48 protein-coding genes and 1 pseudogene (1 of these 49 cut by a window edge) are annotated in these 53,970 nt (G+C 45.5%); 32 read left to right on the top strand and 17 right to left on the bottom strand.

The genetic code is table 11. From position 1 onward, the window contains the following. Positions 1–248, top strand: the 3' portion of a protein-coding gene (locus HMPREF0671_RS01340; RefSeq protein ID WP_036896283.1) for a CYTH domain-containing protein. 253 nt of this gene lie to the left of the window's left edge; 248 of the gene's 501 nt are visible here — the last part of the coding sequence; its start codon lies off the left edge, out of view; the stop codon is at positions 246–248. Here the strand turns inward: HMPREF0671_RS01340 and HMPREF0671_RS01345 are convergent. After that, a complete protein-coding gene (locus HMPREF0671_RS01345; RefSeq protein WP_036896230.1) occupies positions 208–600 on the bottom strand; it encodes a VanZ family protein in 393 nt (130 codons plus the stop codon). The genes HMPREF0671_RS01340 and HMPREF0671_RS01345 overlap by 41 nt on opposite strands. A gap of 80 nt (positions 601–680) precedes the next feature. On the opposite strand from HMPREF0671_RS01345, the gene HMPREF0671_RS01350 reads away from it, so the two are divergent. The 14 genes from HMPREF0671_RS01350 (at position 681) to HMPREF0671_RS01410 (ending at position 18,543) form a co-directional block, all read left to right on the top strand. Further along, positions 681–893, top strand: a complete 213-nt coding sequence (locus HMPREF0671_RS01350) for a hypothetical protein (protein WP_036896231.1) — start codon at positions 681–683, stop codon at positions 891–893. 286 nt (positions 894–1,179) lie between these two features. Then, complete coding sequence (locus tag HMPREF0671_RS01355; RefSeq protein ID WP_052052737.1) at positions 1,180–1,893, top strand: DUF6563 family protein; 714 nt, start codon at positions 1,180–1,182, stop codon at positions 1,891–1,893. 672 nt (positions 1,894–2,565) lie between these two features. Then, entirely contained in the window at positions 2,566–4,425 is a 1,860-nt protein-coding gene (locus HMPREF0671_RS01360) for a 2-oxoacid:acceptor oxidoreductase subunit alpha (RefSeq protein ID WP_036896232.1), read from the top strand. 17 nt (positions 4,426–4,442) lie between these two features. Beyond that, a complete protein-coding gene (locus tag HMPREF0671_RS01365; RefSeq protein ID WP_036896233.1) occupies positions 4,443–5,441 on the top strand; it encodes a 2-oxoacid:ferredoxin oxidoreductase subunit beta in 999 nt (332 codons plus the stop codon). Positions 5,442–5,551: 110 nt separating this feature from the next. Further along, complete coding sequence (locus tag HMPREF0671_RS01370; protein WP_036896234.1) at positions 5,552–6,478, top strand: rhomboid family intramembrane serine protease; 927 nt, start codon at positions 5,552–5,554, stop codon at positions 6,476–6,478. A gap of 10 nt (positions 6,479–6,488) precedes the next feature. Next, on the top strand, positions 6,489–7,571 hold the full coding sequence (locus HMPREF0671_RS01375) for an endonuclease/exonuclease/phosphatase family protein (protein WP_036896235.1): 1,083 nt from the start codon (positions 6,489–6,491) through the stop codon (positions 7,569–7,571). Positions 7,572–7,600: 29 nt separating this feature from the next. Then, positions 7,601–8,848, top strand: a complete 1,248-nt coding sequence (locus HMPREF0671_RS01380; protein WP_036896236.1) for a pitrilysin family protein — start codon at positions 7,601–7,603, stop codon at positions 8,846–8,848. Between the two features lie 200 nt (positions 8,849–9,048). Then, positions 9,049–10,281, top strand: coding sequence for a nucleoside recognition domain-containing protein (locus HMPREF0671_RS01385; RefSeq protein ID WP_036896237.1), 1,233 nt, complete (start codon positions 9,049–9,051; stop codon positions 10,279–10,281). A gap of 5 nt (positions 10,282–10,286) precedes the next feature. Then, on the top strand, positions 10,287–10,481 hold the full coding sequence (locus HMPREF0671_RS12430; RefSeq protein WP_052052739.1) for a four helix bundle protein: 195 nt from the start codon (positions 10,287–10,289) through the stop codon (positions 10,479–10,481). 210 nt (positions 10,482–10,691) lie between these two features. Beyond that, positions 10,692–10,835 carry a four helix bundle suffix domain-containing protein gene (locus tag HMPREF0671_RS12435; RefSeq protein WP_255347954.1) on the top strand — a complete coding sequence of 48 codons (144 nt, stop codon included), beginning with the start codon at positions 10,692–10,694 and terminating at the stop codon, positions 10,833–10,835. 117 nt (positions 10,836–10,952) lie between these two features. Then, positions 10,953–12,419 (top strand): lipopolysaccharide biosynthesis protein, encoded by a 1,467-nt coding sequence (locus HMPREF0671_RS01395; protein WP_036896238.1) that lies wholly within the window; start codon positions 10,953–10,955, stop codon positions 12,417–12,419. 6 nt (positions 12,420–12,425) lie between these two features. Beyond that, positions 12,426–14,537, top strand: coding sequence for a S46 family peptidase (locus HMPREF0671_RS01400; RefSeq protein ID WP_036896239.1), 2,112 nt, complete (start codon positions 12,426–12,428; stop codon positions 14,535–14,537). A gap of 11 nt (positions 14,538–14,548) precedes the next feature. Then, positions 14,549–15,721: an MFS transporter gene (locus HMPREF0671_RS01405; protein ID WP_036896240.1), complete on the top strand. Its 1,173-nt coding sequence runs from the start codon at positions 14,549–14,551 to the stop codon at positions 15,719–15,721. Between the two features lie 11 nt (positions 15,722–15,732). After that, the gene (locus HMPREF0671_RS01410; RefSeq protein ID WP_231725609.1) at positions 15,733–18,543 is read left to right on the top strand and encodes a glycoside hydrolase family 2 TIM barrel-domain containing protein; all 2,811 of its coding nucleotides are present in this window, start codon (positions 15,733–15,735) and stop codon (positions 18,541–18,543) included. Between the two features lie 222 nt (positions 18,544–18,765). On the opposite strand, the gene HMPREF0671_RS01415 is transcribed toward HMPREF0671_RS01410, so the two are convergent. Next, positions 18,766–19,191 carry a Fur family transcriptional regulator gene (locus HMPREF0671_RS01415; protein ID WP_036896285.1) on the bottom strand — a complete coding sequence of 142 codons (426 nt, stop codon included), beginning with the start codon at positions 19,189–19,191 and terminating at the stop codon, positions 18,766–18,768. Positions 19,192–19,943: 752 nt separating this feature from the next. Here HMPREF0671_RS01415 and HMPREF0671_RS01420 point away from each other — a divergent pair. From HMPREF0671_RS01420 to HMPREF0671_RS01465, 13 genes and pseudogenes are all read left to right on the top strand, one after another. Beyond that, the gene (locus tag HMPREF0671_RS01420; RefSeq protein ID WP_036896241.1) at positions 19,944–20,576 is read left to right on the top strand and encodes a hypothetical protein; all 633 of its coding nucleotides are present in this window, start codon (positions 19,944–19,946) and stop codon (positions 20,574–20,576) included. Positions 20,577–20,821: 245 nt separating this feature from the next. Beyond that, the gene (locus HMPREF0671_RS01425; RefSeq protein WP_084589698.1) at positions 20,822–21,904 is read left to right on the top strand and encodes an acyltransferase; all 1,083 of its coding nucleotides are present in this window, start codon (positions 20,822–20,824) and stop codon (positions 21,902–21,904) included. Between the two features lie 137 nt (positions 21,905–22,041). After that, the gene (locus tag HMPREF0671_RS01430) at positions 22,042–22,596 is read left to right on the top strand and encodes a hypothetical protein (RefSeq protein ID WP_036896243.1); all 555 of its coding nucleotides are present in this window, start codon (positions 22,042–22,044) and stop codon (positions 22,594–22,596) included. Between the two features lie 364 nt (positions 22,597–22,960). Next, entirely contained in the window at positions 22,961–23,359 is a 399-nt protein-coding gene (locus HMPREF0671_RS12440) for a transposase family protein (RefSeq protein WP_232223152.1), read from the top strand. Then, positions 23,289–23,474 (top strand): hypothetical protein, encoded by a 186-nt coding sequence (locus HMPREF0671_RS12445; RefSeq protein WP_232223153.1) that lies wholly within the window; start codon positions 23,289–23,291, stop codon positions 23,472–23,474. The genes HMPREF0671_RS12440 and HMPREF0671_RS12445 overlap by 71 nt, the downstream gene beginning before the upstream one ends. A gap of 444 nt (positions 23,475–23,918) precedes the next feature. Next, positions 23,919–24,386, top strand: coding sequence for a ribosome assembly cofactor RimP (gene rimP / locus HMPREF0671_RS01435; protein WP_036896244.1), 468 nt, complete (start codon positions 23,919–23,921; stop codon positions 24,384–24,386). Positions 24,387–24,450: 64 nt separating this feature from the next. Continuing rightward, entirely contained in the window at positions 24,451–25,716 is a 1,266-nt protein-coding gene (nusA, locus tag HMPREF0671_RS01440; RefSeq protein WP_036896245.1) for a transcription termination factor NusA, read from the top strand. Between the two features lie 27 nt (positions 25,717–25,743). Continuing rightward, positions 25,744–28,620 carry a translation initiation factor IF-2 gene (gene infB, locus HMPREF0671_RS01445; RefSeq protein WP_036896246.1) on the top strand — a complete coding sequence of 959 codons (2,877 nt, stop codon included), beginning with the start codon at positions 25,744–25,746 and terminating at the stop codon, positions 28,618–28,620. A gap of 141 nt (positions 28,621–28,761) precedes the next feature. After that, on the top strand, positions 28,762–30,219 hold the full coding sequence (gene sufB, locus HMPREF0671_RS01450; RefSeq protein WP_036896247.1) for a Fe-S cluster assembly protein SufB: 1,458 nt from the start codon (positions 28,762–28,764) through the stop codon (positions 30,217–30,219). Between the two features lie 176 nt (positions 30,220–30,395). Next, positions 30,396–30,662: pseudogene (locus HMPREF0671_RS11860) on the top strand (four helix bundle protein). Positions 30,663–30,751: 89 nt separating this feature from the next. Further along, positions 30,752–31,501 carry a Fe-S cluster assembly ATPase SufC gene (sufC, locus tag HMPREF0671_RS01455; RefSeq protein ID WP_036896248.1) on the top strand — a complete coding sequence of 250 codons (750 nt, stop codon included), beginning with the start codon at positions 30,752–30,754 and terminating at the stop codon, positions 31,499–31,501. 18 nt (positions 31,502–31,519) lie between these two features. Then, positions 31,520–32,860: a Fe-S cluster assembly protein SufD gene (gene sufD / locus HMPREF0671_RS01460; RefSeq protein WP_036896249.1), complete on the top strand. Its 1,341-nt coding sequence runs from the start codon at positions 31,520–31,522 to the stop codon at positions 32,858–32,860. Positions 32,861–32,862: 2 nt separating this feature from the next. Continuing rightward, entirely contained in the window at positions 32,863–34,062 is a 1,200-nt protein-coding gene (locus HMPREF0671_RS01465; protein WP_036896250.1) for an aminotransferase class V-fold PLP-dependent enzyme, read from the top strand. On the opposite strand, the gene HMPREF0671_RS01470 is transcribed toward HMPREF0671_RS01465, so the two are convergent. Next, the gene (locus HMPREF0671_RS01470) at positions 34,059–34,322 is read right to left on the bottom strand and encodes a hypothetical protein (RefSeq protein WP_052052742.1); all 264 of its coding nucleotides are present in this window, start codon (positions 34,320–34,322) and stop codon (positions 34,059–34,061) included. The two genes, HMPREF0671_RS01465 and HMPREF0671_RS01470, sit on opposite strands and share 4 nt — an antisense overlap. A 141-nt stretch (positions 34,323–34,463) precedes the next feature. Between HMPREF0671_RS01470 and HMPREF0671_RS01475 the strand changes: the two genes are divergently transcribed. Further along, positions 34,464–35,066, top strand: a complete 603-nt coding sequence (locus HMPREF0671_RS01475; RefSeq protein WP_036896251.1) for a ribonuclease HII — start codon at positions 34,464–34,466, stop codon at positions 35,064–35,066. Positions 35,067–35,341: 275 nt separating this feature from the next. Here HMPREF0671_RS01475 and HMPREF0671_RS01480 read toward each other — a convergent pair whose 3' ends face one another. The 10 genes from HMPREF0671_RS01480 to prmC all read right to left on the bottom strand — a co-directional run bounded on the left by HMPREF0671_RS01480 (position 35,342) and on the right by prmC (position 46,334). Then, on the bottom strand, positions 35,342–35,791 hold the full coding sequence (locus HMPREF0671_RS01480) for an N-acetyltransferase (RefSeq protein WP_036896252.1): 450 nt from the start codon (positions 35,789–35,791) through the stop codon (positions 35,342–35,344). Positions 35,792–35,987: 196 nt separating this feature from the next. Next, positions 35,988–36,854, bottom strand: coding sequence for an endonuclease/exonuclease/phosphatase family protein (locus tag HMPREF0671_RS01485; RefSeq protein ID WP_036896253.1), 867 nt, complete (start codon positions 36,852–36,854; stop codon positions 35,988–35,990). Between the two features lie 28 nt (positions 36,855–36,882). Further along, entirely contained in the window at positions 36,883–38,085 is a 1,203-nt protein-coding gene (locus tag HMPREF0671_RS01490) for a class I SAM-dependent methyltransferase (protein ID WP_036896254.1), read from the bottom strand. A 19-nt stretch (positions 38,086–38,104) separates the two neighbouring features. Continuing rightward, positions 38,105–39,592, bottom strand: a complete 1,488-nt coding sequence (locus HMPREF0671_RS01495) for a S41 family peptidase (protein WP_232223154.1) — start codon at positions 39,590–39,592, stop codon at positions 38,105–38,107. Between the two features lie 213 nt (positions 39,593–39,805). Then, complete coding sequence (locus HMPREF0671_RS01500; protein ID WP_036896255.1) at positions 39,806–41,767, bottom strand: DNA topoisomerase IV subunit B; 1,962 nt, start codon at positions 41,765–41,767, stop codon at positions 39,806–39,808. Between the two features lie 13 nt (positions 41,768–41,780). Continuing rightward, on the bottom strand, positions 41,781–42,932 hold the full coding sequence (locus HMPREF0671_RS01505) for an N-acetyltransferase (protein ID WP_197421731.1): 1,152 nt from the start codon (positions 42,930–42,932) through the stop codon (positions 41,781–41,783). A gap of 33 nt (positions 42,933–42,965) precedes the next feature. Continuing rightward, positions 42,966–44,117, bottom strand: coding sequence for a hypothetical protein (locus tag HMPREF0671_RS01510; protein WP_036896257.1), 1,152 nt, complete (start codon positions 44,115–44,117; stop codon positions 42,966–42,968). Positions 44,118–44,358: 241 nt separating this feature from the next. After that, positions 44,359–44,625 carry a DUF1294 domain-containing protein gene (locus HMPREF0671_RS01515; protein ID WP_036896258.1) on the bottom strand — a complete coding sequence of 89 codons (267 nt, stop codon included), beginning with the start codon at positions 44,623–44,625 and terminating at the stop codon, positions 44,359–44,361. Next, a complete protein-coding gene (locus HMPREF0671_RS01520; protein ID WP_036896291.1) occupies positions 44,622–44,939 on the bottom strand; it encodes a nitrous oxide-stimulated promoter family protein in 318 nt (105 codons plus the stop codon). The genes HMPREF0671_RS01515 and HMPREF0671_RS01520 overlap by 4 nt, the downstream gene beginning before the upstream one ends. A 549-nt stretch (positions 44,940–45,488) precedes the next feature. Beyond that, positions 45,489–46,334: a peptide chain release factor N(5)-glutamine methyltransferase gene (gene prmC / locus HMPREF0671_RS01525; RefSeq protein WP_036896259.1), complete on the bottom strand. Its 846-nt coding sequence runs from the start codon at positions 46,332–46,334 to the stop codon at positions 45,489–45,491. A gap of 474 nt (positions 46,335–46,808) precedes the next feature. Between prmC and ribD the strand changes: the two genes are divergently transcribed. Together ribD and HMPREF0671_RS12615 are read left to right on the top strand one after the other, a co-directional pair. Further along, positions 46,809–47,783 (top strand): bifunctional diaminohydroxyphosphoribosylaminopyrimidine deaminase/5-amino-6-(5-phosphoribosylamino)uracil reductase RibD, encoded by a 975-nt coding sequence (gene ribD, locus HMPREF0671_RS01530; RefSeq protein ID WP_052052753.1) that lies wholly within the window; start codon positions 46,809–46,811, stop codon positions 47,781–47,783. A gap of 122 nt (positions 47,784–47,905) precedes the next feature. Then, a complete protein-coding gene (locus HMPREF0671_RS12615) occupies positions 47,906–48,211 on the top strand; it encodes a DUF4377 domain-containing protein (protein WP_084589700.1) in 306 nt (101 codons plus the stop codon). 107 nt (positions 48,212–48,318) lie between these two features. Here the strand turns inward: HMPREF0671_RS12615 and HMPREF0671_RS01540 are convergent, their stop codons facing one another. Continuing rightward, complete coding sequence (locus HMPREF0671_RS01540) at positions 48,319–49,023, bottom strand: ComF family protein (protein WP_036896263.1); 705 nt, start codon at positions 49,021–49,023, stop codon at positions 48,319–48,321. After that, the gene (locus HMPREF0671_RS01545) at positions 49,007–49,483 is read right to left on the bottom strand and encodes a regulatory protein RecX (protein ID WP_036896264.1); all 477 of its coding nucleotides are present in this window, start codon (positions 49,481–49,483) and stop codon (positions 49,007–49,009) included. The genes HMPREF0671_RS01540 and HMPREF0671_RS01545 overlap by 17 nt, the downstream gene beginning before the upstream one ends. A gap of 160 nt (positions 49,484–49,643) precedes the next feature. Here HMPREF0671_RS01545 and HMPREF0671_RS01550 point away from each other — a divergent pair, with 160 nt between their 5' ends. Beyond that, on the top strand, positions 49,644–51,104 hold the full coding sequence (locus tag HMPREF0671_RS01550) for a glycoside hydrolase family 18 protein (RefSeq protein ID WP_052052746.1): 1,461 nt from the start codon (positions 49,644–49,646) through the stop codon (positions 51,102–51,104). 79 nt (positions 51,105–51,183) lie between these two features. Here HMPREF0671_RS01550 and HMPREF0671_RS01555 read toward each other — a convergent pair whose 3' ends face one another. Both HMPREF0671_RS01555 and HMPREF0671_RS01560 read right to left on the bottom strand, forming a co-directional pair. After that, positions 51,184–51,630, bottom strand: a complete 447-nt coding sequence (locus HMPREF0671_RS01555) for a copper resistance protein NlpE N-terminal domain-containing protein (protein WP_036896266.1) — start codon at positions 51,628–51,630, stop codon at positions 51,184–51,186. Between the two features lie 100 nt (positions 51,631–51,730). Next, the gene (locus tag HMPREF0671_RS01560; protein ID WP_036896267.1) at positions 51,731–53,797 is read right to left on the bottom strand and encodes a TonB-dependent siderophore receptor; all 2,067 of its coding nucleotides are present in this window, start codon (positions 53,795–53,797) and stop codon (positions 51,731–51,733) included. Between the last annotated feature and the right edge of the window lie 173 nt (positions 53,798–53,970).

A 53,970-nucleotide genomic window follows, 5' to 3' on the forward strand; every position in this document is an offset into this window, starting at 1 on the left:
GAGGCGTCATCGACAAGCATCGCTACCTTGTTAAGAGCGGTAGCCATGTCTTCGAAGTTGATGAATTTCATGGCGATAACGATGGCCTCATCATGGCAGAAGTGGAGTTAAGCGACGAAACAGAGGCTTACGAGAAGCCCGATTTCATCGGACTAGAAGTGACGGGCGACCGCCGTTTCTACAATTCCCATCTGCTTCGCTCGCCTTTTAGTGTTTGGAGAAGCACTTTACCAGAAGAATACCGATAACTTGTCCCACTATTACGCCGAGCCCATCGGCCACGAAATCGAGCCAGTCTCCACTGCGTCGGCCACCTGTACACGTCGCTTGTGCTATCTCTATGAGCCCACCCATGACGAGCGGAGCAGCGCAAGCGGTAATCAATGCCTGCCTCCAAACGATAGGTTGATGCCTGCGTAGATATTCAAACCACACGATGCTACACAACATGAGATACATCACGACGTGCGTCCACTTATCTATTAGCGACACATGAGAGAGTGGAGTCTCCGGTATAGGTATCAAACATATCACCCAAATGACTACCACTAGCAACGTTGTTAGCGGATAGTACTTGATTGTTTCAGCTATTTTATTCATCTTTACAAAGGTAATCAACTTCTCGATAATAACATGTTATCATAGCGAGAGAATTGCATTCGCTCACGTATTACAAATCCATGATGATAGAAAAGCCCCACCCCAGCCCTCTCCAAAGGGAGAGGGAGAAAGAGAATAATCTTTTCTGTCGCTACAGAAGCCTCTCCCCAGCCCTCTCCAAAGAGGGGAGGGAGAAAGAGAATAATCTTTTCTGTCGCTACAGAAGCCTCTCCCCAGCCCTCCCCATAGAGGGGAGGGAGAAAGAGAATAATCTTTTCTGCTTCATAATTTAAGAACTTATTAACTCAAAAACTTATAACTCCATCTCCCATTGTATCTTCCCTCCCCTTTTGGGGAGGGAGGGGTGGGGCTGTTGCAGCCCCTCTTCAGCGTTACTGTCTCGCCCATTCAGCATCGCTGCAGAGCCTATACAGTAACGTTGTCGCAGCCTTGCAGAAAAAAGAAAAAAATGATGTTGAGAATTTGTTGATTCTCATTTTCTTTCTACTTTTGTCACTGTTGTTTTGCGAAATAATAAAATTTACTTGATAATCAGATTCTAATTAGCTTTAATACAAGATGAAAACAAAGCATTTAGTAGTATTCATGTTCGTGAGTGTGTTATCTCTCCTCGGACAAAACGTGTATGCACAGACTAGTGAAGTCAACGATACCATTTCGCAAGATTCCACATCTACCATCACCACAGTGAATTATTGTATCACGTACGACGACCTGCAAGCTGGGCATTGGAGCAGTGTCGACTCTGTAGAGGTGGTTACCAAGAGTCGTACCAAGCAAGCGTGGTGGGGCGGAAAAGGTTTTAAGTTCGACTCTGATAATAAGGCTACGAAGCGCTTACTCAAAAAAGAAGCCGTGGCAGTGATGTATCGTGATACTCTGCTTTTCAATTTAAATCATCTCAAAGACCGCGGAACCCTCTTTGGCAAGGGCTATGTTCGTGCACACAAGATGGCCGACGGTCGTTATCTCATCCTCTATTTCGATGTGGCAAAGATGAATACCAAGATGGCCGTTGGAGGTATGTTCGGTCTTATAGGTTCGTTGGCCGCCTCTGCGTCGGCTAACAAAGTGGCTAAACAAACTGTATGTTACATCGTGACACTGGGTGAGAAGAAGGTCAAGATTATTGATGAGAAAGTAATGCTTAGTTTGCTTGCGGGGCGTCCAGAGCTATATGATGAATATTATAAGACTAATAAAAAGGAGCGTACCTACGCCGAACATATCGTTCCGGTGCTGAAAAAAGCCGGTATTGTAGGCGAGGATTAAACGAGGAAACCTCTTCCCTAGGATGAGGGGAATATAAGAATGAAGAACATAGAGACGATGTAAGCATCGTCTCTTATTGTTTAAATCGCTTATCATCCATTTTATTTGCTATGAAGACTGAGTACATCTCATTTCTGCTCGCGCGGTATTTTATAGCTCATGTAGAATGCTCAATAGATAGAAATACAATATGCTGTATCCACAAACCATAGTATTGTCTTTGTCGCGAAGCAACCAAAGAAAAATAACCGCGGACAAAGTCCGTGGAAAGTAGATCGTTATCGGTTATCAGTACCGAAAGTACTGAATAGGAATATCATGTAAGGAGGGCGCGGATTTTATCCGTATTGAGTACCTCTCGGCACTCATTTTCCTTGTAGATACATTTTTCCAGCGGTAATAAACCGCTGGTTATTCGTCTCTAGTCGCTTTACGACATAAATCGGAAGAAGCACTTCTTCTTTCTGTAAGTAGAGGTCTTACTTTACTTATGAATTTATTTTATTCTGGAGACTTAAAGGCTCCGACTATTGAATGGACTGTTCTTCTAGCGAAAATAATTGTTGTTTTTCGGGCAACAAAGGTTAAAATGTGGTTTGTTTTTTGTTATGTCAACGATAATTTACACCTTTGTACACTTTGAATTAATAATCTAATAATAGTATAACACTTATGACAGAAGGGCTCGAAATAAAGGAACTGGATCAAGTTGTCGTCAGGTTCTCAGGCGATTCAGGCGACGGCATGCAGTTAGCAGGCACCATCTTCTCTACAGTATCCGCCATCGAAGGAAACGATATATCCACTTTCCCCGATTATCCCGCTGATATTCGCGCTCCGCAAGGTTCGCTTACAGGCGTCTCAGGCTACCAAGTCCATATCTCGGAAGATGAGGCTCTCACTCCCGGAGACTTATGTGACGTGCTCGTGGCAATGAATGCTGCGGCACTTAAGACCCAGTATAAATATGCCAAACCGCAGGCAACAATCATCATCGATGCCGATGATTTCGGGCCAAATGATCTTCGCAAGGCGGAATTCAAGACCGACAATTATCTTGGCGAATTAGGTATTGATCCCGACAGAGTGGTGCAATGCCCCATTACCAGTTTTGTAAAAGAGGCGTTGAAAGATTCAGGTATGGACAATAAGTCTATACTGAAGTGCCGCAATATGTTTGCTTTGGGTATCGTGTGCTGGCTCTTTGGGCGTAATCGGAAGTTGGTTGCCGATTTCCTGCGTAAGAAGTTTGTACGCAAGCCTCAACTGGCCGAGGCCAATATCAAGGTAGTCAATGCCGGCTACGATTATGGAGCTAACACCCATGCGAGCGTCCCCGCCACCTATCGCATAGAGAATCGGCATAAGCATCCCGGCCGTTATATCGACATAACAGGTAATAAAGCCACCGCCTACGGATTGTTGGCTGCTGCCGAGCGTAGCGGACTGAAGTTGTTTTTAGGTTCTTATCCCATCACACCGGCCACCGATATACTCATCGAATTGTCCAAACACCGCTCCATGGGAGCTATCACCATGCAGTGCGAAGATGAACTAAGCGGTTGCGCTAGTGCCATTGGTGCAGCCTTTGGTGGTGCATTGGCTGTCACATCTACATCGGGTCCGGGTATCTGTTTGAAGTCGGAAGCCATGAATTTGGCTGTGATGGACGAGCTGCCTTTGGTAGTGATAGACGTTCAGCGTGGCGGTCCTTCGACCGGACTTCCCACGAAGGGCGAGCAAACCGACCTACTCCAAGTGCTCTTCGGGCGCAATGGAGAGAGCCCGATGCCCGTGATTACCCCCACCGGACCGACCGATTGTTTCTACGGAGCGTACATGGCGTGCAAGATTGCAGTAGAGCACATGACTCCTGTAGTGCTGTTGACCGATGCTTATATAGCCAATGGCTCGGCGGCATGGCGACTTCCTGACATCGCTGAATGGCCCGACATCAAGCCACATTTGGCTACTGAGGAACAGAAAGACAATTATTCTCCTTATGAGCGCGACCCGGAAACGGGGGCTCGCTATTGGGCTGTTCCGGGACAAGAGGGCTATATGCATATTCTTGGAGGACTGGAGAAGGAAAATGAAACGGGTAAAATCTCGAACAATCCGGAGAATCATAACCTCATGGTGAAGCTACGTGCAGAGAAGGTAGCACGTATTCCTGTGCCCGATGTACGCGTCATTGGCGATGCCGACGATGCCGAATTACTCATCGTCGGATTTGGTGGAACCTATGGACATCTATGTACTGCCATGCGCGAACTGCGTAGTCGGGGACATCGGGTGGCTTTGGCTCATTTCAAATACATCAATCCGCTACCGGCCAATACAGCCGAAGTACTGCACCGTTATCCGCGTGTGGTGGTTGCAGAACAGAATATGGGTCAGTTTGCCGGCTACCTTCGCATGAAGATAGATGGTTTCGTACCCCTGCAATACAACGAGGTGAAAGGCAAACCGTTTGTCGTGAGCGAACTCGTGGCAGCCTTTGAGAGAATGATAACAAACAAGTCGTGCTAGTATAATCTGTCTAATATATGAACGCAAATGATTTTAAAAAGGGACAGCCTCGTTGGTGTCCGGGCTGCGGAGACCATTTCTTCCTCAACTCTTTGGAAAAGGCAATGGCCGAAATAGGTGTTCCTCCCCATGAGACAGCTGTCATTACGGGTATCGGTTGTAGTGGCCGACTCTCGTATTATACCAATACATATGCTTTACAAACAATTCATGGACGTGCCGCTGCAGTTGCTACGGGACTGAAGATAGTACATCCTGAGCTCACCGTTTGGCAGGTGAGTGGCGACGGCGATGGCTTGGCTATCGGCGGTAACCATTTTATCCATGCCGTACGACGCAATGTCGACATCAATATGATACTGCTCAACAACCGTATCTACGGCTTGACAAAGGGGCAGTATAGTCCTACTTCGCCCCGTGGATTCGTCTCAAAGTCGAGCCCTTATGGTACTGTACAAGACCCATTCCGTCCTGCAGAGCTATGTTTTGGCGCTCGCGGACGCTTCTTTGCCCGTGCCGTTGCCAACGATGGGCAGCATACTGTGGACATACTCAAGGCTGCTTGGAAACACAAAGGTGCTTCGGTGTGCGAGATCTTACAAAACTGCATGATTTTCAACAACGGTGCTTACGACCCTGTCTACACACGTGAAGGGCGTAGTAAGAATGCCATTTACGTGGAACATGGGAAACCGTTGCTTTTTGGAGAAAACTTGGAATACGGGTTGGTACAAGAAGGTTTCGGCCTGTGTGTGGCCAAACTGGGTGAGAATGGTATTACCATCGACGATATATTGGTGCACGATGCCCATGCCATGGACAACACGTTGCAGTTGAAGTTGGCCATGATGGATACCGAACAAGGCTTCCCCGTGGCGCTGGGTGTGATTCGTGATGTTGATGCTCCCACTTACGATAGTTGTCTCAATGCACAAGTTGAGCAGGTCAAGGCTGCCAAGTCCTACCATACGTTCAACGAGTTGCTGGAGACAAACGATATTTGGGAAGTGAAGTGATTTTCCCTTTCTGCGCATAAAACTCTTAACTCTTCCTAAGCGATTTGTTGATTCCACTGTTTTTTCGTACTTTTGCGATATTATATATCTTAAAAGAATAGGAGATTACAATGCGCAATATACCGGTTATGACGAAGAATTTGCTCATCATCAATGTGCTGGCTTTTATCTGTATGCTGGTTCTTTCGATGACGGGCATCGACTTAAACGACATCTTCGGACTTCACTTTTTCCTCGCTCCCGACTTCCAAATCTATCAGTTAGTCACCTATATGTTCATGCATGGTGGCTGGATGCACCTCTTTTTTAATATGTTTGCGCTGTGGATGTTCGGCGTTGTGGTAGAGAATGTATGGGGACCTCGCAAGTTCTTATTTTACTATTTATCGTGTGGTGTTGGTGCCGGACTGTTCCAAGAGTTGGTTCAGTTGGTATCATTCTATATGACAATACATGGACAGAACCCCGAAATAGGCCTCTCGCAATTAGGAGCTGTGGCCACACAAGTGGGTGCGGCGCTCAATATGTGGACCACTGTGGGTGCATCGGGTGCTATCTATGCCATCCTGTTGGCGTTCGGAATGATATTTCCCGAAGAGCGTATCTTCATCTTCCCTCTGCCGATTCCCATCAAAGCCAAATGGTTTGTACTGTTCTATGCAGGTATTGAAGTGTTCTCGTTATTAGGCACTACCAATGATAATGTGGCTCATTTGGCTCATTTAGGTGGTATGGTGTTCGGATATTTCATGATTCGCTACTGGCGCAATCATCCCACACAAGGCTATGGCCGTTCGCAGGGAGCACAGTTTTTCGATTCATTACGCAACCGATGGGAGCAGCGTAGTCATCGTCAAGCCGACACTCGTAGCACGGAAGCACCGCAAGACAAACAAAGCGATTGGGATTATAATGCTCGCAAACATGCAGAGCAGGAAGAGATAGACCGCATACTAGACAAGATTCGCAGGAGTGGATACGATAGCTTGACGGCCGAAGAGAAGCGTAGACTCTTTGAAAGTAGCAATCGTAATTAGTGGCTCTTCGATGATTAAAGTACTCAAAGAAATTACTTTTCGTATGGTAGCAGGAGCTAATATTGCTACCATTATCGTGATGGTGTTGGTGGGATTCTCCGATAGGTTGAACCCTGTCGACCATCCTGCATTGGCTTCTGCCGGACTGGTATTCCCTGTTTTGCTTGTCATCAACTTGGTTTTTACCTTCTTCTGGGTGGTCTTCAGACTGCGCGGAGTGCTGATACCGCTCATCGGATTCCTGCTTTGTTACGTTCCAATCCGTACGTATTGCCCTTTCAATGTACGAGAGACGGCACCCGAAGATGCTATTAAAGTGCTCTCATACAATGTTTGGTTGTTTGCCGGATGGGACACACAGCCCGGTGAGGTAAACCCTATTTTGAAGTATATAGCCAAACAGGATGCCGACATCGTGTGTCTGCAAGAAGCTATGCCTAACGGTATCAGTCAGCAACGGGTCGATGAAATGCTCAATCCTTTGTATCAATATTGTGATACGGCGGTAAAAGGAAGGGGCGGAGACTGCATCGCGCTCTATAGCAAATACCCTATCATCTCGCGCCAACGCATCCATTATGCCTCTCATGGAAATCTTACAATGGCCTATGAACTAAAAATAAAGGACGACACAGTCATTGTTATCAATAATCATTTGGAGACTACCGGACTATCGCTAGAAGATAAATCGAACTTCAAACAGATGGTGAAAGGAGATGTGGAAGCTCGTGAAGCCAAGAAAGAATCGAAGCGATTGATAGACAAACTGGGTGAAGCGGCACGCAAACGTGGGCCACAAGCCGAGGCCGTGGCGCGTTTTATCAGTGAGCATAAAGGTCGAAGCATGATAGTATGTGGTGATTTCAACGATAATCCTATATCATATACACGCCGTACCATAGCCCGTAATCTCACCGATTGTTATGTGGAGAGCGGGCTCGGTCCGGGCATTTCATACCATCATTCCGGCTTCTTTGTGCGGATAGACAATATCATGTGTTCGGACGATTGGACACCTTACAACTGTCGGGTGGACAATAGTATTAAAAGCAGTGACCACTATCCCATTTATTGTTGGTTGCGAAAGAAGTAGTGAAAAAATAGATTAGCGCTTGAATACCAATGAAATATAATACGTTTACGCTAGACAATGGTCTGCGTATCATTCACCTACCATCCACTTCACCCGTACTTTATTGCGGTTACCAAATCAATGTGGGGTCGCGAGATGAGGCACTCGGCGAAGAGGGATTGGCTCATTTCTGTGAGCACGTTACTTTCAAAGGCACGGAGCATCGTCGGGCATGGCATATCATCAACCGGCTGGAGAGTGTTGGCGGCGACTTGAATGCCTTCACCAATAAAGAAGATACCGTCTATTATGCAGCTATCTTGCGCGAACACATGGCCAGAGCAGTTGACTTGTTGACTGACATCGTGTTTCATAGTACATACCCCCAAGCCGAGATAGACAAAGAGGTAGAGGTGATATGCGATGAGATAGAGAGCTACAATGATACACCGTCGGAACTCATCTACGATGATTTTGAGAACGCCATCTTTCGTGGTCACCGTTTAGGACATAATATTCTAGGGACGGCCGAGCGTGTGCGTAGTTTTACAACGGCCGATGCCCTGCGCTTTACCCGAAAATATTACACGCCCGGCAATACCATCTTTTTTGCTTATGGAGACATTGACTTCCGCCGATTGGTGAAGTTGCTCATGCGAACATTTGCCACGGGTGGACACGAGGGTAATGATTTTACGACACAAGATTCCTTACGTCCCGATATGCGGGAGCCATTACCTGTTTATCAAGCCGGTGAGAATATCACCAATCGTGGTACGCATCAGGCACACATCATGATGGGAAATCGGGCTTATGGAGTTGGTGACGACCGGCGTATGGCGCTCTATCTGCTCAATAACATCTTGGGTGGACCGGGCATGAATGCTCGTTTCAACCTGTCGTTACGCGAGCGTAATGGGCTGGTATATGCTGTGGACAGTAGCATGGTGAGCTATGGCGACACGGGAATATGGGGTGTTTACTTTGGTTGCGACCCTCACGATGTGAAGCGTTGTCGCCGTTTGGTGCGTTCAGAGCTTGACCGCGTGATGCTTACACCACTGTCTGAAGCACAGTTGAGTGCTGCCAAGAAGCAGATAAAAGGACAGATTGGCGTAGCCTGCGATAATCGTGAGAACTTCGCCCTCGACTTTGGTAAGAGCTTTTTGCATTACGGTTGGGAGAAAGATATTACTTCGCTTTATGAGAAGATAGACGCCGTGACTCCGCAACAGGTACAGGCTGTGGCGCAAGACATATTCGATGAAGCCCGTATGACGGTGTTGGGATATAACTAAAGAGCTTAGTTCTTGAGACAAGCAAGCGGAAATTTGAAAGGTAAGCTTTTTATTTCACATTGTCAGTATACGCATCTAACTACTAACTTTTATTTCTTTTTTCCAATTATTATCTATATCTTTGCAGAAATTAGGCTGCATTCGAAAATCCGAGATAGAATCTTGATGGTGTTCGACTGCATGACAATAGCCTCCCGTATATGGTACTGAACTACATTTGGATAGCGTTCTTCCTCATCGCCTTTGTTGTGGCATTGGCGCGATTGATATTTTTAGGCGATATAGCCGTGTTTCCGGAACTCATGAATTCTACGTTCGATTCGTCGAAATCGGCATTTGAAATCTCTATTGGTTTGACGGGAATGTTGGCCTTATGGCTCGGACTGATGAAGATAGCTGAGCGTGCCGGACTCATTAATGTATTGGCTCGAGTACTCTCACCGGTGTTTACGAAGCTCTTTCCCGATATTCCGAAAGGGCATCCAGCCATGGGTAGCATCTTCATGAACATTGCTTCCAACATGTTGGGATTGGACAATGCGGCCACTCCCTTGGGTTTGAAAGCCATGCAAGAATTGCAAACACTGAATCCAAAGAAAGATACTGCCACCAATCCTATGATTATGTTTCTGGTGTTAAACACCAGTGGATTGACTATCATTCCGGTATCTATTCTCTCTTATCGGGCACAACAAGGAGCTGTGCAACCTACCGACGTTTTCCTACCGATACTCATTGCCACCTTTGTGGCAACGCTTGGAGGCGTTATTATTACCTCTATATATCAGAAAATCAATCTCTTCAACCGCACATTACTGCTTACCTTGGGTGGTATCAGTCTGTTTATGGCGAGCGTGGTATGGACATTCAGTCGGATGCCTCCGGCTATGGTGAACACCGTCAGTACCTCGGTGACGGCCGTACTGCTCATGTCTATCATCGTAGGATTTATGATTGCGGGCATGAGAAAGAAGATAAATGTGTATGATGCCTTTGTGGAAGGGGCGAAAGAAGGCTTCACCACAGCCGTCCGCATTATCCCTTATCTCGTTGCTTTCCTTGTTGCTATCGGTGTATTTCGTGCTTCCGGTGCCATGGATGCAGTAGTTGGAAGTGTGAGATGGGGCGTAGATCTGTTGGGATTGAACAGCAATTGGGTGGACGCTTTGCCCACAGCGCTCATGAAACCCCTCTCAGGTTCGGGCTCAAGGGGTATGATGCTTGACACGATGACGCATTTCGGAGCTGACTCTTTCGTTGGGCGACTGAGCTGTATGTTCCAAGGTTCTACCGACACGACGTTCTATATACTGGCTGTTTATTTCGGTAGTGTGAGCATACGTTATACCCGTCATGCTGTAATTTGCGGTTTGATGGCCGACCTTGTGGGCACCATTGCCGCTATCCTTATTGCCGATCTGTTCTTTGGGTAGAGGTTATGGATACACGTAAAAGTAAAATCAGTAGCTATGAGACATTGGCTGTCTACCAAAAAAGCCAGTGTGTATTAGATATAACATTTTACTTTGCCGCCCGATTCTTGGAACGCATACACGACCGTACAGCCGACCAAATGCAGCAAGCAGCACGTTCGGGGAAGCAGAATATCGTAGAGGGATATAGTGATGCATAGGGTTCTACAACGACAGAGCATAGTCTATCGGTGATAGCCAAGGGGAGTCTTGAAGAATTAAAAGAAGATTATCGAGACTATCTGCGACATTATCATCTTGAAATATGGGTCGAGAATCATCCTAAATACAAAATATGTAAGCGCTATTTTGCCAAACATAACGATTATGCTTGGTATATGAGATAAATCAAAGGACGGTCGGCTGAAGATATTGCTAATATGGCTCTCATTGTTATCTTTCAGACTTTGGCTTTGTTAAGAGGGTTGATTGATTGGCAAAATAAAAAGTTCTTGAATGAAGGAGGAATTAGAGAACAGAGAATGAAGATGAGAAAAGAGAGGAGAGGATATTAGATGGAGTAGTTTAGGTGTAGTAAGTGGGTTAGGTATAATAGGTTAGATATGTAGCGTATCACCAAACCTAACAAACTTAACAAACTTTACCTCACCTAATAAACCTAATTATATAATATGGCAAATTTAAAATCTTTATTGAAAGATACGGCCATTTATGGCTTGAGTAGTATTGCTGCTCGATTCATTAATTACCTATTGGTGCCCATTCAGGTGTATAAATTCAATGCTGCGGGTGGCCAATATGGTATCATTACCAATATCTATGCCTATATAGCATTGCTCATTATCTTGCTTACTTACGGCATGGAGACTACGTTCTTCCGCTTTGCCAACAAGCAAGGAGAGAATGCACAAATGGTCTATTCCACCACACTTCGTATGGTGGGATTTGTGGCTTTGATATTCTCGGTGTTGGTATTGGTATTCTTACACCCCATCTCGGCAGCCATGGGATATGCCGATCATCCCTCGTTTGTGGGTACTATGGCTGTCTGTGTCGCTATTGATGCATGGACGGCCATCATGTTCGACTACCTCAGATACAAACATAGACCTTATAAGTTTGCCCTACTGAAGATAGTCAATATCACCTTAAACATCGTTTTGAACCTGCTGTATTTGGTTATATTGCCTTATTTCAAGCTCAATCTTTTTGGTATTTACGATGCACAATTCACGTTAGATGTGGCTTTTGTGTTCTATATCAATTTGGTATGTACCATCGTTACGCTCCTTATGTTGTGGAAAGAACTGAAGGGAATAACCTTCGGATTCGACATAAACGTATGTAAACGCATGCTCAGCTATACATGGCCGATGTTGATTCTAGGCTTGGCAGGACAGTTAAACCAAAGTGCTTCGCAGATACTTTTCCCTTATTTCTACGATGGTTCGATAGCCGAAGCGCAGGTAGAACTGGGTATTTATGGTGCCAGTATCAAGATTGCGATGATTATGGTGATGATAACCCAAGCCTTCAGATTTGCTTATGAGCCGTTTGTTTTTGGCAAGACGAAAGATAAAGATAATAAGGAGACCTATGCCAAGGTGATGAAGTTCTACATCATCTTTACCTTGCTAGCTTTCTTGATGGTGATGGGTTATATGGATGTATTGCGTCATGTGGTGGCTCACGACTATTGGGATGGGTTGCGGGTGGTACCTATTGTGATGGCAGCTGAAATCATGTTTGGCATCTATTTCAATCTTTCGTTCTGGTATAAGTTGACCGATCGCACCATTTGGGGGGCTTATTTCTCCGGCTTAGGATGCGTGGTACTGATACTGATGGATATACTTCTCATCCCCCACTTTAGTTATATGGCTTGCGCATGGGCCGGTTTTGCTGCCTATGGAGTAAGTATGGTGGTAAGCTATGTGGTGGGACAGCATTATTATCCCATCAATTATCCGATAAAAGAGATACTGATGTATGTGGGACTGACGGCTATTTTGTTTGCCGGAATAGCGTTGACAAACAGTCAATTGGCTACTATCCCCAGCCTTGTCATCAACACATTGCTCATCGGAGTATTCATGTTGGTGGTGTTGAAAAAAGAAAATATCAAACTAAAAAGATAATATATAATGAAGAAAATATCATCTTTGGCAGCTCTGTGTATGTTTGCTACGCTGCCTATGCACGCAGATGAAGGTATGTGGACACTCTATAATCTGCCCAAAGCAGTGTACGAACAGATGCAGGCAGAAGGTTTCCAACTGCCTTACAATAACCTCTATGGTAGTAAAGACGCAATCAAAAACACTGTTGTCAACTTCTCCGGATACTGTTCGGGAGTCGTGGTTTCGCCCGATGGATTGGTATTTACCAACCATCATTGCGGTTTTGAAGCCATCCGTTCGCATTCTACCGTGGAGCATGATTATATGTTGAACGGCTTTGTGGCACAGAGTTATGCCGATGAATTGCCCAATGAAGACATGTTCGTTTCATTCATGAAGAAGCAGGAAGACATCTCCGAACGTGTCAATAAGCTCATTGAAGGCAAGTCGCGCGACCGTCAACGTGCTATCGTTGACTCGCTCCAAAACCAGTTGACCGACTCTATTAAGAAGATAGATAAAACATTGCACATTGATATAGATCCTTTCTATGAGTGCAATCAATGGTATGCCACCACCTATCAAGACTTCACCGACCTACGCTTAGTGTTCGCCGTACCTAAGTCGATGGGTAAGTTTGGTGGTGAAACTGACAACTGGATGTGGCCTCGACAGACCTGCGACTTCTCTGTATTCCGAATCTATGCCGACCCGAAAACGAACGGACCGGCAGCTTACAGTAAAGAGAATGTGCCCTATCATCCGCAACATTGGGCGCCTGTAAGCCTCGAAGGATACAAGGAAGGCGACTATGCCATGACCATGGGATACCCCGGTTCAACCAGTCGTTATCTCTCTTCTTATGGCATACGTGAGCGTCGTGATGCCCTCAATGCGCCTCGCGCACAGGTTCGTGGAGTCAAGCAGGAAGTGATGCAACGTCACATGCGTGCATCAGAAGCGGTACGTATCAAGTACGATTCCAAGTTCGCCCAAAGCGCAAACTACTGGAAGAACTCCATCGGTATGAACAAATGTATCGACTCTATTGGCATCATTGGACAGAAACAAGCCTACGAACAGCGCCTCAGAGCATGGCAAGACTCGACCGGTTATCTGAAAGGTAAGCTCGACTTCGACCTCATGGCTCGCCTATATGCCAAGCGATTTGAAGCTCAAAAGACTTTGATGTACTTCAATGAGACATTCCGTCGCACCAGCGAATTCAATCAACGAGCTTATTATCTGAACAATGCTGAGGTGAAAGGCCCCAAGAATCGCGATAAGAAGCAGTACGTACAGTTCGATGACAACAGCAAGGATTGGGATGCAGCTCTTGATATGGAGGTGATGACAGCGTTGTGGAAGAACTATCGCAGTCATGTCAATAGCAAGTATCTGCCTAAGTTTTATGAGACCATCGACAAGAAATTTGGTGGCGACTATACCCGTTATGTCAATGCACTCTATGACAAATCGCTCGTCATGAAGAGCGGAAAGAAGCTCTATGTCAACAGCAAGGCTTATCGCAAAGACCTAGGTGTGAACTATGGTATTGACCTTTTGGAGGTTTCCGGCGACCTTTATGCCGAATTATCTGCCATCAACGACAGCATTTTGGAGCAGGAGAAGTACCTCTGTGCAGCCAAGCTTCGCATGGAAGAAGACCTGCCCCATTACTCCGATGCAAACTTTACGATGCGTCTCAGTTATGGTCAGGTGGGTGGATTCGACCTTGGTGGCAAACCATCGGGCTATTATACCACTGCCGAGAGCATCGTAAAGAAGATGAATCAAGGCGAAGAAATCTTCGATTATAAGGCAGAACCTATCATGAAAGAGCTGCTCTCGGCACGCGACTTCACTCCTTATAGCGACCCGAAGAGCGGTAAATTGCAGCTTTGTTTCCTCACCAACAACGATATTACGGGCGGAAACAGTGGCTCACCCATGTTCGATGGCAAGGGCCGACTCATCGGTTTAGCTTTCGATGGTAACTGGGACAGCCTCTCTAGTGATATTAATTTCGACAAGCGATTGGCTCGTTGTATAGGTGTCGACATCCGTTACGTACTCTATATGATGGATCGTTGGGGACATGCCGACCGCCTCTTGAAAGAGATTGGAGCTAAGTAAATAAGTCTTCATTGATTATACTCGAAGAGAATAAAGGTATTCCACGCGTCATGATGATACTCATGGCCGTCTTGGCAGGGTTCACTGTAGCCAATCTTTACTACAGTCAACCGCTGCTGGAGATGATTCGTCACGATCTTCATACCACCGAAGTCGGGGCCAATCTCATCACGGTCATCACGCAAGTGGGCTATGCTCTAGGTCTCTTATTTGTTATTCCGGCTGCCGACCTCTATAGTCGGCGCCGTATTATCATTGTTTGTATGACGGGCGCTGCACTCATGGCAGCTCTCACAGCGATTGCCACAGACCTCCATATCATTTGGATGGCATCGTTGTTTCTTGGTCTTTGTTCTGTTGTTCCACAACTTTTTATTCCCATAGCCGGTCAGTATTCGCGACCGGAGAATAAAGCTCGCAACATGGGCTACGTGTTGTCGGGTCTCTTGACAGGTATTTTGTCGGCACGTGTGCTGGCCGGTTTCATTGGCGACTGGTTGGGTTGGCGTGCCGTTTACGTCATTGCCACTTGTGTAATGATGCTATGTTGTGCGACAACCTTGCGACTCATGCCACGCATGAGAGCCAATTTTACAGGTAATTATATAAGTCTGATGCGTTCTGTATGGACCATTGTCCGTACCCATCCTCGCATCCGTCTCAACAGCATTCGGGCTGCTTTCGGGTTCGGTAGCATGCTTGCCATTTGGTCGTGCTTAGCCTTTCATATTGCCGGAGCACCTTTCTACGACAGCAGCGACATGGTGGGAGTCCTCGGACTCTGCGGTATTGCCGGTGCCGTGGCGGCTTCGGGCATGGGCAAATGGGTACCCAAATATGGTGTACGCAAGTTTAGTGCTGTTGGCGCCGTGCTTCAAATTGTGGCTTGGATGGTGGTTTATGTGTTCCGAGAGAGTTATGTCGGACTCATCGTCGGCATCATCTTGGTCGATATTGGAGTGCAATGTCAGCAACTCAGCAACCAAAGCAGTTGCATACAAGAGCTACCCGAAGCCAGCAATCGTGTTAATACCATCTTCATGACTACTTATTTTATCGGCGGCAGTTTGGGCACTTTCTGTGCCGGACAGGGTTGGATGGCTGCCGGTTGGCTGGGTGTTTGCCTCGTAGGCGTGGCTTTTGCCTCGGCCTCTTTATTGATAACATCTACTATTAAACAATAAATTGATTTCCCATGAAAAGCTACTTATCTATTCTACTTCTGTTTTTAGGCATTACAACGATGGCGGCCCAAGACCGTATCGACCTCTCCGGCCGGTGGGAGTTGTATCTTGACCGGGAGGGAACGAAAGGAATCCCACTACAGTTCGACGATTATATCATGTTGCCGGGAACCACCGATACCGCCGGTAAAGGTTTGCTGCCGGCATCGAAGACAGAGACGACTCACCTCACCCGACTACATCATTTCAAAGGCAAAGCATGGTATCGCCGTACTATTGAGATTCCGAAATCGTGGCGAGGAAGCAGTCTTTGCCTTTTTATGGAGCGTACCAAGCCCTCTACCCTCTACATAGATGGAAAGCGAGTATGGGCAAAGGAAGACATATCCGTACCGCAACAATATTTTATTTCGGGCGGTCTGACATCCGGTCGGCACACCATAATCCTATGTATCGACAATGCAAGTGGCGTTCCGGAGCAGATTTATGCCAGCAGTCACGCCTATACCGAAGACACGCAGACCAATTGGAACGGAGTCATCGGCCGTTTCTATATAGAGCGAGAAGCCTCGGCCATCATCACCGGTTATCGGTTGATACCGCACGTTGAGCACCGTACGGTCACCGTCAAGGTCTATACCGACGGTCGGCATCCCCGAAATTCGCATCTTTCTATCTCGGCTACGCCACGTACATGGAACGGAAAGATCGTCACACGAGATGTTTTCAATGTGGAAAAATGCGAAGGCGGTTACGTAGAAGTGAGTCTCGACCTCGGCACCGATGCCCGCTTGTGGAGCGAATTTACCCCCGACCTCTACGACATAACGTTCAATCTGAATGGTGTGGAGACCATAATACCCTTTGGTTTGCGCGAATTTACTGCCGATAAGCACCATTTTTATATCAATGGCAAGAAGACTTTTCTACGCGGAAAGCACGATGCTTGCGTGTGGCCGTTGACCGGTCATGTGCCCATGGACATTGGTACGTGGAACAAATACCTCCAAACCCTCAAGTCGTATGGTATCAACCATGTGCGCTTCCACTCGTGGTGTCCTCCCGAAGCAGCCTTTGCTGCGGCCGATGAGCAAGGTATCTACTTGCAACCGGAGTTGCCGTTTTGGGGCGATTTCAATGCCAAGGATTCCACGCTTATGTCGTTTCTGATGACCGAAGGCTTGAATATCGTCCAGCAATACGCCCATCATCCGTCGTTTGTGATGATGGCTTTGGGCAACGAATTATGGGGAAGTATCGACATGATGCACGCTTTCGTAGAGGAATTCCGTCGTATCGACTCCACCAAACTTTATACTTTCGGCTCCAACTACTATCTAGGATATCAAGGTATCAAGCCCGGTATGGACTATTTCACCACCTGTCGCATGGGCGGAGAGACTTGGGGGCAGTTCAATACCCACACGCGTGGCTCGTTCTCTTTTGCCGATGCGTTCGATGGAGGGATGCTTAATCACTGTTATCCCAATACTGTGACGAACTTCGATGAGGCTTGCGACGTTGCCACCGTGCCGATTATCAGTCACGAGACGGGGCAGTTCCAGTCTTATCCCAACTATGCTGAGATTCAAAAATACACCGGTGTGCTCTATCCATATAGCATGGAGGTATTCCGTAAGCGACTTGTCGATGCCGGAATGGCTGCTCAGGCACACGACTTCCATCGTGCTTCGGGACTGTGGGCGGCGCAGTTGTACAAGGCCGACATCGAGATGGACTTGCGAACGCGTAACATGGCGGGATTCCAGTTACTCGATTTGCAAGATTATCCGGGACAGGGAAGTGCCTACGTGGGGCTTCTCGATGCTTTCATGGACAATAAAGGATTTATAATGGAGAAAGAGTGGCGTGGTTTCTGTGCGCCTGTCGTGCCGATGCTAGAGTGGGATTCGTATGTTTACAGCACCGAGGAACGGCCTCATACAGGTGCCGATTGTACATGGAGTGCCGGTATTGCTATTGCCAATTACGGTGGACAATCGCTACGTGGAAAGACTTTGAGATGGGAATTGTTATGGCCCGATGGCCGTATTCACAGCGAAGGCAGACAGACTATAGCCAAAGACAGCCTTGGCCTTTTCCGGCTCGACCCGATAGAAGACGGTATCTGCGACATCCTGCGACCTACCCAAATGCGCGTAAACCTACAGATAGAGGGCACGGAATACGCCAACAGCTATCCCATGTGGGTGTATCCCGGTAGCGAGAAGTCGCTCGACAAGCTCAAGCGAGGCATTCTTATTGCCCACCAAATGACCGATGAGATAGGTAGGAAGCTACAACGTGGGGCGCGTGTATTGCTTATGCCCGACTCGGCTTTGGTTGCGGGTAATACGGTAGGCGGACTCTTTCAGACCGACTATTGGAACTACCGCATGTTCAAAACCATCTGTGAGAACAATAAGAAGAGCACGAGTCCCGGCACGCTCGGCCTGCTCATGAATCCCCGCCATGCCCTCTTTCGCGAGTTCCCCACCGATAGTTGCACGTCGTGGCAGTGGTTTCCCATCGTCAAAGCCTCTCGCCCACTCATCCTCGATCATCTGTCGAAAACCTATCGCCCCCTTATTCAGGTGATAGACAACATCGAACGTAACCATAAACTCGGCCTTGTATTTGAATTCTGTGTGGGTAAAGGCAAGTTGTTGGTGTGTATGGCCGACCTTGATTCTATCTCTCAAACCATTGAAGGTCGCCAGTTCTATCGTTCACTTCTGGGCTATATGCAGAGCAGAGACTTCGTTCCTCAGACGCGTATATGGTACAAGCCCTCACTACGTCGGCACAAGAGCGCAAATTGAAAGAGTTGAATAATATTTCACAGTATTAAATGAGTTGGTGAGTCTTTGAGTTATTTAGTTCTTGAGTTTTTCTGTTTATAAGTTTTTTAGTTGACAAGTGAACAAGTTGACAAGTGAACAAGTTGACGAGTTGACAAAAGATTTGGTGAGTAGTACAGATTGCTATTTATGGGCAAAATGACTCAAAGACTTACAAACTCACCAACTCAAAAACTTATAAACTCATTTCTTTGCTGCACAATCGGGACAAACACCCTTCAATACATAGTTGATGTTGTTGAGCGAAAACCCGTTGGGCAATGGCACAACAGGTACGGATATGTGCTTGAGACAGAATGTACGATGGCAGCATTCACAATAGAAATGCGTGTGTTCGTCGTCTACAGAGCAGTCGCATGAGTCGTCGCAGACGGCATATTTCAACATGCCCGATCCGTCGTCAATGGCATGAACGAGCCGATGAAGCAAGAAAAGTGAGAGGGTACGAGAAATTGTCGATTTGTCGACCGTGGGTAACCAACGTTCCAAATCGGGCATAGATACCGCCTCGTCGCCACGACTCATCTCTTTTAGAATGAGCAATCGGATGGCCGTAGGACGTATATCGCGTCGTTCCAACTTATGTATATAGTACTCTTCGTCAGCCATTTTCTTCTCTATAAGGAGCATATTTCTCCCTCCAAACACAAAGATACACAGTTTTTTTGGATTCTTCTGCCTCTTGCGCCGGAAAAGAAATGACGCATGTAAAGTCGCACTTCAACCATTATCTCCCTCGTTTGCTGTCGTACCGGCTGTGCTGACAGCGAATAGTTGGTTGATGCCCGATGGTTCTTTAAAAGGAGAGGGAGAAAGAGATGAACCTTTTTCGTTCCACAACTTAAGAACTAATAAACTCAAAAAACTTACAAACTCACTCAAGAACTCATCAACTTAAAAAATTAACTAGTCTACTTACCAACTTAAACTATTCCCCTCCCCCTTTGGGGAGGGGCAGGGTGGGGCTTCTGCAGCGCCCTCTCAGCATTGCTGCCCCGCCCATTCAGCATTGCTGTTCAGCCTTTGCAGGAAGATTGCCAAGCCCCTGCAGTCAACTGCATTTATCATTATTGCTGTAGAAAATAATATGCGTTGTCACACATTGTAAATATAAAATAGTATCATTTCCATTGCTCTAACGAAGGTGATGGAAACTGTACCCCTCCTTTCTAAGCCATAAACGATTTGGTTATAAATGGCATATTTATGATTTTTTTGCAAGTGGAGTCACGATTTTTTACCACTATTTTCATACCTTTGCGCCGCATTTTTTTTGTGGTCGCAAACGGCTCGCAATGTGATATGTGAATTGTTGTGGTCACTTCATTAAATAATTAATTAAAAATTAAAAGAAAAAAACAATGATGAGAATCTTTCACAAAATTCCCATGTTATTGATTGTGCTATGTGCGCAGGTGAATATGATGATGGCCCAAGAAGCCAAGCCTGAGGTTGTGCCAGATGTTTGGGGCACTTATGAGGGTGAGGCCACCATGGAGTTGTTCGACGGCACGACCAAGACTCCAAGTGGCAATAAACGTATGATCATAGAGATAAGCAAGGGTGAGCGTTCGCTTACGGTTTTAACCTTAAAAGACGTTACAGTCGGCCAATATGAGTTCGCGTCAATTCCTTTCAAAAATTGCTACCTGTGGCTTAATAAAAACAAATGGAATGTAGAGGCAAACGACAATCTTTATGACAAGGTGGCTACCAAGGACAAACAGCACACGGTATGGCTCTCGGGCAGTATTTACAAGGAAGAGAGTTGGGTGGATAAAGAAGGCAATTTGACACTTAGTTTTTTCTTGTTTTTTGAGGAAGACTCAGAAATACACTATGTATTCAAGGGAAAAAAGAAATCAAGCCCCACGGGTATCGACCATGTGAACGCATACAAGAAAACACCAGAGGTGTTCGATTTGCAGGGGCGTCGCGTGAGCAAGATAGGCAAAGGCGTGTATATCGTGAATGGCAAGAAAGTGGTGTTTTGATACAACGATACGCCGTCCGAACGGCGATACTATCAGCGAGGGGTGGCTACGAGTCTATCCCTCGCTTGTTTTTATGTCATGTCAAAATATCATGTGTTTCTTGTTGTGTGCCAATGGTGTGAGGATGAGACGACGAAACGCGGTATGAGAAGGGCGAGACTGGCTCAAAAGCCGTTTTTTATTTCCACTGGCTTATATATCGCGATTTTTATGTAAATTTACAACAAAATAATGATATACTGCCTATGAATTCTATTCAAAGAATATCAACCCTACAATCCCTTCGATTTGTTTTTATCACATTAATCTTTATGTCTCACATAGGAATAGGTTCTCATCACTTTGACTTTGGGGGAGATTGTGGTGTAGCTTTTTTCTTTATTTTAAGTGGATTCGTGTTGTCATTAAGATATAGTAAAGAACTGTCAAGTGCGTGCTTCTCCCCAAGGGAATTTATTACCAAACGCCTGCGCAATTATTACCTGCTGCATCTATTAACTCTTGTAGGTGCTCTTGTTATCTATGGTTTGGGCAAACGGGCATTCTGCAAAATAATCTGTAATTTGTTACTACTGCAAAGCTGGATACCTATACCCGATTTTTTCTTTTATGGTAACAGTGTAGCTTGGTTCTTATCTACTATAACTTTTTTATATATTATTTTTGCTTTCATGTTCAAATTCATTTCAGTTGCAAAACCTATTTGGCTTTTGTTAATATTGGCAGTTTATCTATTTGTAGCTTTCCTGATTCCCAAGACGTACGCAATAGGACTTATCTATATCCATCCCATTTCCAGAGCATTCGATTTCGGATTGGGTATCATTATATGGCGCATCTATTCTATTTATTCAGCCTTTTCTTTGAGGGCTTGGCAGGGTACAATGGTGGAGTTTGCTCTCATTACATTATATGTGCTACTCTATCTTGTCTATCCATATTGTCCGCTAACCTACAAACTTTCTTCTGTGTTCTGGGTTCCTCATATTCTCCTTATTCTGTACTTTAGCAGCCAGCAACACTTTGACACACCTCTCGGAAAACTGTTACGAACCCCTTTTTTACAGTACATGGGCAATCATACTTTAGAGATTTTTCTTACCCATCAGTTGTGTATATATGTTGTTACAAGAGGGCTTGTACATATAGGGTATGACGACTATTATGTTTTGAAACTTTGTCTTTCCGTAATCTTAACAACTCTTGCAGTAGCCGTTTATGATAAAGCCTCATGTCAATTAGTAAGATTAATAAAAAAGTATTGCTGTCCGGTAAAAAAATTAAACTTTTCTACTCCAAAGTGTGAATTCTTCAAATATGTTTTATAATTTTGCACTTGTTGGTTGACTCTGCGAAATAATTTTTCGAAGCCAATAAGATTTAATACTATCAAGAATTTTTATGATTCCCATCCTTTTAAATATTGGGATATAAGATATGATTTTTATAAAAATAATAATTTACGATGGACACCGTGGTAGCATATAATTTAATCGGAGGTGATGAAGATGACTATATGTATGATTCAATAGATATTCGTCCGGATATTTGTCCTATTTGTAAGAATAGGATAAAAGACGTTCCTGATCCTTATTATAAGGTAAAAAAGAAAGGAACGTATGTTACGACATATGATCATTATGATATTGTCTCAGAGCAATTTCGCAAATTCTGTATTGAAAACAACTATCAGAATCTACGCTTTACAGAATTGGTAAGGTCAAAGGGATATTATGTCTTGGAGGTTGGAGAGGTAGTTTATTTAGATGAAGTAAGAGGTCATATAGAGTTTGTCAATCATCGGGATTGTTGTGGGAGTTATGATGAAATTATCTGTCCGCCTCTTTATGTGTCAAAAGATCGGAATCCGCCTTTGCCCAAAGATTTTATAGCTAGAAGCTATTATCGTTATGGTTCTTTTAATCGTAAGTCGCCTGTGCTACTAGTAGGAGTAGAAACTAAACGTAAGATGAAAGAATATCCTTTAAAGGGACTTTACTTTCGTAAATTGTTTCTTTAAACTCTTTCCAACGTCCACAAGAGATTGAAGAGAACGGCGTGAAAGCTATGCTTGATTAATTTTATAAGCTGTAGATACTTCGGTTGTCCTGATTGTAAAGTGAATAAGCCAATAAAAATAATAATAAAAATAATAATTTGTGATGGACACTAAACAATAGATGATGAAGTATTACTATTTGGTATTTGAATTATTGATGTTTTGCATTTGTATAAACTGTAAGCCTATTGAAGATAGCAACCATCATAATCATATTACTTTTGGCTCATCCGACATTTGGAGTGATACATTGCAAATAAGTCAATAGAAAAGAAGAAAACTACCGTTTTTATGTATATTTGAGTTGCAAAACAAAATGTACAAGATGAACAGTAGTTTTCTATATCATGCTTGGGGGCTTTATAACCTTGAATGTAGTAGAGAGGAATACAAAAGTAATACAATTTTCCTGTACACCCACTCTAAAAAGCCACAAACCAAATGTCCCAAGTGCGGCAATTGCCATTTGGTTAAAAATGGATATCGTTATCGAGACTTCCTTGCACTTTCCATTGGAGGTCGGCGAGTTGTCATTCGCATGAAGGTTCAACGTTATAAATGCAAGCACAAGGGTTGCGATTATGACAGACAGGAGAAAATCCCCCTTTGCTACTGGCAGCCGAACCTATACCCATCGTTTTGCAAAGTATGTCGTGGACCTTTTTCGAGCAATGACGCTAAAGGACGTTGCCAACCATCTCGGTATATCGTGGGATGTGATTAAAGAGATACACTCCGTTTACTTGCAGTGCCATTATAACCCTCCCTCTCTTAAGGGTGTAGAAAGCATTGGCATTGACGAGTTTGCCGTAAAAAGTTTATTCATAGCGATAAAATAAGAGGATTGAAGATGCTTATTGCCGCTATCATGGAAACTGTATCTAATTTAAAGTATCCAGTCAAATTGAAAGCCTTTGATAAAATGGGATTCGTATATGAATTAAAGACATTCTTTGAAAAAGAAAAATTGTTGTGAATCATATATTTTGTTGTGGAACAAATTTGCTTGGTAACAAGAGGAAAGGTAATGAGGATGTTTTCTCTCTTGAATGGAATTGGATACAGAGCCTTATTTAATGATAAATCTCCTATACTACTATCACACATATAGCTAATGCTGACGGCTCTTTGGCGTATGAATGTGATACAATTATGAGTCAAATAAAGAAAGGTGGCGGAAAATTTGGAATCTGTGGAAAAATGTTGTAACTTTGCAAACGTTCAGAGGAATGAGGAGCTCCACGCGAGTTCCTCATTTTTGTTATAATCACATAACATAGTGTATGATAGACAAAAGCGTCGTAAAATCATTGGTAGACGAATGGCTGGAGGGAAAAGAGTATTTCCTTGTAGACATTGAAATCAGTCAGGACGACAGAATCGTAGTAGAAATCGACCACGCAGACGGTGTGTGGATTGAAGATTGTGTGGAGTTGAGTAAATATATAGAAGACAGACTCAGCCGCGATGAGCAGGACTATGAACTAGAGGTGGGCTCAGCAGGACTGGGACAACCTTTTAAAGTGCCTCAACAATACATCAACTTCATCGGCAAAGAAGTGGAAGTGCTAGATACCGACGGCCGTAAGGTCAAGGGTGTGTTGAAGAGTGTTGAAGGTAATGACTTCACCGTGACCGTAGAAGAAAAGGTGAAGGTGGAAGGTAAGAAGCGCCCGCAACTGCAAGAAGTGGACCATACTTACCAAATGGATCAAGTGAAATATACTAAATACTTAATAAGTTTCAAATAAGCCGCAGGCGAGATAGACGTAGGTTTGAATCTCGAACAGCGGCTCTTTAAACGACAGACAAGCTATGGCAGCAAAGAAAAATGAAGAAGAGCAGGTGAGCATGATCGATACCTTTCGTGAGTTTAAAGACACGAAGAATATCGATCGCACGACACTGGTGAGCGTGCTAGAGGAAAGTTTCCGCAATGTGCTGGCCAAAATCTTCGGTAGCGACGAGAACTTCGACGTTATCGTGAATCCGGATAAGGGCGACTTCGAAATCTATCGAAACCGTGTGGTTGTGGCAGATGGAGAGGTAGAGGATGAAAATAAGCAAATTGCACTCAAAGATGCCGTCAAGATTGAACCCGACTATGAGGTGGGCGAAGACGTTTCGGAGCGTGTGAACTTTGCTAAGTTTGGTCGCCGTGCCATCTTGAACTTGCGCCAGACATTGGCTTCAAAGATTCTGGAACTGGAACACGACTCTCTTTATAATAAATATAAGGATCGCGTGGGGCAGATTATCTCAGGCGAGGTGTACCAAGTTTGGAAGCGCGAAGTGCTCATTGTAGACGATGAGAACAACGAATTGATATTGCCAAAGAGCGAGCAGATACCTTCTGACGTCTATCGTAAGGGCGAGACGGTAAGAGCTGTCATTGCTCGTGTGGATAATGAGAACAACAATCCGAAGATTATCCTTTCGCGTACAAGTCCGATGTTCTTGGAGAGATTGCTCGAAACTGAGGTTCCTGAGATTGCCGAAGGATTGATTTCGATTCGTAAGATAGCTCGTATGCCGGGCGAACGTGCGAAGGTTGCCGTAGAAAGCTACGATGATCGTATCGACCCTGTAGGTGCATGTGTGGGGGTAAGAGGAAGTCGTGTACATGGTATTGTACGTGAATTGTGCAATGAGAATATCGATGTTATCAATTACACATCCAATATCAAACTCTTTATTCAGCGTGCATTGAGCCCTGCTAAAGTAAGCAGTATCAACATCAACGAAGAAGAACATAAGGCCGAGGTTTATTTGCAACCGGAGGAAGTGAGCTTGGCTATCGGTCGTAGTGGTTTGAATATTAAGTTGGCATCTATGTTGACAGAGTTCACCATCGATGTATTCCGTGAGGTACCTGAGGGTGAAGCCGACGAAGATATCTACTTGGATGAATTCTCTGACGAAATAGATCAGTGGGTCATTGATGCTATTAAGAGTATTGGTCTGGATACAGCAAAGGCAGTATTGAACGCTCCTCGCGAGATGTTGGTAGAGAAAGCCGACCTCGAAGAAGAAACCGTAGAGAACGTTTTGAGAATACTACGTGCTGAATTCGAAAGCTAAACAGATAAAAAGATTAAAAAACACAGAATGAGTATCAGATTAAATAAAGCGTTACGCGAATTAAACATAGGACTTCAAACGGCAGTTGAATTCCTAGAAAAGAGAACTGAACTGGGAGAAGTAAAAGCCGAACCTAGCTTTAAGTTGACCGAAGAGCAGTATCAAGCGCTCGTAGAAGGCTTCAAGCAAGATGCGGAAGTACGTAATCAGGCAGAGAAACTCTTACAGAAAAAACCTAAGACCAAGAAGCGCCCTGAAGTGCAGGATCATCGTGCCGAAAGCTTATTGGAGTCGACCAACCGCCAGCAGCAATTCAAGCAGGTGGGTAAGATAGACCTTGATAGCATTGGTAAGAAGAAGCCTGTACAGAAGGAGTCTGTTGCTCCTGAAGTGAAAAAAAATCCAGAGGTGAAAGCTGCTGCCGTCAGCTCGACATCGGAGAAGCCTGTTGAGGCTCCAAAATCGGAATCGGTTAAGGTGGAGGTGAAGCCGATAGTAAAGGATGAGAAGGTAGAGAAACCGGCTGAAAAGAAGGTAGAAACTTCAGGTCCTGTAGAACCAAAGAAAGATGTTGTTGCTGAGACAACAGCTCCTGTTACGGAAGAAAAGCCCGAAACAATCAAGACACAGGGTGGAACTATCGACGAAAATGGTATTTTTACCACAAAGAGTGAGAACAGTATGCTCAACACTCCAAAGGTGAATGTGCTTGGTAAGATAGACCTCTCAACCATCAATCAGAGTACTCGTCCGAAGAAGAAGACGAAAGACGAGAAGCGTAAAGAGCGCGAGGAGAAGAATGGACATGCCGGAAACGGTGAGCGCAAGAAGCGTGTACGCATCAATAAAGAGCGCGTAGACATCAACGCGGCCGTTAATCAGCAAGGTGGAAATCGTGGTGGAAACAATAACAACCGCAACAATAACAATAATAATTCCGGCAACGGTGGCAACAAAAAGAATCGTAACAATAAGCGCAATCAGAAGCCGCTAGAAGTAAACGAAGAAGATGTTGCACGTCAGGTAAAGGAGACTTTGGCTCGATTGACCAACAAACAGAATCAGAATAAGAAAGGCGCTAAGTACCGTAAGGAGAAGCGTGATGCTGTTCAGGAGAAGTTGGCAAGAGAGGCTAATGCAGAAAAGAAAGAAAGCAAGATACTGAAACTGACAGAATTCGTGACCGTTAGCGAGTTGGCTACGATGATGGATGTCGGCGTGAACCAAATCATTGGTACGCTTATGGGGGTAGGTATCATGGTTTCTATCAACCAACGACTCGATGCAGAGACCATCAATATGGTGGCAGAGGAGTTTGGTTATAAGACAGAATACGTAAGCGCTGAGGTGCAAGAAGCCGTAAGTGAGGAGATTGATGACGAGAACGACTTGGAACCACGTGCCCCGATTGTAACCGTCATGGGGCACGTAGACCACGGTAAGACCTCATTGCTCGACCACATCCGTAATACGAATGTTATTGCGGGTGAGGCCGGTGGTATCACACAGCACATCGGTGCATACAGTGTTCAGCTGGAGAGTGGTCGTAAGGTGACGTTCCTCGATACGCCGGGACACGAAGCCTTCACCGCCATGCGTGCCCGTGGTGCTCAGGTAACCGATATTGCTATTATCATCATTGCGGCCGACGACTCTGTGATGCCTACTACAAAAGAGGCTATCGCACATGCTCAAGCTGCTGGTGTTCCAATGGTATTCGCTATCAACAAGATAGATAAACCGGGAGCAAATCCGGATAAGATACGTGAAGACTTGGCTAATATGAACCTGCTTGTTGAAGAATGGGGTGGTAAATATCAATGTCAAGAGATTAGTGCCAAGAAGGGAGTCGGTGTTGATGAACTCTTGGAGAAGGTGCTCTTAGAGGCAGATATGCTTGATTTGAAGGCCAATCCTCATCGCCGTGCTACCGGTTCTATCATTGAATCTTCGCTTGATAAAGGCCGCGGTTACGTATCTACAGTGCTTGTTAGCAATGGTACGTTGCGCATAGGCGACAATATCTTGGCCGGAACAAGCTGGGGACGTATCAAAGCCATGTTCAATGAGCGTAACCAACGTATCGAAGAAGCACGCCCCGCAGAGCCTGCTATCATCCTTGGTTTGAACGGTGCGCCGACCGCTGGTGATGCTTTCCACGTGTTGGAAACAGAACAAGAGGTACGCGATATAGCCAATAAGCGTGAGCAATTGCAGCGTGAACAGGGTTTGAGAACGCAGAAGCGTCTCACCTTGGGAGATATTTCTCACCGTATAGCACGTGGTGAATTCCACGAATTGAACATCATTGTGAAGGGTGATACCGATGGTTCTATTGAGGCATTGAGCGACTCTTTCTTGAAGTTGAGTACCGAGAAGGTGAAAGTGAACGTTGTCCACAAGGCTGTAGGACAGATTTCCGAGAACGACGTAACGTTGGCTGATGCCAGTGATGCAATCATCGTCGGATTCCAAGTTCGTCCTTCTGTAGCAGCCAAGAAATTGGCCGACAACGACGGTGTGGAAATCAATACCTACTCAGTCATCTATGATGCTATTGATGATGTGAAGGATGCCATGGTCGGTATGCTCGACAAGGTAGTCAAGGAAATCGTTACCGGTCAGGTAGAAGTACGTCAGGTATTCAAGATATCGAAGGTTGGAACCATTGCCGGAGGTCTTGTTACCGAGGGTAAGGTACACGCTAAAGACAAAGCACGATTGGTTCGCGATGGTATTGTCATCCGTACGGCCGACATCAATGCCCTGAAACGTTACAAAGACGATGTGAAGGAAGTACCTATGGGCATGGAATGTGGTATCTCTTTGGTGAACTTCAACGATATTCAAGAAGGTGATGTTATTGAGACATTCACTCAGATTGAAGTAGAACAAAAACTTTAGTATAGTAACAAATGTGATTGCCACCGTGTGTGGCATCACTTTTGCCGCATATAACAAAGGGGCGTATTCCCCGTGTATGTCCCTCACACTATAGGGGAAGGACGTGCACAGGAGATACGTCCTTTTATATATTTATAATGTATGGAGAATCAAGTAAACGAACAGGAAAAGAACGCCTACGTCAAGAAAGTGGCCGAACAGAAATATGAGTTCGGCTTTACAACAGACGTTCATACCGATATTATAGACATAGGTCTTAACGAAGACGTCGTGAGACTGATTTCCCAAAAGAAGGGAGAGCCCGAATGGTTGCTCGATTTTCGCTTGAAAGCCTTTCGTTTTTGGGAAACAATGAAGCAACCTTCATGGGCTCATGTTCATATTCCACCCATTGATTATCAAGCAATATCTTACTATGCCGACCCTTTGGCGAAGAAGCCAAAGAATACGGAGATTGATCCGGAGATGGCAAAGACATTCGATAAGCTGGGTATTCCACTCGAAGAGCGATTGGCATTGAGCGGTACGGCCGTGGATGCAATCATGGATTCTGTGTCGGTAAAGACTACATTCAAGGAGAAACTAGCCGAGAAAGGTATCATCTTTTGCTCTATCGGAGACGCAGTGAAGAATCATCCCGACTTGGTAAAGCAGTATTTGGGAAGTGTAGTTCCCTATCGCGACAATTTCTTCGCGGCTTTAAATAGTGCTGTTTTCAGCGATGGATCATTCGTATTCATCCCGAAAGGGGTGCGGTGTCCAATGGAATTGAGTAGCTATTTCCGTATCAATGCACGCAATACCGGACAGTTTGAACGTACATTGATTATTGCCGAAGATGACTCTTATGTAAGCTATCTCGAAGGATGTACCGCTCCGATGCGCGATGAAAACCAGTTGCATGCTGCCATTGTAGAAATTATTGTGTTGGACAATGCCGAAGTGAAATACTCAACGGTGCAGAACTGGTATCCCGGTGATGAGAATGGAAAGGGTGGAGTACTTAATCTTGTAACCAAACGTGGAGATCTTCGTGGTGTGAACTCAAAACTTTCGTGGACGCAGGTAGAGACCGGTAGCGCCATCACATGGAAATATCCATCTTGTATTTTGCGCGGGGATAACTCTGTGGCAGAGTTCTATAGTGTGGCTGTAACCAATAATTATCAGGAGGCAGACACCGGAACCAAGATGATACACATGGGAAAGAATACCAAGAGTACCATTATCTCGAAAGGAATTTCGGCTGGTCATAGCCAGAATTCTTATCGTGGATTGGTGCGCGCCACACCTAATGCCGACAACGCTCGCAACTATAGTTCGTGCGATAGTCTGCTTCTTGGCAGCCAATGTGGAGCCCACACGTTCCCTTACATGGATATTCATAACGATTCGGCTATTGTAGAACATGAGGCTACTACCTCGAAAATCAGCGAAGACCAACTGTTCTACTGTAACCAACGAGGTATCCCTACAGAGCAGGCTGTGGGGCTTATCGTGAACGGTTATGCAAAGGAAGTGCTTAACAAGCTCCCCATGGAGTTCGCGGTAGAAGCACAGAAGCTACTTTCCGTGTCCCTTGAAGGAACTGTTGGGTAATATAGTGAGGCGTTATGAGTGAGTAGTGAGAAGTTTTAAAGCAACTAGTTCAAAAGAAAAATATACTATGTTCCATGGAGAATTTTGGACAGTTTATGTATGATAAAGTGCTTGGCTTTGCTGTGAGAGTTATAAAGTTGGCTCAATATCTGCAATGAGAGCAAGGAGAATACGTTATCTCTAAACAAATAGCTCGTAGTGGAACGAGTATTGGTGCTAATCTCTCGGAGGCTCAATATGGCATGAGCAGAAAAGACTTTTAATTGAAATGTACCATATCACTCAAAGAGTGTAACGAAACTCTCTACTGGTTGGACTTGCTTTTAAAAACAAATTATATTACTAACTCACAATATGAAATTCTGATGAAAGAGTGTACTGAATTGAGAAAGTTGCTCATATCTATAACAAAGACAACGAAAGAATCATTAAATAAAATATAAAATAATATGGGTAGGGAATGTTTTGAGCGGAGTCTATGGTGCTTCCTAACTCCTCACTCCTAACTTCTCACTCCTAACTTGGAGGTTTTATGTTACAAGTAAAGAACTTACATGCCACGATTGCTGGCAAAGAAATATTGAAAGGTATCAACCTGACGGTGAACGACGGTGAGGTTCATGCCATTATGGGACCTAATGGTTCGGGTAAATCTACGTTGAGCGCTGTGCTTACCGGTAACCCTTTGTACGAGGTAACCGACGGTGTGGCCCTCTTCAACAATAAAGATTTATTGGCTATGACACCCGAAGACCGTGCTCGCGAGGGACTTTTTCTGTCGTTCCAATATCCCGTTGAGATTCCCGGTGTGTCGATGACCAACTTCATGCGTGCAGCTATCAATGCCAAACGTGAGTACCAAGGTTTCGAACCTATGAACGTTTCTGAGTTCATGAAGCTCATGCGTGAGAAGCGAGCTATCGTGGAATTAGACTCCAAATTGGCTCATCGCAGTGTGAATGAAGGTTTTTCGGGTGGTGAGAAGAAGCGTAATGAGATTTTCCAAATGGCCATGTTGGAACCGAAACTCTCTATCCTTGATGAAACTGATTCCGGTCTTGATGTTGATGCCTTGCGTATTGTGGCCGAAGGTGTGAATAAGTTGAAGACACCGGAGACCAGTACCATCGTTATCACCCACTACGACCGACTGCTCGACATTATTCGTCCTGATGTCATCCACGTGCTTTGGAATGGTCGTATCGTGAAGACCGCTGGTCCCGAACTGGCTAAGGAAATAGAAGCCAAGGGGTACGATTGGATTAAGGCCGAGGTGGAATAAACGCAAAGGAGATATATTATGCAGGCAGAAAAGCAATATATAGACCTTTACACACAGGAACGCCGGACTATCTTCGAGCACTCCGCCGACGTGATGAATACCGTCCGCGATGAGGCTTTCGAAGACTTTAAGCATCAAGGATTCCCGTCTACGAAGGTTGAAAGATATAAATATACGGATATCAGCAAGTTGTTTGAGCCCGATTACGGACTCAATCTGAACCGACTGGATATACCGGTTAATCCCTATCAAGCATTCAAGTGTGGTGTTCCAAACTTGAGTACGCAACTCTATTTTGTGGTCAACGACAGTTTTTATACAAAGTCATTACCCCCTCGACAATTGCCCGATGGTGTCATGATAGATTCTTTGAAAGCCGTTGCCACACAACATCCTGAATTGATACAGAAGTATTATGCCAAGCTGGCCAAGACAGGTCAAGATGCCATTACGGCCTTGAATACGATGTTGGCACAAGATGGATTGGTGGTTTATATTCCCAAAAATGTGAAGGTAGACCGCACCATTCAAGTGGTCAACATCCTCCGTTCGGATGTCGATTTGATGGTTAATCGCCGTGTACTTGTTGTCTTGGAAGAAGGTGCCGAGGCTAGGTTGCTCTTTTGTGACGACAGTGCCGACGACCGAAACTTCCTTGCTACACAGGTCATAGAGGCTTATGTAGGCGAGAATGCAAGCTTGGAGATGTATTGTCTGGAAGAGACTCATCTTAAAAATACACGCGTCAGCAACGTATATATAGAGCAACAAGCCAATAGTCGAGTCAACCACGATGTTATTACATTGCATAATGGGTATACGCGCAACCGTCTCGACCTTACTCTCAAAGGCGAAGGGGCGGAGTGTTTTTGCAACGGTTGCGTGATAGCCGACAAGGAACAACGCGTTGATAACAATACGGTAATTGACCATCAGGTACCTCATTGTACAAGTAATGAGCTGTATAAGTATGTGCTCAACGACCATGCTGTAGGCGCATTTGCCGGATTGGTATTGGTTCGTGAGGGCGCTCAGAAGACTTCTTCTCAAATGACCAACCAGAATTTATGCGCTACTCGTGAGGCTCGCATGTACACCCAACCGATGTTGGAAATCTATGCCGACGACGTAAAATGTGCGCATGGCAGCACCGTAGGACAGCTCAACGATGCTGCACTCTTCTATATGTGTCAGCGTGGAATCGGGATGAAAGAGGCTAAGATGTTGCTTCAGATAGCTTTCATCGGACAAGTTATCGACCAAATCTCACTCGAACCGCTTCGCGACCGACTCCGTCATTTGGTCGAAATGCGCTTTAGGGGTGAGTTAAAACAGTGTGAGGGCTGTAGTTGCAAGTAATTATGAATCGCAATCAATTTCCTATTCTCTCTCGCGAAGTCTATGGTAAACCACTTATTTATCTAGATAATGCGGCCACCACACAGAAACCTTTGTGTGTATTGGACGCCATGCGCGAGGAATATCTCAACGTGAATGCCAATGTACATCGTGGTGTTCACTGGATGTCGCAGCAGGCTACGGAGCTTCATGAGGCTGCTCGCGAGACCGTTTGCAAGTTTATCAATGCCCGCAGTACCGCGGAAATCGTTTTCACGCGTGGTACTACGGAAAGTTTAAACCTTGTTGCTTCGTCGTTCTGTGAGGGCTTTATGAAGGCCGGCGACGAAGTGATTATCTCCACGATGGAGCACCATTCCAATATCGTTCCTTGGCAGTTGCAGGCTCGTCGATACGGTATCAAGTTGCGTGTCATCCCGATGAACGATGCCGATGAACTTGATATGGAGGCCTATCAGGGGCTTTTCAACGCTCACACACGCCTAGTGAGCGTTGCACATGTAAGTAATGTGCTTGGCACGGTGAATCCCGTAGAAGAGATAATACGCATTGCTCACGCTCATGATGTGCCGGTAATGATAGATGGAGCGCAGAGTGCCCCCCATTTTGCCGTTGATGTTCAACAGTTGGATTGTGATTTCTTTGCCTTCAGCGGGCATAAAATGTATGGTCCTACAGGCATCGGTGTGCTCTATGGCAAAGAAGAATGGTTGGAGAAGATGCCTCCTTATCAGGGTGGTGGCGAGATGATTGCCACCGTATCGTTTGAAGAAACCACTTTCGAGCGCCCACCGTTGAAGTTTGAAGCCGGTACACCGGACTATATTGCAACACATGGTTTGGCCACAGCCATCAACTTTATGACCGAGATAGGAATGGATAATATCTGGGCACATGAGCAGGAACTTACGCGCTATGCGACCCAACGTATGCAGGAAATAGACGGTATGCACATCTTCGGAACGGCTACCAATAAGGATGCCGTCATCAGTTTCCTTGTCGGCAACATTCATCCTATGGATATGGGTACCCTACTCGATCGCCTCGGCATAGCTGTTCGTACCGGTCATCATTGTGCCGAACCGCTCATGAATCGTCTTGGTATTCTCGGTACGGTGCGTGCCAGCTTTGCCCTTTACAATACAAAGGAGGAGGTAGATGTGTTTGTCGATGGTATCAAGCGTGTTGCAAAGATGTTCTAAAGTTCATCTTTGCAGCACTTCAATGCGTAGATAAACCATCCGCAGCAAGCCAGTCTCATGAGCGAAGGACCATCTACCGGCAGTGCACTCATGGCAAAAGCTGCTTGTACATTTAGCAACAGTGCAGTCTGTCTTATCGTGATTTCCTTGCCCAGAACGCTGCCATAATAGTTACGCAACCAGTCAATAGGCATAAGCAACTTATCGGTTACGTCCTTCCACATGTTTGTTTGTACGGGCAGAGTGATATTTTTTTCCATCTTTCATTCCTTTCTTTAGTAGGTGCAAAGTTAGGACAATTGGTGGAAGTGTTATTTCACTATATATCGAATAAGGTTTAATAAAGTTAATATCCAATATTTCTAACTCCTTACTTCTCACTCTTAACTCTCCACTCCTCTATGCTTTCCCCACATTATTATACCAATTTAATAGAAGCCGGGTGCGACGAAGCCGGTCGTGGATGCCTTGCCGGAAGCGTTTATGCCGCCGCCGTCATCCTGCCACTTGATTATGATAATCCTGCGCTCAATGATAGTAAGCAACTCTCACATGCCAAACGTAATCAGCTGCGCGAACTGATTATACGCGACGCAGAGGCATGGGCCGTGGGCATTGTCACCCCTGAAGAGATAGACCATATTAATATTCTCAATGCAAGTTTCTTGGCTATGCATCGTGCACTCGACCAGTTGCAGGTACGACCGGAAGCGATTATTGTCGATGGAAACCGTTTCCGCCCCTATCACGATGTGCCTTATACTACGATAGTCAAGGGCGATGGTAAGTTCCAAGCCATTGCTGCGGCCAGTATTTTGGCCAAAACCTTTCGCGATGATTATATGGAATCCATTGCCAAGGAGTATCCCATGTACGATTGGCAACACAATATGGGCTATCCCACACGCAAGCATCGTGAGGCCATTAAGCAATATGGCATCACTCCTTATCATCGAAAATCGTATAATTTATTAGGAAATGAGGAACTCAGTTTGGAGTTTTGAGGTTACTGCAGAGGCTAGACAGCATTATTGTTTGGGCTTTTCAGCATTCTTGAAAGGGCTAGGCAGCGATGCTGAGAAGGCGCTGCAGAAGCCCCACCCCAACTCTCCCCCAAGGAGAGGGAGATGGTTTTAAGTTGACAAGTAGACGAGTTGAGTTTTTAAGTTCTTGAGTTGTAGGATGGAAAGTCTTTCGTCTCCCTCGTGAAAAGGCGTACATTATTAGTAAATCAACAACGGGAAACGATGTATAATCGCCGCTATAAAGTTGACGAATCTTATAGCTCGTACATCAGATAATGGCTATCGTGCATGCCCAAAGATTGATACACACGCTGGGCAACGTTGTTGTTCTTGTCGACATACAAGCGTAGAGCAGCCGCATTTTCGCTCTGAGCGACTATCTTTGCAAATTCGAACAATTCCCTAAAGACTCCCTTTCGACGTGCTGTAGGGCGTACATATACCGATTGAATCCAATAATAGGGTGCGTTACACCAGTCAGACCACTCAGTAGTGAGCATTAGACAGCCTAATACGTCGCCTGTCTCTGGGGCTTTGGCCAATAAATATGTAGCCTTGGAATCATCCTCGATGGCAGCTTTTACGCCCTCGCGTACGGTGGCATAATCCAATTTATTATCTTCACTTTCGCGTGCCATGTCCAATTGGAATTGTACGATGGTCTCTGTATCTTGCCCTGTGGCAGTTTCTATTTGGTATTGCATGTCGTTTAAAGGAGTTATGGGGAGATAAAAGGGGGAAAGGAGTTATAGCAGGAGTAATTAGAAGTTATAAGGGAGATAACGGGAGTTAATGGACAAATGTCTGTTAACTTCAAACTTTCTAGAAGTTTTTATTCCACTTACTTCTGCTAACTTCCATCCTCTCCCTCTCCTAGGAAGAGGGAGAGGATAGGTTTTATTACATCTCAGCTTTGACCATAATGGGGAAGTGGTCGGATGGGAAACGGCCGTAAGGCAATTCGTTTAAGCTGCCGTATTGCAAGATACGAATATCCTTGGTGACGAAAACGTAGTCTATACGATAATCGTTTCCGGGCTTGGGAACTTTATATCCGTGGTAGGTACAGGTTGTTCCGTAGGGTGCCTGTTGCGTAATGCGGTAGCTATCGGCCAGCAATCCGTCGCCCAAAAGGGTCTGAATAGGTTCGTCGGTAGGCACTGCGTTGAAGTCACCGGTGGCAAATACGGTGGCATCAGTGCCTGCTATCTCGCGTATTTTCTTAAGTAAAAGCTTGGAAGATTCGCGACGTGCCACCTCTCCTTCGTGATCGTAGTGCGAGTTGAAGACAAAGAATACTTTTCCGGTGAGCTTATCGCGGAACTTACCCCACGAACAAATGCGGTTGCAACACTTCGCATCCCATCCCAAGCCTACTTGATTTGGTGTCTCTGAGTACCAGAAGTCACCATGTTTCAACAGTTCGTATTTGACGCGTTTGTAGAAGATGGCCGAGTGTTCTCCATCGTCTCCACCGTCGCGTCCCTCTCCTATCCAGGCGTATTCAGGCAATTCTGCCACGCCGTCGAGCATGTGTTTGAAGCCTTCTTGCGTTCCCACGATGTCGAAATCATGGAATCGGATAAGGCTTTTGACGAGTTCTTTGCGATTGCTCCATTGGTTGATACCGTCGTCTTTGGTGTCCATGCGCAGGTTGAATGAGGCGATGGTAAGGCGTGTTTTCTGTACTTTACGAGCTTCTGCCGGTTGTAATGCGATGGTCAGAAGCACCATTGATAATAGAATGATAGTCTTTAACTGTTTCATGTTATTTGATAGTTATGATTGTATTTGCTTAACAGGGACTCGTGATGAGGATAAGATGATTGCCCAAAGTGTCGGTTGTGGCAAACAAATAGACGTCTCCACCGTCTTTCAGTCGTAGTCGTTTGCGTAGTTCAGGGGCTGAAAGAGGGAAGTTGCGAGTAGCTATATTAGCCTGATGGATGCTCGACAAGGCTGTTTTCAGGCTCTTCTTGTTCATCGAAGTGACGGCTGTGATGCGGAATCGGCGACCGGGGAAATCGGCTTGTAAATCGGTGGAAACAAATAAATGGGAGTTGGAAGCGACGGCAGTCACATCCCATTGCTTGGTGAGCAAACCATAACAACCGGCTTTCATGGCTGCAGCGTGTGGCTCATAGAGATATTTGCCGGGCGTGATATCGCCATTCAGAATACGTTGTGGATAGTTTCCTTCGGCCTCATCGTCGTAAGAGAACATTTCATTATCATTCACACAGAAGACGCGGAGCGGACTGTGTGCGGCCTTTTCACCCTCGGCTACGAGGAGCAACTCTTTACATTCGTTCTTTACCGAAACGATATGTACTTCGCAAACAGGCATGCCTTGTCGGCCCATATCGACCACGGCTTGGTGCCAATCGAGCATGGGAGAGAGTTTGATGAGTGTATAAAGAGATTTCTGTTTGAGTTGCGAAACCAGTCGAAGTACGTCGGGTGTACAGTCGGATATGGCTACTGTCTTCGCTCCTTGGGCATCTCGACGTGCCGGATCAATAAAGATGATGTCGGCAGCAGGCATTGATTCAAGGTGCTCAATGCCATTTCCGCAGATGATATGAGCCTGTGTTAGCCCTAGAAGATTAAAATTATGATGGGCAATTTCGTAGAGATGAGTCTGCTGCTCTACATAGGTGCACGATGTAAATGAACGTGCCATGAAAGAAAAGTCGACCCCAAAACCGCCTGTAAGGTCGACCAATGAGCCGGCATGTGGGCAGAGACGTTCGGCCAAACGTGCTTTATAGTGTGCCGTTTGTTCCGAACTGCATTGCTCCATGGAGAGGTGTGGAGGATAGAGTAAGCCGTCGGTGGCAGCCCATGTGGGCAACTTCGTGTAGGCAGCCTGTCGACCTGCTATTTGGTCGAGAGCCAACCTCATGTCTACATCAGGGTAGCGAGCGGCTTGAAAAGCCAACTGTCGCACATCTTCAGTGGCATGTAGACGGATAAATTCGGAAGTTGCCGTATTCATAGATACTTCTTCTCAGCGACTATTCATGATTCAATAGACTTACGGCCTTTTGTACCACGTGGTTTTGTTCGTTCATGATTTGGAAGTATTCGCTCATATCCCAAAGGTCGCGAGCAACGAGTGCCTTCAGTTGGTTGCGCAGTGTGGGGAGCGTACGTTGCAGCTCTTTGTTGTCAACGGGCTTGATCTTTTGCTTCTTAGCCTCCTCCATAATCTCGTCTATCAGACTCTGTGGCGTAGTGTAGCGGGCGTTGAAATCGGTAAAAGAAGTGTATTCTTTCTGCAAACGCTTGCGGTTATTGTCCACATACTTGAGGTTGGCGTTGATGATAATACTCTTGGCAGCCAACTGACGGTGCAGAGATGTGTACTGCGTAGTGTCGAGTGGAACGAAGTAATCGGGCATGATACCACCACCACCGTAGACAGTTCGCTTGAGTCGAAGGGTCTGATACTTCAGCGAATCGGCAAAGTGGATGCTGTCGGCACTATAGAGTTCGCCATGCTTGAAGCGCTTTTCGAGGTCCATACCATAGTCTTCGTTGTCGCCTTTGGTATAGGGCTTTTGGATGCAACGGCCCGTTGGGGTGTAGTAATGTGCGATGGTGAGGCGAATCATAGAGCCGTCGGGAAACTCGATGGGGCGTTGAACGAGCCCTTTACCAAAGCTTCGTCGGCCTACTACCTGACCTCTGTCTTGGTCTTGGATGGCACCGGTGACAATCTCGGCAGCCGATGCCGAGAATTCATTTACAAGCACAATGACCTTTCCATCGAGCAATTTGCCATCGCCCTGAGCACGGTATTCTTGACGTGGAACGGTGCGCCCTTGGGTATAGACTATCAAATCGTTCTTGTGGAGGAACTCATTTGCTATTTGGACAGCAGCCATAAGATAGCCTCCACCATTCTCTTGAAGGTCGAGAATGAGGTCACGCATACCTTGCTGTTGTAGTTTCTTGACGCTTTCCATGAACTCGTTATAGGTAGTAGCACCAAATCCTTCGATGCGAATATAGCCTACTTGAGGCCGAATCATGTAGGTAGCGTCGATGGTTTTAACGGGTATTTTGTCGCGTGTAATAGTGAAAGTGAGACGGTCGGCAATGCCTCTTCGGATGACACCAAGCTTTACTTTCGTGCCTTTAGGGCCACGCAAGCGTTTCATAATATCTTCTTTCGCCATCTTGACACCGGCAATGGCGACACCATCGACACTGACAATACGGTCGCCGGCAAGTATTCCCATACGCTCGGAAGGTCCACCGGTGACCGGTTGGATGACGAGTAGCGTGTCTTGAACCATGTTGAACTGCACGCCTATACCCTCGAATGAACCCTCAAGTGGTTCGTTCATGCTTTTTGTTTCCTTTGCTGTGGTATAGGAAGAATGTGGATCCAGCTTCGACAGCATGCCTCTGATGCCGTCTTCTATCAGTTTCTCTTCGTCCACACTGTCCACGTACAGGTTGTTGATAGCCATTTCTGCTATCTGTAGCTTACGCATATTGTTATTTGTTTGTGCTTGTACTGCACAGACAAACGACAATAATATAAAAGCGAAGAGATAAGAGGCAAGAGAATGGGAATGGCTCTTACACTCTAAAATACTTTTATTTAGGCTCTTTCTTCTATTTTCTAATGTATTCATGAAAGTTCTCTTCTAATATTTGATTCTATAGATTTTGCCATCTACCTCTTATCTTTTCGAGAAACAAATTTATAAGTCTGCTTCTTCTGGAATATCCTCTTCCACTACCAAGTTGTCGATGATGAAGTTCTGGCGCTCCATAGTATTCTTGCCCATGTAGTATTCCAAGAGCTTCTGTACTTGGTCGTTTTTGTGGAGAGTGACTTGTTCCAAGCGCATGTCTGGGCCGATGAAGTGGGCAAACTCTTCCGGACTAATCTCTCCAAGTCCTTTGAATCGGGTGATTTCCGGGTCCGGACCGAGGCGTCGGATAGACTCTTTGCGTTCCTCGTCGGTATAACAATAATGCGTGATAAAGTCGTTTTTACGCTCGCCTTTACGCAGTTTGGCATCGGCTTCTGCAATCACTTCCTTGTCTTTTATTTTCGTTCTGCGATTACGAACACGGAACAATGGAGTCTGTAACACGTATACATGTCCCTTCTTTATGAGTTCCGGGAAGAACTGAAGGAAGAAAGTGATGATGAGTAAGCGAATATGCATGCCGTCAACATCGGCATCGGTGGCAACAATCACCTTGTTGTAACGCAGCATATCCAACCCGTCTTCTATGTCGAGAGCGGCCTGTAAAAGGTTGAATTCCTCGTTTTCATAAACCACTTTCTTGGTCAATCCAAACGAATTAAGGGGCTTTCCACGCAGTGAGAATACCGCCTGTGTGGTCACATCGCGACTCTTGGTGATGCTTCCACTGGCCGAATCACCCTCCGTAATAAAGATACAACTCTCTTCTTTACGTTCGTTCTTTGCGTCACAGAAGTGTACTCTACAGTCGCGAAGTTTACGGTTGTGGAGGTTAGCTTTCTTTGCTCGCTCACGTGCCAGTTTGGTAACGCCGGCCATAGCCTTTCGTTCGTGTTCGCTCGATTGTATCTTTTGCTGCATCACCTCGGCCACGGCAGGATTTTTATGCAGATAGTTGTCAACCTCAGTTTTGAGGAAATCGCCCACAAACTTGTTCACACTTACGCTTCCTTCTTGCGGACTCATGGTGAGAGACCCTAACTTTATCTTCGTTTGGCTTTCAAAAAGAGGTTCCTCAACGTTGATAGCAATAGCGGCAACCAGTCCGTTTCTAATGTCCGTATACTCGTAACCTTTGTTGAAAAACTCCTTGATGGTACGCGCAATGTGCTCCTTGAATGCCGTCTGATGGGTTCCGCCTTGCGTCGTATGCTGTCCGTTGACAAACGAATGATACTCCTCTCCATACTGATTGGTGTGTGTAAAGGCTATCTCGATATCCTCTCCTGCGATGTGGATGATAGGATATAGTCCGTCGTTAGTCATGTTGTCGCTCAACAAATCCTCCAGTCCGTTGCGGCTGTGGATACGTCTTCCGTTGAACATAATGGTCAGTCCTATGTTCAGGTAAGTGTAGTTGCGCAGCATATTCTCCACGATGTCGTCGTGAAAGCTATAGTTTTTGAACAGCGTCTTGTCGGGTTCAAAGTAAATACACGTTCCGTTTTCGTCTTCAGAGTCTTCAGTTGTATCTTTAATAAGCTTACCACATTCAAACTCAGCGACCCTTACTTTACCGTCTCTGTACGACGATGCGGTGAAATGAGAGCTGAGTGCATTCACAGCTTTCACACCTACTCCATTCAGACCGATACTCTTTTTGAAGGCCTTCGAGTCGAATTTACCGCTTGTGTTCAACTCTGATACGGCCGAGATAAGACTTCCTTGTGGGATTCCACGGCCATAGTCGCGCACCGTCACGCGCAAGTGATCCTCTATATCAATCTCTATGCGCTTACCGGCATTCATCTTAAACTCGTCAATAGAATTGTCGATGACTTCCTTCAGTAGCACGTAGATACCGTCTTCGGGCAACGTTCCATCGCCTAATCGGCCGATATACATACCCGGTCGAGTACGGATGTGTTCCGTACCCGACAGTGTTCGGATGTTATCTTCGTTGTAGACGACTTGTTCTGTCTGTGGTATATTGTCCTCTTCTTTCATATATCGTTGGTTGTTATTCTTTTATCAATTGTTTCTTATAGCACCTGTGGCGTTTATGTTGTATGGATTCTAGATATTGCCATTGGCTTTGTACCCCTTCGTTGGTTTCCATCTGAGGCAGAGCTTCGGCAATTTTGAAACCATATTCTTGGCACTGTTGTATGAGTTTATTGAAGATAAGGGCATTCACTCCCTTGCTTCTGTATTCGGGAAGAACGCCTATCAATAACAAGTCTACCACCTCTGTACGGTGCCATAGTGCCACTTTCAACATTTCCCACCAACCAAGTGGCCACAGGTTTCCATTGCATTTGCGTAGCGCTTGAGAGAAAGATGGGAACGTAACGCCGAACCCTACCGGCTTGCCGGGATTGTTTCCATCTTCTATAACCGATATGAGATTCACGTCGGCTATACGCATATAGGATTCTACGAGTTGTTTTATCTGTCGTTCTGACAGCTGCGAGAACCCATAAAGGTTTTTATATGTAATGTTCAGTAAGTCGAATATTTTGCGTCCATACCCCTCTTTCAGTATTTCTCTACGTGTGAGTTGGTGTGCATGCAGGTTGTATCGCTGCTCTATCATCGCGCTGAGTTTGCCGAATTTTTCCGGTATTTTCTCTGGTACTTTGATGAGATACTCCTTATAGTCGTTGTCTTTTTCAAATCCACCGAGCCTTTCCATGTGGTCAGCATAGTAAGGATAGTTGTAATTGGTATACATTGTTTCGAGCTGATCAAATCCTTCTATCAGCATTCCTTCGCGATCCATATCGGTGAATCCCAATGGTCCTGCCATCACATCCATACCCTTGTTGTGTCCCCACTCTTCCACTGCGTTGAGCAGACTGCGGGATACTTCAATGTCGTCTACAAAGTCGAACCATCCGAAACGTACGGTATTGTTCTTCCATGCCTCGTTGGCGCGTTCGTTGATGATACCTGCGATGCGTCCAACCGGTTTCCCCTCGCGATAAGCCATAAAGTAAATGGTTTGGCAACATTCGAACGATGCGTTCTTATTCTTGTCGAGTGTAGCCATCTCCTCGCTGTATAAGAAGGGTACAGCATACTCACAATCGCGGTATAAGTCGTTTCTGAACTTGATAAACTCCTTCAGTTGTTTACGGCTCGTTATCTGTCTTACTTCTATATTGCTCATCAATTTTTATAGATAAAAGGCTTCTTGGCCGCGTTATTGTGTGATGGTTTTCTTGTAACAGTTACGACGTTTGTGCAACGTACGTTCCAGATATTCCCATTGACTCTGCACATTCTCGTTGCTCTCTATCTCTACCTGACTCTCCCCCCACTTGAAGCCGTAGGCTTGGCAGCGTGGTATGAGGTCGGCAAATAGCAAGGCGTTGGTTCCCTTGGCACGGTATTCGGGCAGCACACCCATCAGTAATAGGTCTACACCCTCCGTCTTATGACACTTAATGGCGCGTAACAGGTGCCACCAACCCATTGGCCACAGTCGTCCACGGTGGCACTTTTGCAAGGCTATAGACAGCGAGGGAATGGTGATACCGATACCACACAGCTTCTTATCGGCATTCCAGTCTTCCACTAAAGTGATAAGATTCAGGTCGGCCAATTTCAAGTACATATTGATATATTGGTCTATCTGCCTGTCTGAGAGCTCTGAGTATCCGTACAAGTCTTTATAAGTTGAGTTGATGAGTTCGAATATTTTTCGTCCGTATCCCCCTTCAAAGACATCCTTCTTCGTAAGTTTTTTTACGTGTAGATTGTATCTTGACTCTATCATTGATGCTATCTTGGCGAATTTTTCAGGTATGGTATCCGGCACGGCTATTTTGTATTCTACATACCGATTGTCCACTTCAAAACCTCCGATGTGCTCAATGTGTTGTGGATAGTAGGGATAGTTGTAGATAGTAGGCATTGTGCCCAACTGGTCAAATCCCTCTATCAGCATTCCTTCCGGGTCCATATCGGTGAATCCCAATGGCCCCACTACGTGTTGCATTCCTTTCTGTCGGCCATAGTCTTCTACGGCTTTGAGCAGTGCGCGCAACACCTCTTCGTCGTCTATGAAGTCTAACCATCCGAATCTAACGTTCATTTGGCCCCACTTATCGTTGGCTTTATGATTGATGATGGCAGCCACACGCCCTACTAACTTACCTTCTTTGTAAGCCAAATAGTATTCGGCTTCGCAGAAGTCGAAGGCAGCATTCTTGTTCGGGCTGAGTGTGTTTAGTTCATCACTGAATAGGTTTGGGACGTCATATGGGTTCCCTTTGTATAAGTCATAGTGGAACTCGATAAAATCTTTGAGTTCCTTCTTAGATTCTACCTTCTTGATTTCTACAGATGGCATCTTTTCTTTCTTTTACTATTTACTTCGAAATCACTATCTCAATATACTGAACATCCGACAAAGATTGCCTCTGTTCACTATGTTTAGAAAACGTTGATTTCTAATGATTTATCGTTGATATAGGTCTACAAAATTACATAATTTAGCGCAGAAAAGCAAATAATAAGGTGAAAAAGCATAGCGATGCCGGATTGCTTGAGTTGCATGGACTGGCTCTTCATGTGTTCTTTTGTGTCTTCTCTTAACTTCGGCAATACACCAAGGCGGCTATTTGTAGGATAAGGAGTAGTGGTACAAGGATGCGAAACTTCCAATGCTGTGTCTTGTGGTGGAATAAGCGCATGCCCAGAAAAGCTCCCATGGCTCCGCCAATGAAGGCTAAAAATAGGAGCACCACTTCTGAAATGCGCCATTGATGATGCCGAGCTTTCCATTTATCTATGCCGTAGGCTGCCAGTGTTATGATATTGATGCCGAGGAGATATAGGGTGACGAGTTGTAGAGTCATTTCTTTCTGAATTGATGTTTGAATATTTGTTGTAGATGTCGGAGTGTGGCACGAGGCGAATAGAATAGCATACGCGGACCGCTCCACCGCATCACTTGCCGTATCTTCTCGCGCATTTGCGGCGTATAACAATGCACCGGACAGTCTTTACAGGCATGTTTATCTACACCAAAAGGACAATGGTCAATACGCCGGCAAGCATAGTTGATGAGTTCCACGTATTCCCTTGACGGCGCGTCTTGGTGTAGGTGATGCCTGCAATAGAGTTCTATCATCAGGCGAATGGTTTGTTTATCCTGTTCTATTTGGTTGATTGATTTCACAAGTTTCTTTTTTATTGGGGAGTCTTATCAGACTCTTTTATTGTTTCGTCTTTGTTTCCGGAGGTTTCCGCTTCGCTCCAACCCCCGGCTATTGATGGGTTGTTCTTTAGACAATGTAGCCATGTTCAGGGTTGTCCATCCCTCTGTTTGGCGTTTATTGATATGTTATCTTTCGTCCGATGTAGGCATTTGGGATTCATCAGTCCAAAGGACTGCCTTTTCATAGCCGTGGCCCTTTAGGCCTACGGAAAGGAGATTGATAAGGGAATCCAGTCTGAAAGACTGCCCAATAGGGTACTTCTTCTCATCCCTCTCTATGAAGGAGAGGGCGAATAATTTCTTTTAATTGTAATGTTTTTTCCCTTTATGTGGGAAGTAGAGAGCGTTTTTACGCTTTCGTTTCACTCTACCTTGCTGGCTACGAAGGGCTTATTCTTCGGACAATATATTCTACTTGTCAACTCGTCTACTTAGCCATTTCCAGACTGCAGGGCTGTGGCAGCATTACTGCATCGCCCATTCAGCATTGCTGTTAAGGCTTTACAACGATGCTGCTGTGGCTTGGCAGCGAATCATTCTTTGCTTCCCGAATTCGTCATGTCGTGTCTCTATCTCTTCAAACCCTATCGTCTGTAGCATTTGAGCGGTCTCTTGGGCATAGAGAGGGTTGATTTCAAAGTAGAGTTTTCCACCCGGTTTCAGGGCTCGATGGGCATATTGGGCAATGGCCCGATAAAACAATAGTGGGTCGTCGTCTGGCACAAAGAGAGCTAATGAGGGCTCGTGTTCAAGCACATTCGGCTCCATGTCGGCCTTTTCTCGAAAGCAGATATAGGGTGGATTTGACACGATGACGTCCCAACGGTGCTCATCGGTCGGTGGTTGCAGGGCATTTTGTTTGGTAGTATTCACTTGTGTGCCGAGTCTGTATGCATTCTCCGTGGTCACTCGCAAGGCCGTATCTGATATATCCCATGCCGATATGTGCGCCATGGGGAGTTCAGCTGCCAGTGTCACGCTAATACATCCGGAGCCACAGCCTATGTCGAGGATGTCGCACGTATGTTTGTTCTCTGCGATAATCCATCTACATAGCTCTTCCGTTTCGGGACGTGGGATGAGTACGCCCGGCTCAACTCGAAACGTCCGTCCCATGAATTGCGCCTCACCAAGGGCATATTGCACTGGTTCTCCGGTCTCTAGTCGCCGCATCAATGCCTCTAATTCTCGTGTGTCGTCATCGTTTAGATTGCCGATAGCGCCACAAGCAATGTCAGTATAGGTCATTGTAAAACGAGTTTCCAGCATCAACCGTACGATGGATGCGGCTTCGTGGTCATCGTATAGAGGTGTCAGGCGTTGCCAAAGAGATCGAAATGTGGACATAGATATGGAGTTGTATTTAATAAGATTCAGTCAGGAGAATTGATTGTTATTAATATTGGGGAGTCTTATCAGACTCTTTTATTGTTTCGTCTTTGTTTCTGGAGGTTTTCGCTTCGCTCCAACCCCCGGCTATTGATGGGTTACTCTTCGGACAATGTAGCCACATTCAGGGTTGTCCATCCTTCTGTTTGGCGCTTATTGGTATGTTATCTTTTGTCCTATGTAGGCATTTAGGGCTCATCAGTCCGAAGGACTGCCTTTTCATAGCCGTGAGCCTTTAGGCCTACGGAAAGGAGATTGGCAAGAGATTCCAGTCTGAAAGACTGCCCATGATGTTACCTGATTAGGCATATATTATTCGCAAAGTTAGGTAAAATCATTGGGAAGAGTGAATGGATGATGTGGAAAAATACTATCTTTGTTGTATAGACAGGAAGGCATAGCATCGCTGTGGCCGTCAAACGACGAGGAAATATGGAAGAAAATAAATGGAACTATCACGATGATACCATTACTTTAATGCAACAACAAATCGATGAACGCTACATGCGTCGGTGTATCCAACTGGCTAAGAATGGGCGACAGAATGCCAAACCTAATCCGATGGTGGGAGCTGTCATCGTAGCCGACGGACGCATTATTGGCGAGGGCTACCATGTACGATGCGGGGAGGGGCATGCCGAGGTGAATGCTTTCGCCTCTATTCGTAAAGTAGACGAGGCTTTATTACGCCAAGCAACGGTCTACGTGAGCCTTGAACCTTGTGCACACTACGGCAAGACGCCTCCTTGTGCCGACCTGATTGTGAGCAAGGGGGTGCGTCGTGTGGTGTGCGGATGTGTCGATTCATTTGCCAAAGTGCAGGGACGTGGTATCCAACGTATCCGTGAAGCAGGTATAGAGGTGACAGTCGGTGTGCTCGAAGAGGAATGTCTGTGGCTCAATCGTCGCTTTAGCACGTTCAATACCGAGCAGCGCCCGTATATCATCTTGAAGTGGGCGCAGACAGCCAATGGTTTTCTAGACAACCATGGACATGCACTGGCTATTTCAAACGAATTTACGCGTATGCTCTCCCATCAACTACGAGCTGAAAACGATGCCATTCTTGTAGGGCGAATGACCGACGAGCGTGAGCATCCAGCATTGACTGTGCGCGACTGGAGTGGAGGGAGTCCGCGCCGGTTGGTACTCAGCCACAAGACACCAATTCCGGAATTGCTCCACCGGTTGTATGAAGATAAGGTGCAATCGCTCATCGTCGAGGGGGGAGCCAAGACCCATAAGAGTTTCATAGAAGCCGGATTGTGGGATGAAATACGCGTAGAAACGAGTGTACAGGTAGTCGATGACGGTACGTCTGCCCCTGTATTACCCACTGACGTAACTCTGTATAAAAGTGAATTGTATGATGGAAACGAGATAGTTTGGTATCGGAAGCGTGGATGAGAAGCTGAGTAAACGGAAGACAAGTTGACAAATATACACTTATAATTGATATGAAACGAGTATTTTATTTCTATTGGCTACCCTGCTATTAGCAGGATGCTCAAGCGAAGAGGTTTTTAGTAGTGGCTTCACAATGTACTTTTTATTGTGAAGGAGAATCCAATTTGGTTTTTCGCGAATATATAGTCAAATATGAGGGGCAACAGAGTTGGACTACTACTCAATATATCGAGAACTTTGAGTATGAACCGGGTTATGAATATAGGTTGGACGTTTCACAAAGCAAGGATGGTACGTTTGCTGTGAAAAGGGTCTTGTCTAAAGAAAAGAAGGAATCAGAAAACATGGGTACATACAGGAAATACGATTTTAGTTGGCCAAAGTTATTAGATTGTAATACTTTATATGACAAATGGTATAAGAAATAAATAAGATCAAGAAGAAAGTCTTTCCTTATACTTCCTAGAATAGAAAGACTTTCTCTTATTATAATAAAATACCATACTTTTGGGAGAAGCCTAGATAAGTGTTCCTTTTATTCCCTATTCGCCAAGCCTAGACAAAGTACGCTAAACTTCACGTTGCCGGCTCGTAATAGCTCTTGTGCGCACGAACAGATAGTGGCACCGGTGGTTACAATGTCGTCTATAAGAAGAATATGGTGGCCTGTGATACTGGTGTCTTTCAGTCGAAAGGCGTCTTCTACGTTCTCTGTGCGTTGCCAACGGTCGCGTAGAGTTTGGCTACCCCCGAAGGTAATGCGCTCCACAACGTCTTTCTTTAAAGGTAATCCCGTCGCTTCTGCCACTCCGCGCGCTATCTCCACACTTTGATTATACCCTCGTTGGCGTTCTCGTTTCTTATAAAGAGGGATGGGAATAATCATGTCGATACCCTCGAAGAAGCCTGCTTGCATGCAGTCGCGAGCCAACATGTGCCCCAGTTGATAGCCTATTTCGGGATGGTGGTGATATTTCAGGTCGTAGATAAGCCGACTTTCGGGCGCATGGCTGGTGTAGTAAAAGAAGGCAACGCAGCGTTCGACAGGTATCAGTCCCCAAAACATCTTGGCCATTTCGTTATCGTAAGGCTGCAATTCAAAACCGGTTCGGGGCAAATGGAGGTTACATCGACCGCACATCACCTGTTCGTCGACACTCAACCGACGACCACACACCGCACAACAACGTGGTGCTATGACATCTAGGAGCGCTTTGCCCCAATCACTCCATCGGCTCATCGAAATCGCCCTCCAGACATTGGCGTATGAGTGAATAGTCGAAACCGCGCCCCATGGCAAACTTGATGAGTTTCATATTGCGTTCGTAGTCGCTGGCCGCCTTGATGGATTTCTGCTTGTTTCGCAACAAAGGGCGCAGCACATTCAGATACTCTTGGTCGTCAATCTCATCGAGTACGGGCATATAGACGGCTCGTTCCACATGTTTGGCATAGAGGGCTTGCTCTACTTTGCGACGTCCCCAACCATTGTAACGTATCTTGTCACGGGCAAAAGCATGTGTATATCGGGCATCGTCTACGTATTTTTCTTCTATGAGATGTGCCATGATGCGTGTTTGTGCGGCCTCATCAATACCCCATCTACACATCTTGTCGAGCATCTCACCGCTGCAATGTTCGGCTTGCGAGCAGAGGGCAGAGAGTTTAAAGAGAGCCTGTTGTTCGGTCATTTCTTTCATGTTCCTTGTTTTTCTAGTTGTTAAGACGCCTTCGAGGCTTCTGTTTCAGAGTCGGACAGCCATACAAAAATACGCTTTTTAGGCGATTTCAGCTTTGTACTCTCTTCTTTTTTTTCGTAAATTTGCAAAAGAGAATTCATCTATATAAAACCAAGAGACAATGAAAATTTATATCAGTCGACTGGTGATGCTTGCCATAGCGGCATTCACCATGCTCACGGTTACGGCCAAACCCAAAGACCGTGTGGTTGTAGCCTACGTTTGTTCGTGGACCGATCTTCGGCTTCCTGACCCCATGCTTATGACCCATATCAACTATGCTTTCGGCCATGTGAATAAGGCCTTTAACGGTGTTGATATTCAGAATCCGCCATTTTTAGAGAAGGTGGTGGCTCTGAAGAAGCAGAATCCAAACTTGAAAATCAACCTATCAATAGGTGGATGGACGAGTGGAAACTTCTCTGAGATGGCAGCTACACAGGCTAATCGTACGGCTTTTGCCCGCGATTGCCGGCGTATCGTAGACAAGTATGGACTCGATGGTATCGACATTGACTGGGAATATCCTACCAGTAGCGAGTCGGGCATCTCTTCTTCGCCCGATGACACCAAGAATTTCACGCTGCTGATGCGCGACCTTCGTAAAGCTCTAGGAAGCAAGAAGCTATTGACTATTGCTACTATCCAAGACGGACTGTATATTGATTTCCGTGCATGTGTGAAGTATTTGAATTTCGTTAATATTATGGGTTACGACCAGTCTAACCCGCCGATGCACCATACCACCATTCATCGCTCTCCCCTATCGGGCCATATCAGTCTAGAGGAAGGTATCGATGCACATATCGAGAATGGTGTACCACCGGAGAAGTTGACTTTGGGTATGCCTCTCTATGGTCGTGGCGACCATAGTAATAAGATACTGGATAAGTTTATGAAGACCGGTTTTACCGATGGGCGTTATGTAGAACGTTGGGACAGTATCGGCGAAGTACCTTACCTAGCCGATAAGACTGGTAAGTTGGTATGGGGCTTTGATAATCCCCGGTCGTGGGCTGCCAAGTGCCAATATATCATTGATAGAGGCTTGTTAGGCGGTATGTATTGGGAGACGACGGAAGACAATGCTCAGCGAGATGGGCAGGTAACTATTTATGAATCGTTGTTGAAAAACAATAAGGGTACGATTCCATTGAAGCATGTACTTGTGTTGACCGGTGGAAAATCAGTAGCTGTGGTTCGCCAAATGATAGAACAACTGAAGCAACTTGGAGAGAAATGCCATTTTGACGTGACGGAATTAGCCGACGATGCTGCTTATACGCCGGAATACTTTGATCGTTTCCACTTGATATATCAGTTGGATGCCAACCTCTCGAAGTGGGGTAACCAAGCTCGTAAAGAGTTTGAAACCTATGTGGATGCGTCGCACGGAGCTTTCTTTGCAGTCACAGATGCTACGGTGAAAGGTTGGGATTGGTACAACGCATTCAGTCAAGACCTGCGTGTATGTCCATTGAATGAGAAGTATTGGAGCAATACCACGAAGATGGGACGCAATCTCTTCTGTGTAGGGAACGATGCCAAGGCAGAGGAAGTGATACCTCTTTTGATGAAATAAGAATCTGGACGATTCGTATATAAAAATAGGCCTGTCCATTTGGACAGGCCTATTTGCATGTTATGAATATTGAGTTGGCTTACTTCTTCTTCAAGTCGTAGTTGAGACCTGTGGCACTTTCCTGCAACTCATCAGAAACCATACGGAGTGTAGAGTCGTTAGGTTGTGTGAAGTAGAGGTCGTTGGCATCGCCTAGATGAAGCTTCAAGCCCTTTACTTGCTTGCCATCAACGGTCTTCTCAATGTTTTCTGCCTTACCAGTGTAGTTGTTGGTCTGGTCTTGACCATTCTCTGCTTCGAGATAAGTCTCAACAACTGCGAATCCCAATGTAGAATCGTTAGCCAGTTTTACAGTGTAACGAGTACCGGGACCATCGGCAGCGGGAACAGTACCTTCGAATACGGTAGTGTCGGCAACTGCTGCTACAGAGTCCGTACTTTCTGAATTTGCTCCAGTTTTAGACTTGGGTTGGCAAGATGCGATCAAAGCACCGGCAGCCAACAACATAATAAATGTTTTTTTCATTATTGCTGCTTAATTAAATTAATCGGTTGCAAAGGTAAGGATATATGAATATCATCCTATGCGAACTCGTGTTATTATTGGTTAAAAATAGATTTTATAATCACATTTTGATGCTGAAACCGGCTACTAACCATGTTCCGGGTTGTGGCACAATACCATAGTCTACGTACTTCTTGTTGAGCAGATTGTTGCCCACAATGTAGGCTTGGTAGTGTTTGGCATCCCATGATAAACGTGTGTCGAGCAATCCAAAGGTGGCATATCGACATACTGCTCCATCGCTATTGGTATAGGAGCCTGTACGTTTTTGTAGTCGATAATTCAATGCAAGATGCAGATTCCGCCAAAGATGGGTACGCAGATTGGCAACCAATTTATGGCGTAGATATTCCAAAGCATATTGACTCTGGATACCATCGGCCTCATGTCGGTCTTGATTAATATAGCTATAAGCCACTGAAAGACGCTCTAAAATACGCTGTGAAGGCAGTAAATGAGCGAGCGACATGTCTACGTTGGTCTCTATGCCCAACGCATTGATACGGCCGAAATTGACCGATTTCCACACATTATCAGCTTGACGGGTATCGCGAATCCAGTCGATGAGGTTTTTATAGTGGTTGTGATAGATACTAGCACTGGCACTAATGGCATTTGAACGGAATTTCACACCGGCTTCAAGAGCCGACAACTCTTCGGGCTTCAAGTGTTTATCGGCAAAGTAACCATCTTTCTTTAGGTAGAGTTCGGTGACCGATGGCATGCGAAGCGAGGTGTTGTAAGAAGCATATACTTTCCAGTTGTTGCCAATACGGTAACCGGCATCGATACCCGGATAGACGCGCATGTTCATCTCTGCCCAACTGTTTTTGACAGCAACTAGACCGGCAGAGAGCGTAAAACGCTGTAGGATGAGGTTGTGCTCAAGGTTGAGGCTGATGTTGGTGCGGTTCAATCCCAATGTATAATCGCGGTCGGTACCATGGATATGTCGTGGAGTGTTGAGCGGTTCTCCGAGATTTCCACTCACCAAGTCTTCGTTGCGCAGCTCGGCACCGAAGGCTGTACGTCCCAAAGACCAGTCGAAATAACTGTTGAGGTTGACACCGTAGATATCGGTACGATGGTAGTTGAATGGAACCTTATCAAGCTTTCCACGGAAGAACTCAAACCTATCCATATTGCGATTCCAATAAATGGATGGTCGGAAATGTAGGCGTCCCTGCTTGGTGAGGGCTTGTACAGCCGTATAAGTCTTGAAAGTGTGTTCAAATTGATCGTCGGATTTGGGGCTATAGAATGTATTGCTTCCTACATTCTTGGTAGATAAGCCGGCGTGCCAATTCACGGTGACGCTGTTATCGTCGTAACGTCCTTGATAGAAAGCTTTGCCACCACGGTAATCGGCATTGAGACTACCGGCCTTGTTACGACTGTACCCATCGCTACGGGCATAACTTCCGGAGACGGAATGTGCCCAATGTTCGCGCGAGTAGTAGGTGCGTGCACCGACATTTAGATAACCGTAGCTGCCGGCTTCTACATGGGCTGAGGCTCCAGACTGTTTAGGAATACGTGTAACGATGTTGATGGCGCCGAGCAAGGAAGACGTTCCGTAGATGCGTCCGGCGGGGCCTTCCAGCACTTCTATGCGTTCGATTTCAGAAATATCAACCGGGAAATCGAAGGCGTTGTGTGCTGTCTGCGGGTCGCAGATGTTAATACCGTTGAGTAGAATTGTGATTTGCTCACTGTTACTACCTCTGATGCTGACGTCGGTTTGAGTGCCTAAAGGACCTCGTTGTCGTACATCGACGCCTACAGCATATTTCAGCAAATCATTAATACTTTGTACTGGAGCGGCCGCAATGTCGGCTTTGCTCAGTACAGTGACCATTCTCGCTTGCTGACTTTGTGTCAGCGGTGCTCTCGATGCCGTCACACTGACTTCGTCGAGGCTCACTTCACGTCCGTTGTCATAGAGAGCAGAGTCTACATTGGCAGTCTGAACGGTGCTTACTCCCTCTGCTTTCGCGTGAGAGAGTGTTGCGATGCTCAACGTGCCAACGAGCACTTCGCGTCCCAATACGGAGAAGAGAGCATAGCCCTTGTTCGAGAAATGCTTGAACTTGAGGCTACAGCGCTTGTTGAAAAATTGTTTGTACATGAATTATTAAATACTGATTTGTATAAAAACAGTTGCAAAGGTACGATAAAATAGTGATTCTTCAAAGTATTTCGATTCATTAAATAGTCGAACGAACGAATAGCAAAGGGGGTACGAAGATAAATGAGCGTATACCTAATAATAGCAATCTTGCCATCTTGCAGAAGACTGTA

The organism is Prevotella sp. S7 MS 2 (genome assembly GCF_000762865.1).
GTDB lineage: Bacteria > Bacteroidota > Bacteroidia > Bacteroidales > Bacteroidaceae > Prevotella.

Excerpts from the sequence above, each read along its gene's own strand:
- HMPREF0671_RS01485 (WP_036896253.1), bottom strand. The coding sequence starts at position 36,854 with ATGAAACAGTTAAAGACTATCATTCTATTATCAATGGTGCTTCTGACC.
- HMPREF0671_RS01560 (WP_036896267.1), bottom strand. The coding sequence starts at position 53,797 with ATGTACAAACAATTTTTCAACAAGCGCTGTAGCCTCAAGTTCAAGCAT.
- HMPREF0671_RS01370 (WP_036896234.1), top strand. The coding sequence starts at position 5,552 with ATGCGCAATATACCGGTTATGACGAAGAATTTGCTCATCATCAATGTG.
- HMPREF0671_RS01375 (WP_036896235.1), top strand. The coding sequence starts at position 6,489 with ATGATTAAAGTACTCAAAGAAATTACTTTTCGTATGGTAGCAGGAGCT.
- HMPREF0671_RS01360 (WP_036896232.1), top strand. The coding sequence starts at position 2,566 with ATGACAGAAGGGCTCGAAATAAAGGAACTGGATCAAGTTGTCGTCAGG.
- ribD (WP_052052753.1), top strand. The coding sequence starts at position 46,809 with ATGGAAGAAAATAAATGGAACTATCACGATGATACCATTACTTTAATG.
- HMPREF0671_RS01555 (WP_036896266.1), bottom strand. The coding sequence starts at position 51,630 with ATGAAAAAAACATTTATTATGTTGTTGGCTGCCGGTGCTTTGATCGCA.
- HMPREF0671_RS01425 (WP_084589698.1), top strand. The coding sequence starts at position 20,822 with ATGAATTCTATTCAAAGAATATCAACCCTACAATCCCTTCGATTTGTT.
- infB (WP_036896246.1), top strand. The coding sequence starts at position 25,744 with ATGAGTATCAGATTAAATAAAGCGTTACGCGAATTAAACATAGGACTT.
- HMPREF0671_RS01515 (WP_036896258.1), bottom strand. The coding sequence starts at position 44,625 with ATGACTCTACAACTCGTCACCCTATATCTCCTCGGCATCAATATCATA.
- HMPREF0671_RS12440 (WP_232223152.1), top strand. The coding sequence starts at position 22,961 with ATGAACAGTAGTTTTCTATATCATGCTTGGGGGCTTTATAACCTTGAA.
- prmC (WP_036896259.1), bottom strand. The coding sequence starts at position 46,334 with ATGTCCACATTTCGATCTCTTTGGCAACGCCTGACACCTCTATACGAT.
- HMPREF0671_RS01395 (WP_036896238.1), top strand. The coding sequence starts at position 10,953 with ATGGCAAATTTAAAATCTTTATTGAAAGATACGGCCATTTATGGCTTG.
- HMPREF0671_RS01420 (WP_036896241.1), top strand. The coding sequence starts at position 19,944 with ATGATGAGAATCTTTCACAAAATTCCCATGTTATTGATTGTGCTATGT.
- nusA (WP_036896245.1), top strand. The coding sequence starts at position 24,451 with ATGGCAGCAAAGAAAAATGAAGAAGAGCAGGTGAGCATGATCGATACC.
- HMPREF0671_RS01490 (WP_036896254.1), bottom strand. The coding sequence starts at position 38,085 with ATGAATACGGCAACTTCCGAATTTATCCGTCTACATGCCACTGAAGAT.
- sufB (WP_036896247.1), top strand. The coding sequence starts at position 28,762 with ATGGAGAATCAAGTAAACGAACAGGAAAAGAACGCCTACGTCAAGAAA.
- sufD (WP_036896249.1), top strand. The coding sequence starts at position 31,520 with ATGCAGGCAGAAAAGCAATATATAGACCTTTACACACAGGAACGCCGG.
- HMPREF0671_RS01355 (WP_052052737.1), top strand. The coding sequence starts at position 1,180 with ATGAAAACAAAGCATTTAGTAGTATTCATGTTCGTGAGTGTGTTATCT.
- rimP (WP_036896244.1), top strand. The coding sequence starts at position 23,919 with ATGATAGACAAAAGCGTCGTAAAATCATTGGTAGACGAATGGCTGGAG.
- HMPREF0671_RS01430 (WP_036896243.1), top strand. The coding sequence starts at position 22,042 with ATGGACACCGTGGTAGCATATAATTTAATCGGAGGTGATGAAGATGAC.
- HMPREF0671_RS01350 (WP_036896231.1), top strand. The coding sequence starts at position 681 with ATGATGATAGAAAAGCCCCACCCCAGCCCTCTCCAAAGGGAGAGGGAG.
- HMPREF0671_RS01380 (WP_036896236.1), top strand. The coding sequence starts at position 7,601 with ATGAAATATAATACGTTTACGCTAGACAATGGTCTGCGTATCATTCAC.
- HMPREF0671_RS01540 (WP_036896263.1), bottom strand. The coding sequence starts at position 49,023 with ATGAGCCGATGGAGTGATTGGGGCAAAGCGCTCCTAGATGTCATAGCA.
- HMPREF0671_RS01500 (WP_036896255.1), bottom strand. The coding sequence starts at position 41,767 with ATGAAAGAAGAGGACAATATACCACAGACAGAACAAGTCGTCTACAAC.
- HMPREF0671_RS01385 (WP_036896237.1), top strand. The coding sequence starts at position 9,049 with ATGGTACTGAACTACATTTGGATAGCGTTCTTCCTCATCGCCTTTGTT.
- HMPREF0671_RS01545 (WP_036896264.1), bottom strand. The coding sequence starts at position 49,483 with ATGAAAGAAATGACCGAACAACAGGCTCTCTTTAAACTCTCTGCCCTC.
- HMPREF0671_RS01365 (WP_036896233.1), top strand. The coding sequence starts at position 4,443 with ATGAACGCAAATGATTTTAAAAAGGGACAGCCTCGTTGGTGTCCGGGC.
- HMPREF0671_RS01550 (WP_052052746.1), top strand. The coding sequence starts at position 49,644 with ATGAAAATTTATATCAGTCGACTGGTGATGCTTGCCATAGCGGCATTC.
- HMPREF0671_RS01400 (WP_036896239.1), top strand. The coding sequence starts at position 12,426 with ATGAAGAAAATATCATCTTTGGCAGCTCTGTGTATGTTTGCTACGCTG.
- HMPREF0671_RS01480 (WP_036896252.1), bottom strand. The coding sequence starts at position 35,791 with ATGCAATACCAAATAGAAACTGCCACAGGGCAAGATACAGAGACCATC.
- HMPREF0671_RS01510 (WP_036896257.1), bottom strand. The coding sequence starts at position 44,117 with ATGCCATCTGTAGAAATCAAGAAGGTAGAATCTAAGAAGGAACTCAAA.
- HMPREF0671_RS01505 (WP_197421731.1), bottom strand. The coding sequence starts at position 42,932 with ATGAGCAATATAGAAGTAAGACAGATAACGAGCCGTAAACAACTGAAG.
- HMPREF0671_RS12430 (WP_052052739.1), top strand. The coding sequence starts at position 10,287 with ATGGATACACGTAAAAGTAAAATCAGTAGCTATGAGACATTGGCTGTC.
- HMPREF0671_RS01470 (WP_052052742.1), bottom strand. The coding sequence starts at position 34,322 with ATGGAAAAAAATATCACTCTGCCCGTACAAACAAACATGTGGAAGGAC.
- HMPREF0671_RS01345 (WP_036896230.1), bottom strand. The coding sequence starts at position 600 with ATGAATAAAATAGCTGAAACAATCAAGTACTATCCGCTAACAACGTTG.
- HMPREF0671_RS01495 (WP_232223154.1), bottom strand. The coding sequence starts at position 39,592 with ATGCGTAAGCTACAGATAGCAGAAATGGCTATCAACAACCTGTACGTG.
- HMPREF0671_RS01415 (WP_036896285.1), bottom strand. The coding sequence starts at position 19,191 with ATGGCTGACGAAGAGTACTATATACATAAGTTGGAACGACGCGATATA.
- HMPREF0671_RS01465 (WP_036896250.1), top strand. The coding sequence starts at position 32,863 with ATGAATCGCAATCAATTTCCTATTCTCTCTCGCGAAGTCTATGGTAAA.
- HMPREF0671_RS01410 (WP_231725609.1), top strand. The coding sequence starts at position 15,733 with ATGAAAAGCTACTTATCTATTCTACTTCTGTTTTTAGGCATTACAACG.
- sufC (WP_036896248.1), top strand. The coding sequence starts at position 30,752 with ATGTTACAAGTAAAGAACTTACATGCCACGATTGCTGGCAAAGAAATA.
- HMPREF0671_RS01475 (WP_036896251.1), top strand. The coding sequence starts at position 34,464 with ATGCTTTCCCCACATTATTATACCAATTTAATAGAAGCCGGGTGCGAC.